Origin of the sequence: Pseudomonas sp. A-1 (assembly GCF_004801855.1) — a bacterium.
GTDB lineage: Bacteria > Pseudomonadota > Gammaproteobacteria > Pseudomonadales > Pseudomonadaceae > Geopseudomonas.
This window is the reverse complement of sequence record NZ_SSTC01000033.1, coordinates 1-45,503: the sequence shown is the minus strand read 5'-3', so window position 1 is coordinate 45,503 and position 45,503 is coordinate 1. Positions and strand designations below refer to the sequence as shown.

39 protein-coding genes and 1 pseudogene are annotated in these 45,503 nt (G+C 68.1%); 15 read left to right on the top strand and 25 right to left on the bottom strand.

The features are described from left to right. The 4 genes from E5198_RS09715 to E5198_RS09700 all read left to right on the top strand — a co-directional run. Positions 1-439: response regulator (locus E5198_RS09715; RefSeq protein ID WP_136489798.1), on the top strand; the 439-nt coding region annotated here is incomplete at its 5' end. 94 nt (positions 440-533) lie between these two features. Next, positions 534-1,805 carry an MgtC/SapB family protein gene (locus E5198_RS09710; protein WP_136489797.1) on the top strand — a complete coding sequence of 424 codons (1,272 nt, stop codon included), beginning with the start codon at positions 534-536 and terminating at the stop codon, positions 1,803-1,805. A gap of 271 nt (positions 1,806-2,076) precedes the next feature. Further along, complete coding sequence (locus E5198_RS09705) at positions 2,077-2,730, top strand: protein phosphatase CheZ (protein ID WP_136489796.1); 654 nt, start codon at positions 2,077-2,079, stop codon at positions 2,728-2,730. 324 nt (positions 2,731-3,054) lie between these two features. Next, on the top strand, positions 3,055-3,855 hold the full coding sequence (locus E5198_RS09700) for a response regulator (protein ID WP_136489795.1): 801 nt from the start codon (positions 3,055-3,057) through the stop codon (positions 3,853-3,855). 759 nt (positions 3,856-4,614) lie between these two features. On the opposite strand, the gene E5198_RS09695 is transcribed toward E5198_RS09700, so the two are convergent. Next, complete coding sequence (locus tag E5198_RS09695; RefSeq protein ID WP_136489794.1) at positions 4,615-4,803, bottom strand: hypothetical protein; 189 nt, start codon at positions 4,801-4,803, stop codon at positions 4,615-4,617. A gap of 119 nt (positions 4,804-4,922) precedes the next feature. On the opposite strand from E5198_RS09695, the pseudogene E5198_RS22345 reads away from it, so the two are divergent. The 4 genes and pseudogenes from E5198_RS22345 to E5198_RS09680 all read left to right on the top strand — a co-directional run. After that, positions 4,923-5,720 (top strand): annotated as a pseudogene (locus E5198_RS22345) (PAS domain-containing protein); the annotation flags it as partial. Next, positions 5,703-6,641 (top strand): methyl-accepting chemotaxis protein, encoded by a 939-nt coding sequence (locus E5198_RS22340; RefSeq protein WP_372239875.1) that lies wholly within the window; start codon positions 5,703-5,705, stop codon positions 6,639-6,641. The pseudogene E5198_RS22345 and the gene E5198_RS22340, both read left to right, overlap by 18 nt. A 211-nt stretch (positions 6,642-6,852) precedes the next feature. Further along, entirely contained in the window at positions 6,853-10,053 is a 3,201-nt protein-coding gene (locus E5198_RS09685) for an MHYT domain-containing protein (RefSeq protein WP_168772508.1), read from the top strand. 28 nt (positions 10,054-10,081) lie between these two features. Next, positions 10,082-12,187, top strand: coding sequence for a bifunctional diguanylate cyclase/phosphodiesterase (locus tag E5198_RS09680; RefSeq protein WP_136489791.1), 2,106 nt, complete (start codon positions 10,082-10,084; stop codon positions 12,185-12,187). 2 nt (positions 12,188-12,189) lie between these two features. Here the strand turns inward: E5198_RS09680 and rmuC are convergent, their stop codons facing one another. The 10 genes from rmuC to oscA all read right to left on the bottom strand — a co-directional run bounded on the left by rmuC (position 12,190) and on the right by oscA (position 22,939). Further along, complete coding sequence (rmuC, locus tag E5198_RS09675; protein ID WP_136489790.1) at positions 12,190-13,671, bottom strand: DNA recombination protein RmuC; 1,482 nt, start codon at positions 13,669-13,671, stop codon at positions 12,190-12,192. 406 nt (positions 13,672-14,077) lie between these two features. Then, positions 14,078-15,487 carry a threonine synthase gene (gene thrC, locus E5198_RS09670; RefSeq protein WP_136489789.1) on the bottom strand — a complete coding sequence of 470 codons (1,410 nt, stop codon included), beginning with the start codon at positions 15,485-15,487 and terminating at the stop codon, positions 14,078-14,080. A gap of 54 nt (positions 15,488-15,541) precedes the next feature. Further along, positions 15,542-16,846: a homoserine dehydrogenase gene (locus E5198_RS09665; RefSeq protein ID WP_136489788.1), complete on the bottom strand. Its 1,305-nt coding sequence runs from the start codon at positions 16,844-16,846 to the stop codon at positions 15,542-15,544. Between the two features lie 109 nt (positions 16,847-16,955). Then, positions 16,956-17,690, bottom strand: a complete 735-nt coding sequence (locus tag E5198_RS09660; protein WP_136489787.1) for a disulfide isomerase DsbC N-terminal domain-containing protein — start codon at positions 17,688-17,690, stop codon at positions 16,956-16,958. Positions 17,691-17,784: 94 nt separating this feature from the next. Continuing rightward, a complete protein-coding gene (gene xerD / locus E5198_RS09655) occupies positions 17,785-18,675 on the bottom strand; it encodes a site-specific tyrosine recombinase XerD (RefSeq protein WP_136489786.1) in 891 nt (296 codons plus the stop codon). Between the two features lie 89 nt (positions 18,676-18,764). Next, a complete protein-coding gene (locus E5198_RS09650) occupies positions 18,765-19,754 on the bottom strand; it encodes a sulfate/molybdate ABC transporter ATP-binding protein (protein WP_136489785.1) in 990 nt (329 codons plus the stop codon). Positions 19,755-19,757: 3 nt separating this feature from the next. Then, complete coding sequence (cysW, locus tag E5198_RS09645; protein ID WP_136489784.1) at positions 19,758-20,633, bottom strand: sulfate ABC transporter permease subunit CysW; 876 nt, start codon at positions 20,631-20,633, stop codon at positions 19,758-19,760. 10 nt (positions 20,634-20,643) lie between these two features. Next, positions 20,644-21,462, bottom strand: a complete 819-nt coding sequence (gene cysT, locus E5198_RS09640) for a sulfate ABC transporter permease subunit CysT (RefSeq protein WP_136489783.1) — start codon at positions 21,460-21,462, stop codon at positions 20,644-20,646. A gap of 98 nt (positions 21,463-21,560) precedes the next feature. Further along, complete coding sequence (locus tag E5198_RS09635) at positions 21,561-22,556, bottom strand: sulfate ABC transporter substrate-binding protein (protein WP_136489782.1); 996 nt, start codon at positions 22,554-22,556, stop codon at positions 21,561-21,563. 197 nt (positions 22,557-22,753) lie between these two features. Beyond that, on the bottom strand, positions 22,754-22,939 hold the full coding sequence (gene oscA, locus E5198_RS09630; RefSeq protein ID WP_136489781.1) for a sulfur starvation response protein OscA: 186 nt from the start codon (positions 22,937-22,939) through the stop codon (positions 22,754-22,756). A gap of 353 nt (positions 22,940-23,292) precedes the next feature. Between oscA and E5198_RS09625 the strand changes: the two genes are divergently transcribed. Further along, positions 23,293-24,252, top strand: coding sequence for a glucokinase (locus E5198_RS09625; RefSeq protein WP_168772507.1), 960 nt, complete (start codon positions 23,293-23,295; stop codon positions 24,250-24,252). Between the two features lie 4 nt (positions 24,253-24,256). After that, on the top strand, positions 24,257-26,023 hold the full coding sequence (locus E5198_RS09620; protein ID WP_136489779.1) for an ABC transporter ATP-binding protein/permease: 1,767 nt from the start codon (positions 24,257-24,259) through the stop codon (positions 26,021-26,023). Here E5198_RS09620 and E5198_RS09615 read toward each other — a convergent pair. From E5198_RS09615 to ffh, 6 genes are all read right to left on the bottom strand, one after another. Then, positions 26,009-27,115 (bottom strand): glycoside hydrolase family 5 protein, encoded by a 1,107-nt coding sequence (locus E5198_RS09615; RefSeq protein WP_136489778.1) that lies wholly within the window; start codon positions 27,113-27,115, stop codon positions 26,009-26,011. The two genes, E5198_RS09620 and E5198_RS09615, sit on opposite strands and share 15 nt — an antisense overlap. Before the next feature lie 151 nt (positions 27,116-27,266). After that, complete coding sequence (gene rplS, locus E5198_RS09610) at positions 27,267-27,623, bottom strand: 50S ribosomal protein L19 (protein WP_136489777.1); 357 nt, start codon at positions 27,621-27,623, stop codon at positions 27,267-27,269. Positions 27,624-27,664: 41 nt separating this feature from the next. Then, the gene (trmD, locus tag E5198_RS09605) at positions 27,665-28,408 is read right to left on the bottom strand and encodes a tRNA (guanosine(37)-N1)-methyltransferase TrmD (protein ID WP_136489776.1); all 744 of its coding nucleotides are present in this window, start codon (positions 28,406-28,408) and stop codon (positions 27,665-27,667) included. 3 nt (positions 28,409-28,411) lie between these two features. Further along, entirely contained in the window at positions 28,412-28,948 is a 537-nt protein-coding gene (gene rimM / locus E5198_RS09600) for a ribosome maturation factor RimM (protein WP_136489799.1), read from the bottom strand. Positions 28,949-28,958: 10 nt separating this feature from the next. Next, positions 28,959-29,207 (bottom strand): 30S ribosomal protein S16, encoded by a 249-nt coding sequence (gene rpsP / locus E5198_RS09595; RefSeq protein ID WP_136489775.1) that lies wholly within the window; start codon positions 29,205-29,207, stop codon positions 28,959-28,961. Between the two features lie 222 nt (positions 29,208-29,429). After that, positions 29,430-30,803 carry a signal recognition particle protein gene (gene ffh, locus E5198_RS09590; RefSeq protein WP_136489774.1) on the bottom strand — a complete coding sequence of 458 codons (1,374 nt, stop codon included), beginning with the start codon at positions 30,801-30,803 and terminating at the stop codon, positions 29,430-29,432. Between the two features lie 143 nt (positions 30,804-30,946). Here ffh and E5198_RS09585 point away from each other — a divergent pair, with 143 nt between their 5' ends. Both E5198_RS09585 and E5198_RS09580 read left to right on the top strand, forming a co-directional pair. Beyond that, positions 30,947-31,744 (top strand): inner membrane protein YpjD, encoded by a 798-nt coding sequence (locus E5198_RS09585; protein ID WP_136489773.1) that lies wholly within the window; start codon positions 30,947-30,949, stop codon positions 31,742-31,744. Positions 31,745-31,757: 13 nt separating this feature from the next. Then, positions 31,758-33,035 (top strand): HlyC/CorC family transporter, encoded by a 1,278-nt coding sequence (locus E5198_RS09580; RefSeq protein WP_136489772.1) that lies wholly within the window; start codon positions 31,758-31,760, stop codon positions 33,033-33,035. 75 nt (positions 33,036-33,110) lie between these two features. Here E5198_RS09580 and purT read toward each other — a convergent pair whose 3' ends face one another. The 4 genes from purT to E5198_RS09560 are packed head-to-tail and all read right to left on the bottom strand — an operon-like array spanning position 33,111 to position 35,651. Further along, on the bottom strand, positions 33,111-34,292 hold the full coding sequence (gene purT / locus E5198_RS09575) for a formate-dependent phosphoribosylglycinamide formyltransferase (RefSeq protein ID WP_136489771.1): 1,182 nt from the start codon (positions 34,290-34,292) through the stop codon (positions 33,111-33,113). Positions 34,293-34,303: 11 nt separating this feature from the next. Then, positions 34,304-34,504 carry a DUF1289 domain-containing protein gene (locus E5198_RS09570; protein ID WP_136489770.1) on the bottom strand — a complete coding sequence of 67 codons (201 nt, stop codon included), beginning with the start codon at positions 34,502-34,504 and terminating at the stop codon, positions 34,304-34,306. Next, the gene (locus E5198_RS09565) at positions 34,504-35,028 is read right to left on the bottom strand and encodes a gamma carbonic anhydrase family protein (protein WP_136489769.1); all 525 of its coding nucleotides are present in this window, start codon (positions 35,026-35,028) and stop codon (positions 34,504-34,506) included. The genes E5198_RS09570 and E5198_RS09565 overlap by 1 nt, the downstream gene beginning before the upstream one ends. A gap of 20 nt (positions 35,029-35,048) precedes the next feature. Further along, positions 35,049-35,651, bottom strand: coding sequence for a CoA pyrophosphatase (locus tag E5198_RS09560; RefSeq protein WP_136489768.1), 603 nt, complete (start codon positions 35,649-35,651; stop codon positions 35,049-35,051). 261 nt (positions 35,652-35,912) lie between these two features. On the opposite strand from E5198_RS09560, the gene E5198_RS09555 reads away from it, so the two are divergent. Next, positions 35,913-36,419 (top strand): murein L,D-transpeptidase family protein, encoded by a 507-nt coding sequence (locus tag E5198_RS09555; RefSeq protein ID WP_136489767.1) that lies wholly within the window; start codon positions 35,913-35,915, stop codon positions 36,417-36,419. Between the two features lie 65 nt (positions 36,420-36,484). Here the strand turns inward: E5198_RS09555 and E5198_RS09550 are convergent, their stop codons facing one another. Beyond that, entirely contained in the window at positions 36,485-36,802 is a 318-nt protein-coding gene (locus tag E5198_RS09550; RefSeq protein WP_136489766.1) for a YqfO family protein, read from the bottom strand. A 239-nt stretch (positions 36,803-37,041) separates the two neighbouring features. Beyond that, complete coding sequence (purL, locus tag E5198_RS09545) at positions 37,042-40,938, bottom strand: phosphoribosylformylglycinamidine synthase (protein ID WP_136489765.1); 3,897 nt, start codon at positions 40,936-40,938, stop codon at positions 37,042-37,044. A 147-nt stretch (positions 40,939-41,085) separates the two neighbouring features. Between purL and mltF the strand changes: the two genes are divergently transcribed. Beyond that, positions 41,086-42,543, top strand: coding sequence for a membrane-bound lytic murein transglycosylase MltF (gene mltF, locus E5198_RS09540; RefSeq protein ID WP_136489764.1), 1,458 nt, complete (start codon positions 41,086-41,088; stop codon positions 42,541-42,543). Positions 42,544-42,551: 8 nt separating this feature from the next. Here mltF and tadA read toward each other — a convergent pair whose 3' ends face one another. Then, entirely contained in the window at positions 42,552-43,034 is a 483-nt protein-coding gene (gene tadA, locus E5198_RS09535; RefSeq protein ID WP_136489763.1) for a tRNA adenosine(34) deaminase TadA, read from the bottom strand. Positions 43,035-43,242: 208 nt separating this feature from the next. Next, complete coding sequence (locus E5198_RS09530; protein WP_136489762.1) at positions 43,243-44,616, bottom strand: multicopper oxidase family protein; 1,374 nt, start codon at positions 44,614-44,616, stop codon at positions 43,243-43,245. Between the two features lie 183 nt (positions 44,617-44,799). On the opposite strand from E5198_RS09530, the gene E5198_RS09525 reads away from it, so the two are divergent. After that, positions 44,800-45,503: c-type cytochrome domain-containing protein (locus E5198_RS09525; RefSeq protein WP_136489761.1), on the top strand; the 704-nt coding region annotated here is incomplete at its 3' end.

The following is a 45,503-nucleotide window of genomic DNA, read 5'->3' as shown; positions in this document are numbered from 1 at the left end:
GCTGGCCCGCGGCCGCGCCGTGCCGCAGGCGCGGCCGGCGGCACCGGCCAGCGCGCCGCAGCCGATGAACGGCGCCCAGGTGTGGTGCATCGACAACGAGGACAGCATCCTCACCGGCATGCGCAGCCTGCTGACCCGCTGGGGCTGCCAGGTGCAGACCGCGCGCTCGCGCGCCGAGTGCGAGCATCTGCTCGGCCAGGACGGCCCGCCGGAGCTGGTGCTGGTCGACTACCACCTCGACGACGGCGAGACCGGCCAGGCGCTGATGGGCTGGCTGCGCGCGCACCTGGGCCAGCCGGTGCCCGGCGTGGTGATCAGCGCCGACGGCCGCCCCGAGCTGATCGCCGAGGTGCACGCCGCCGGCCTCGACTACCTGAGCAAGCCGGTCAAGCCGGCCGCCCTGCGCGCCCTGCTCAGCCGCCATCTCAAGCTGCACTGAGCCGCCCGCCGTGCCGCCCGCGGGTGCGGCGCGGCGGGATTTGCCGCGGGACGGCTTGCTAGACTGACCAGCCCCACCCGCCAAAGGATTGCCCATGACGCCCGAGTTCGACGTCCTGCTCGACCTGGCCAGCGCGCTGGCCATCGGCCTGCTGATCGGCACCGAGCGCGGCTGGAGCGCCCGCGCCAGCGACGACGACCGGCTGGCCGCCGGGGTGCGCACCTACGGCCTGGTCGGCCTGCTCGGCGGCCTCGCCGCCCTGCTCGCCGGCCATCTCGGCGTGCTGGTCTGGGTCGGCGTGCTGCTGGCCCTGGCCCTGCTCAGCACCACCGCCTACGTGATCGGCCTGTGCCACGACCCCGACCAGGGCCAGACCAGCGAGATCGCCCTGCTGCTGACCTTCCTGCTCGGCAGCCTGGCGCTGGCCGACGACCGCCTGCTGGCCGCCGGCTGCGCGGTGGTGGTGGCCCTGCTGCTGCGCCTCAAGGAACCGATGCATGCGGCGCTCCGGCGGCTGTCCGCCGAGGAGCTGTCCGGCGCGCTGAAGCTGCTGTTCATCTCGCTGGTGCTGCTGCCGGTGCTGCCCGACCGCGGCTACGGCCCCTGGCAGGTGTTCAACCCCTACGTCACCTGGTGGATGGTGGTGCTGATCGCCGGCCTGGGCTTTGCCGCCTACGTGGCCGTCCGCCTGATCGGCACCCGCCATGGCCTGCTGCTGACCGCCCTGCTCGGCAGCGTGGTGTCCTCCACCGCCATGACCCTCACCCTCGCCCGCCTGCATGGCCAGCGCGAGCTGCACGCCCTGCTGGCCTGCGGCCTGCTGGGCACCTCGGCGCTGGTGTTCCCCCGCGTGCTGCTCGAGGTGGCGGTGATCAACCCGCCGCTGGTGCAGGGGCTGCTGTGGCCGCTGGCCGCCGCGGCGCTGGTCTACGCCCTCGGCGCCCTGTACTGGTGGCAGCGGGCCAAGGCGACGGAACTCGGCGCCCAGGCCGAGCCGCCGCTGAAGAACCCCTTCGAGTTCGGCCCGGCCGTGCGCTTCGCCCTGCTGCTGGCGCTGATCCTGCTGCTGGTGGAAATCGCCCGCCGCGAACTGGGCGACGTCGGCGTGTACCTGGTCGCCGTGCTGTCCGGGCTCACCGACGCCGACGCCATCACCCTGTCGCTGTCGCGCAGCGCCCTGGGCGAGCTGGACCCGCAGGTGGCGGTGCGCGGCATCGCCCTGGCCGTGGTCAGCAACAGCCTGATCAAGGGCGTGCTGATCGCCATGTTCGGCGGCAGGCGCCTGGCGCTATTCACCCTGCCGGTGATGGCAGGCGGTCTGGGACTAGGGCTGGCGCTGGTATTCGCCGGCGCGACTCTGAGCTGAGCGGCGCACCCGACACCTTTGCCACACGGCCTTTCCGTCTTTGCCGCACGGCTGATTGCGCCGTCACAGCGCCCCCTGCGCGGGAAAACTTGGCAGACTGGCGATACAACCGCCCGGCCCCACCCCACTGGGCTGCGGCGGCTCCACATCAAGCAGCTACTGGCCGCCGCGTAACATCCAGCAGATGGCATCGGGTGCCTACATCCGCCCCGCACACTAGGCGTCAGACACCGCAAGCACAGGCCCCGGCCAGGCCCGCAGGAGAATCCGCATGATCGACCACCCCCCAGCGGCTTCCATCACCCCGCAGGAACTGATCCAGCGCATCGTCCAGATGGCACGCCTGCTGCACGTCAGCCTGCAAGAACTGGGACTGAACAAGGCCATCGAGCAGGCCGCGCAGGCCATCCCCGATGCTCGCGAGCGCCTGGACTACGTCGCTGCGATGACCGAACAGGCCGCCGAGCGTGTGCTCAATGCCCTGGAACGGGCCCAGCCGCGCCAGACCATGCTGATCGAGGGCGCCCGCGATCTGGAGGCACGCTGGCAGTCCTGGCTCGCCGCGCCGCAGCAGAGCGACGAAGCGCGCCGCCTAGTGGAGGAAACCCGCCGCTACATCGGAGCGGTGCCTGACCATACCCGGGCGACGCAGAGCGAGCTGCAGGAAATACTCATGACCCAAGACTTCCAGGATCTCACCGGCCAGACCCTCAAGAAGATGATCGAGGTGACCCGCGAGATCGAACAACAACTGCTCAAGGTGCTGATCGACAGCGCTCCGGCCACCGCCGAACAGCGTACGCTACAGCGTCTGGCCGGCAGCGAACGGGCCGACCGCAAAGGCCCGCAGATCAAACCGACCGACGGCGAAGCAGTGACCGACCAGGCCCAGGTCGACGCTCTGCTCGCCCAGCTCGGCCTCTGAACAGCGGCAGGCGCTCACACATATATCCCCTAAATAGGAACGCAGGATCGACGAGCACCTGCTCGCCATCGACCGCAGCCCCCGCGCAGCACGACCTCGACAAGGTGGTACGCCTGCTCCTGCGCGCCCCACCGACGAAGCTGGCAAGCTGATCGCCCACCAGGATGCTTGGACCAGAAGGGCACCGACGCGGCAAATCCTGCTCAAGTCATGACAACGCCAACCCTCTGTAGCATTATGTGCGCCAGACACAAAAACGTGATATGCATCACGTTTTTTTGACGCCACCAAGTGGTAGCACGCAGGGAGGCAGGCACAGAACCAATGACAACGAGCAACCGCCTTTTCGGCAACAACAACCTGCAAGACCGTCACATTCTGATTGTGGAAGACGCCGACGTTGACCGCATGCTGCTGGAAGCCTATCTGCGCCAGAAAGGCGCCCTCGTCCACCTGGCCACCAATGGCCTGGAAGGCATCCGCAAGGCCCTTCTGATCCGCCCGGACATGATCTTGATGGACGTACACATGCCGGTCTGCGACGGCCTGAGCGCCTGCCGGCAACTGCAGGCCGACGCCCGCACCAGCAACATTCCGGTGATTTTCCTGTCCGGCGCGGTGATGCCCGACGAACGCCTGGAAGGCCTGCTGGCCGGCGCCGTGGACTACGTCACCAAGCCGTACAACTTCGAAGAAGTACGTATCCGCCTGAGCATGCACCTGCGCGCGCAGAGCCGCGGCGCAGACGCCGGCGAGCCGGCGCCGAGCGTTTCCAACCTCGACAGCATCTTGTTCCAGTCGGCCCGCCAGCACCTGCTGCGTAACCTGGCCGAGACACCCAACCTCGAATGTCTGGCGCGCATCCTGCGCACCAACCCCAAACGCCTCAACGAGGCATTCAAGCAGTGCGTCGGGGCCACCGTGTTCAGCTACCTGCGCGAGGAGCGCATGCGCCAGGCCCGCACACTGCTCAGCGATACGGTGCTGGAAGTGCAGGCCATCGCTCTGGAGCTGGGCTTTACCAGTGGCGCCAACTTCGCCACCGCTTTCAAGGAACGCTTCGGCGTCACCCCGCGGGAGTTCCGCCAGAGGCAGGGCGAGGAGCACACAGTCGGCGGCGAGTAACAGGAATCCCATCCCAGACTTTACCTTTACCTTTACCTTTACCGCAAACGAGTGACTGCCTGTCGCTCACGAGCACTCAAGACCAAGCAAAGATAGACACCATTAATCCCGCCTTGAAAAGCTAAATACACCCTGAACGACATTGCCGATAAGCATCGACAGACGTGAGTCACCGTAAATCCTTACGAGTAGTGGCTGCTTTCGGTCGAAGGCAAGCGTAACTTCTGCAGGCACCCCTCGGTTCGCCAATTTCTGCAAGGCTGGCGAGGCGAGCACCGAACTGATCCAGGACAGGCGACAAGGGCGCGGCCTCGCGGTGGTCATCGGCGAAGTATGCAAGCTGGCCCGTCATAGTGCCGACGTGGCATGCGAGATCAAGCGCTGGTCGGTGGATCGGGGCGGCGCGACGCTGGCCAGCCGCGTCGGCAAAACCGGTCGGCGCAGCTCGCCAGCAACCGGCACAGGCCCCACGAGGCAAGGGGAGGCCTTCTGAACTGGATGCCCCACCCAGGCCTCCCGAATAGACTGCAGAGACCTGGGTTGCCGGAGGACACGCATCCGGACCGCGCCTTTGCTTCTCGGCTCTTTCGATTTTGCTGGCCGGCACACTCGCCGGCACGCAATTGACGATAAATCATCCCAACCGTAACCTTTAAACAAGCTAGAAACAATAATGCCACACAAAATAAGCGGCCATTAGAGCCTTCACCAAATAATAATTATCATCTAATCCGCCGTAAAGGCGCCAGAAATACAACGTCAAAACCTCGCATCGCGAGGCAAGCGTTGGCTTTTTATTTTCACGGTATTGGCGTACTTGCGAAAGGCAAGACTAAAAACCTTATAACAATCAAGGGTAATGAAAGCCTGCGCATAGTCTGATGCACCGTCATCTTCGCCAGCCTCTAGGCGTTCGCCAGCATGTTTCTGCCTGATGCGCAGAGGCATGCATACATCCATTGGTCTCGGGTAGATATATATCTGCCGGAAATCCCCGCTCAAAGCGCCTGAATTAGCATTCGGCTCGCGCAGGGGATTCCCATGTCTGAAAAATGAGGAAATAACCAATGCTGTTCGGAACCATTGGCTCCCATGAGTACTTGCTCAACAGTGACGACTTCCTGATTTCGCGTACCGACCTGTCCGGAAGGATCACCTACGCCAATCCGGCGTTCATCGCGGTGAGCGGCTTCTCTTGGGATGAGCTCAATGGCGCAGACCACAACATAGTCCGCCATCCGGACATGCCGAAAGCCGCCTTCGCCAACCTTTGGGAAACCCTCAAGGCTGGGCGGGAATGGAACGGACTGGTCATGAACCGGCGCAAGAACGGCGACTACTACTGGGTCGAGGCCCACGTCACCCCCTACTTCGAAGGCAACACCCTGGTCGGCTACGCCTCGGTGCGCATCAAGGCCGACGCCCAGGCCGTGGCGCAGGCCCGTGAGGTCTATGGCGACATCGCTGCCGGCAGGCGCAGCGCCTTCTACCTGAGGGATGGCGTGTTGTGCCGCAAGGGCGTGCTCGGGCAGCTCGCCCGGCTCAACCCCTCGTCCATGCAGTTCCGCCTGCCGGCCATGTCGGTCACCGCCATCCTCTGCACCGGCGCCGGCTTCGCGGTTGGCGCGCAGGCCGCGGCGGTCCCCGTCTGGGAGGCGCTGGACGGTTCCTCGCTGGCCGTGCTCGGCGGCCTGTCCGCCGTGCTCGCCTACATCGGCTATCGCACGCTGCGCTCGATCAAGGCCCCGATCGCCGCGGCTATGAAGTTCAACTCGCAGATCGCCGCCGGCAACCTGAGCGTGCAGATCCCCAACTTCGGCCGCACGGAAATCGGCCAACTGGCAGCCATGATGGACACCATGCGCAAGAGTCTGTCGAGCATTGCCCTCGATGTGAACCGCAGCATCCACAGCGTATCGTCCGCCACCCACAACATCGCCACGGGCAACGACGCCCTCGCCGCACGCACCGAGGACCAGGCCGCCGCGCTGCAGCAGACGACCAGCAGCATGGAAGAGATCACCACCACGGTCGATCAGAACGCCAGCAATGCCCAGCATGCCAACCAGTTGTCCGAGCACGCCTCCAGCCTGGTCAAGGACAGCGGCGAGGTGATGCACAAGGTTGTGCGCAAGATGTCGGCGATCTCCGAGGCCGCACAGAAAATGGGCGAGATCATCGAGTTGATCGACTCGATTGCCTTCCAGACCAACATCCTCGCGCTGAACGCCTCTATCGAGGCGGCCCGCGCCGGCGAGCATGGGCGCGGCTTTGCCGTGGTGGCCACCGAGGTGCGTCTGCTGGCCGGCCGCTCGGCAGAAGCGGCAAGGGACATCCGCCAGCTCATCGACCACTCGACCAGCGAAATCGGCGAAGGCGTCGCCCTGGTCAAGGCGGCGGAGTCGTCAATCGACGAGGTCATCGCGTCGGTCGTCAAGGTCAGCGACATCATGGGCGAAATATCTTCCGCGTCCTCGGAGCAGAGCGCCGGTATCGCCCAGGTGAGCCAGGCCATCGTTCAGCTCGACGGCGTGACGCAGAAGAACGCCGGCATGGTCAACCACGCCCAGCAGGTCTCGGGCAGCCTGCAGGCGCAGGTGCGCGAGCTGGTTCAGGCGATCTCGATCTTCAAGGTCGACAGCCGCCAGCTGCTTGAGCCCGATCTGCAGCACATGCGGGCGGCATTCGACGAGGTGCTCCCGCCACGGGGGCCGGTGAACGCGCTCGCCCCGCGGCTGCGCAACGGCAAAGCCGCCACGGCGGAGGAAAGCTGGGAGGCATTCTGAGCCCGGCCCGACAGTCGGCGGAGCCCCCGAGGGGCGTTGACGCCCATCAAGATGGGCCACCGCCCAGCGGCAGTTAATGAAGGGGACGGGGACTGCGGCAGCCACGCGGCACCTGTTCCCTCCCCCGCAGGCCCCCGCAGCGTGCCGAGGGGCGACTCCCCACGCTTTTCCCGCGCGGCTTCTTTCACCTTACCGGCAATGTTCCCCAGCCATGCTCGACCTGTTTTTCCTGCTCGCCCCCGTCGCCCCCAGCCTGTACCTGTACGGCACCTTCGATCTCTGGCTGGTCGCCCTGTCGATCCTGCTCTCGGTCGGCGCCGCGACCATGGGCCTGCAGGTGGCCGGGATCGCCCGCACCAGCAACACGGTGCTGCAACGCCAGGTGGCGCTGCTCTCTGGCGCCCTGGCGCTGGGCGGCGGCATCTGGGCGATGCATTTTCTCGGCATGCTGGCCTTCCGCCTGTGCAGCCCGGTCAGCTACGACCCGCTGACCACCCTGCTGTCGGTGCTGCCCAGCCTGGCGGCCTCGTGGGTCGCCCTGTCGCTGCTCACCCGCCCGCACCTGCGGGGGCGCCAGTTGGTGCTCGGCGGCGTGCTGGTCGGCGCCGGCATCGGCACCATGCACTACAGCGGGATGGCCGCCATGCGGATGGCACCGCTGCTGCGCTACGACCCGTGGTGGTTCGCCCTGTCGATCCTGCTCGCCGCCGGTCTGGCCATGCTGGCGCTGTGGGTCCGTTTCGGCCTGGAGCACAACGCCCGCCTGCGCCCGCTGCACAGACTGCTGCTCGGTGGCCTGGTGATGGGCTCGGCCATCGCCGCCATGCATTACGCCGGCATGGCGGCAGCACGCTTCATTGGCACCGCAAGCTCGGACAATCCGCTGCCGGCGCTGCAGAGCGGGCTGATCGCCAATGCCGTGCTGTTCGGCACCCTGCTGCTGATCGTTGCCGTACTGCTCAGCAATACCTTCCTACACTACCGGGAGCGGATGCGCTGGACCCTGCGCAGCCAGGAGCGCTTCATCCAGTCGCTGATCGGCAACCTCCCCGGCATCGTCTTCCGCTCCCGGCTGGACGACGCCTGGAGCCTGCTGTTTCTCAGCGACGGTATCGAGCAGCTCACCGGCTGGAGCAGTCGCGAACTGCTCGACAGCGGCGGCCTGCGTCCACTGATCCCCGCCGAAGACCTGCCGCGCCTGGCCGAGGCCCGCCACCGGGCCATTGCCGAGGGCGGCAGCTATTCGGCCGAATACCGCCTGCGCTGCAAGGACGGACGCCTGCTGCGGGTCTGGTCGCTCGGCCACATCGTCACCGAAACCCAGCGCTCGCTCGAGGGCGAGGGCGAGGGCGAGGGCGAGGTAGTGCTGCTCGACGGCATGATCTTCGACATCAGCGAACGCCATGCCCTGGAACAGGAACTGCGGCGCGCCCGTGACCATGCCGAACAGGCCTCGAAGGCGCGCAGCCTGTTCCTCGCCAACATGAGCCATGAAATCCGCACGCCGATGAACGGGGTGATCGGCATGCTCGACCTGGCGCTGGAAACCCCGCTCAACCCCGAGCAGCGCGAATACTTGCAGATCGCCCAGCGCTCCGGCGAGACGCTGCTGGCGCTGCTCAACGACATCCTTGACGTGTCCAAGGTCGACGCCGGGCATCTGGAGCTGGAAAGCGTCGCCTTCGACCTCAGTGAAATCGTCGAGCACACTGCCAAGCTGCTGGCCGCCCGCGCCCACCAGAAGCAGCTCGAACTGATCATCGAGATCGAGCCCAGCCTACCGCGGCAGGTGCTTGGCGATCCGCTGCGCCTGCGCCAGGTGCTGCTCAACCTGCTCAGCAACGCGATCAAGTTCACCGAGCGAGGCGAAGTCGCACTCTGCGTCGGTCGCTCACCCCGCACGCCGGGGGCGCTGTGCTTCGCCGTGCGCGACACAGGTATCGGCATCGCCCCGGAGGTGCAACCGCTGATCTTCGACTCCTTCCGCCAGGCCGACGAATCAACTACCCGCAAGTACGGCGGCACCGGTCTGGGCCTGTCGCTCAGCCGCCGCCTGGTCGAGCTGATGGGTGGCGAAATCCATCTGGAGTCGACGCCCGGCCAGGGCAGTCGCTTCTTCTTCGAGCTGCAGCTGCCATTGCAGGACAGCCCCTGCGGCGAACGCAGCGCCAGCGAACGTGCCGCCGAACAACTTGCCGGTCGCGGCCTGCTGATCGTCGACGACGTGCTGGCCAACCGGCTGATCGTCGAGCGTCATGCCATCGCCTGGGGCATGCAGCCGCACGGTTTCTGCAACCCGCTCGATGCGCTGGCCTGGGTGCAGGACCCGCAACACGCAGCCAGCGTGCAGCTGGCGGTACTCGACCGCATGATGCCCGAACTGGACGGTCTGGAGCTGGCGCACCGGCTGCGCGAGCAGCACCCACGCCTGCGTCTGGTGATGCTCTCCTCGGCCAGCGATCAACTGGAGATCGAGGCCCGCGAACACCAGGTGCTCGACCAGTGCCTGAGCAAACCGGCTGGCCCCGATGCGCTGGCCTATGCCCTGATCAGTGCGCTGCACAGCCCGCGCGCCACTGGCGCGGCGGCCGCCGACGTTGAGCCCTGCCTTAGCGGCTGCCGTGTGCTGCTGGTCGAGGACCACCCGGTCAACCGCATGCTCGCCCAGCGCCTGCTCGACAAGCATGGCGCGCTGATCGACGAGGCGGAGGACGGCGCCCAGGCAGTCGCCCGCATCGAGTCCGGCGAACGCTTCGACATCATCCTCATGGACTGCCAGATGCCGGTGATGGACGGCCCCACCGCCACCCGTGAGATCCGCCGCCTGGAACACAAGCGCGGCCAACCACGCACACCGATCCTCGCCCTCACCGCCCATGCCAACACCCCGGAAGTCGCCGAATGCCGACACGCGGGCATGGACGACATCCTCAGCAAGCCCTACAACGTGCGACAGCTGCTCGACTGCATGCTTGCCCTGCTCGCTCCCCCGCCGTCTGCACTGACGGCTCCCGCCGCCTTGCCGCCACTGCCGACGTTACTCGACGACGCCATGCTCGACACCCTGCACGAGGCGCTGGGCACCGACCTGCACACGGTCGTGAGCTTCTTCTGCACCAATCTCCCGGGACATATCGCACGTTTGCAAAGCGCTCTCGCCAAGAGCGACCACGACGAGGTTCGCAAGGAGGCTCACCGGCTCAAGGGCAGTGCCGGCAACCTCGGTGCTCTGGCGCTGGCAGCGCTGGCGTGCGACATCGAGCAGTACGCCGCGACCAGGCAGGCGGTCCCGGCAGACAGCGCCGAACGCTTGGCGCAACTGGCCGAAGCCAGCGTGCGCAGACTTCAGCAACGCTATCCCGACCCGGAGCACGGCGCCGCGCCCCCCCCCCAGCAACAGAACGCCCACTGACGATCCGGCAAGGAGCGGCACTACGACCATGCATACCGAGCAATCCATCCTCGTCATCGAGGACGACCAGTCCACCCGAATGCTGATCAAGTCGATCCTCGGCAAGCAGGGCTATCGACTGCTGGAGGCCACCGACGGCCAAGAAGGCCTGGAGGTTTTCCTGCGCGACAGCCCCGATCTAGTGCTGATGGACGTGATGATGCCGCGTCTCGATGGCTTCGCCGCCTGCCGGGCGATGCGCGAGTCCGAGGCCGTGCCGGGCACGCCGGTGATCATGCTCACCGCCGCCGATGCCACCACTGACGTGGAGCGGGCCTTCGAGTCCGGCGCCACCGACTTCATCACCAAGCCGATCAACTGGCCGCTGCTCGCCTCGCGGCTGCGCTATGCCCTGCGCGCCCGGCGCACCAGCCTGGAACTGCAGCGCACCCGGCTGCGCCAGAGCCACGCCCAGAAGATCGCCCGCCTCGGCTTCTGGGCCTGGCACACCGACAGCGACTGCCTAGAGTGGTCGGTGGATCTGGCCGAGATGGCCGGGATCGCCGCCGCGGAGGTCGATCATCTCGACAAGCTGCTCACCCGTGTCCATCCCGACGACCGGACGCGTCTCGCCCAGGCCATGAATGTCTCGCGCACGGCGCTGAGCCGGCTCGACCAAGAGGTCCGCTTGCCGCAGGCTGGAGGCGGCATGCGCGTGCTGCATCTGGTCGCCGAGCACAGCCCGACGCAAGGTCCCGCGCGGTTGTTCGAGGGCGCCTGGCAGGACGTCACCCAGACACGCGAAGCCGAGCGGATGGTCCAGCATCTGGCCCTGCATGACACGCTCACCGGCCTGCCCAACAGCAAGCTGTTCCTGCGCCTGCTGGAAACCGCGATAGAGGGCGCCCGCCGCGCGGGGTACGGCATCGCCATGGTGCTGTTCGACATCAGTCGCCTGGGACGCATCAACGATGCCCTCGGCATGAAAGTCGGCGACCTGGTGCTGGCGCGCGTCGCCCATGCCCTGCAACAGGGGATGCCCAGTGAGGTGCATGCCGCCCGCCTGGCCGGCGACGAGTTCGCCCTGCTGGTCCCGCACAACGACCTGTCCCGCCTGCGCGCCAAGACCGAGGCGGCGCTGGCGCGCACCAGCCAGCCACTCGACGTCGACGGCCAAGCGCTGTTCGTGTCGCTGACCGCCGGCATCGCCTTGTTTCCCGACCACGCCGGCGATGCAGAGGAGATGATCCAGGCCGCCCGGGATGCCCGCAAGCTCGCCCGCCTGCAAGGCAGACCACTGGGCATCGCCCGTCCGTCCGACACCGACAGGGGCACCGAGCTGAAACTGGAGCTTGCCCTGCGCACTGCGCTCGAGGAGAACTTCCGTCAATTCCATCTGGTCTACCAGCCGCAGCTGCAGCTGCGCGACAACCGCATCGTCGGCGTCGAGGCGCTGATACGCTGGGAGCATCCGGAGGTCGGTCCGGTGCCGCCGCCGCGCTTCATCCCGATCATGGAGGAGCTGGGCCTGATCAATGCCTTGGGCGAATGGATCCTGCGCAGCGCCTGCCGACAGCTACGCGCCTGGCAGAACCTCGGCATCCAGCTGCAGATGAGCATCAACCTGTCGCCGCGCCAGTTCCAAGACAACCGGCTGACGGAAGTGCTCGTCGCGGCGGTGCGCGATGCTGGCGTGCCACCGACGCAGATCAAGCTGGAGATCACCGAGAGCATCGCCATGCAGGACCCACAGGGCACCATCGAGCAGTTGCGCGGCTGGCGCGCCCAGGGCTTCCAGATAGCCATCGACGACTTCGGTATCGGCTACTCGTCGCTGGAATACCTGCTGCGCTTCCCGCTCGACACCATCAAGATCGACCGCGCCTTCATCAAGGACATCGTCGCCTCGCCCAGCGACCGCGCCATCGTCCGCGCAGTCACCGTCATGGCCCAGAGCATGGGCCTGAGCACAGTCGCCGAAGGCGTCGAAACCCAACGCCAGCAGGACTACCTGGATGCCATCGGCATCAGCCAAATCCAGGGCTACTTGTTCGGCAAGCCAATGCGCGCCGACGATTTAGCACGCTTCTACCTGACCCATCAGGGGCGCTCGACCACTACCGGCGCCGCGACACGACTGGCGCAGGCGCTCTAGTCCTAGGCTCCGTCGTCATCGGCCGCCACCAGCGGCGGCGCCCCGGCACGTACCAGCCAGTCGGCCGGCAGGCTCTTGCTGGCGCGGGCGCCGAGCGCCTTGAGCTGCTCGGCGCGGCCGATCAGGTTGCCGCGCCCCTCGCCGAGCTTGTTGCGCGCATTGGCGTAGGCCTTGTCGAGCTGCTGCAGGCGGCTGCCGATCTCGTCGAGGTCCTGGACGAACAGCACGAACTTGTCATACAGCCAGCCGGCGCGCTCGGCGATCTCGCGGGCGTTGAGGTTCTGCCGCTCCTGGCGCCACAGGCTGTCGATCAGGCGCAGGGTGGCCAGCAGGGTGGTCGGCCCGACGATCACGATGTTCTGCGCGAAGGACTCCTCGAACAGCCCGGGTTCGGCCTGCAGCGCGGCGGCGAAGGCGCCTTCCAGCGGCACGAACAGCAGCACGAAATCGAGGCTGTGCAGGCCCTCCAGGCGCTGGTAGTCCTTGGCCGACAGGCCCTTGAGATGGCTGCGCAGCGACTGCACGTGCAGCTTCAGGGCCTGCGACCGGGCGCCCTCGTCCTCGGCGGCGACGTACTGCTGGTACGCGGTCAGGCTGACCTTGGCGTCGACCACCACCTGGCGCTCGCCGGGCAGGCGCACCAGCACGTCGGGCTGGTAGCGCTGGCCGCCTTCGCCACGCAGGCTGACCTGGGTGTCGTACTCGCGGCCCTTCTCCAGGCCGGCGTGCTCGAGCACCCGCTCCAGCACCAGCTCGCCCCAGTTGCCCTGGGTCTTCTGACCCTTGAGCGCGCGAGTCAGGTTGTGCGCCTCCTCGCCCAGGCGCTGGTTGAGCTGCTGCAGGCGCTCCAGCTCCTTGCCCAGCGAGAAGCGCTCGCGCGCCTCCTGCTGGTAGCTCTGTTCGACGCGCTGCTCGAAGCTGTGGATGCGCTCGCGCAGCGGATCAAGCAGCTGGCTCAGCCGCTGCTGGCTGTTCTCGGCGAAGCGCTGCTCGCGCTCCTCGAAGATCCGCCCGGCCAGCTCGGCGAACTGCGCGCGCAGCTCGTCGCGCGCCGCCTGCACCTCCTCGAGGCGCTGGCGATGGCCCTGCTGCTGCTCGCGCAGGGCGCTGGCCAGCGCGGCGCGCTCGGCGGCGAGGTCGCGCAGCTCCTCCTCGCGCTGCTGGCGCTCATCCTGCCACTGGCGGGCCGCCTCGGCGGCCTGCTGGCGCTCGGCACCGAGCAGCTGGACCTCGCGGCGCAGGGCGGCGTTCTCGCCCTGCAGGGTCGCCAGCAGGCGCTGCTGGCCCTGCGCCTCGCCACGGACCTGGGCCAGTTGCCCGGCCAGCGCCTCGCGCGCCTGTTCGCCGGCGGCCAGACGCTCCTCCAGCAGGCCGGCCTGCTGGCGCGCCTCGCCGCGCTGCTGCTGCAGGCGCCAGAGCAGCCCCGCCAGAGGGAGGGCGGCAGCGACGATACCGAGCAACAGGCTGGACAGATCGAAAGGCATGAACGGACTCCCTGGCTGATAGCACCGAGTATAACGGTCAGGCGCTGCGGGCAGCGTCGCGCCGCCCCGGTTCAATCCACAATTGCTGTGGATAACTGGGTGGACAAATACCGGACAGATCGCCCCGCCCCCGGCGCGGCAGGGCCTGCAGACAGATTGGCTGTTTTTTGTTCAGAAGTTTTTCTGCTTGATTTTCAAAGAATTAGTTATTAGGGCAGCAGCCGTCCCGGCCCTGCTCCCGGATGCGACGGCGCGTCGCAGGCCTCGGGTTTTGTGCACAGGCGCACTTGACGATGGCGGCAGAGCACGCACCGGCAGCGAGCGGGCAGAACCCCGGCGGGCGCCCAAACGAAAGGGCCGGCTGCTCGCGCAGCCGGCCCTTGTGTGGACAACCCGCAGCGTCGCCTTACAGCGGCTTGCCGCGGTTGCCGTGCTGGCTGACGAAGTCCTGCACCGCCTTCAGGTCGTTGGCCAGCACGCTGCAGCGCTCCTCGCGCTGGAACAGGTCGGCCAGGTGCGGCGGCAGTTGCGGTACGGCAGCGATGCCGGCCTTCTCCACCGCTTCCGGGAACTTGACCGGATGCGCGGTGCCGAGCACCACCATCGGCAGCGCCAGGCTGCGGCGGCACTCGCGGGCGGCCTTGACGCCGATCGCGGTGTGCGGGTCGAGCAGGTAGCCGGTCTGGCCATGCACCTCGGCGATGGTGGCGCAAGTCTGCTCGTCGTCCACCGCCAGCGAGTCGAACAGGCGGCGGGCCTCGGTCCAGCGGTCGTCCTCGACCGACAGCTTGCCGGTGGCCTTGAACTCGTCCATCAGCGCGCTGACGGCGGCGCCGTTGCGGCCGTGCAGGTCGAACAGCAGGCGCTCGAAGTTGGAGGAGACCATGATGTCCATCGACGGCGACAGCGACGGATGCAGGGTGTCCTTGTCGTAGCGGTTGCCGGACATGAAGCGGTGCAGGATGTCGTTGCGGTTGGTGGCGACGATCAGCTGGTTGATCGGCAGGCCCATGTTGCGCGCCAGGTAGCCGGCGAAGATGTCGCCGAAGTTGCCGGTCGGCACCGAGAAGGCCACCGAGCGGTGCGGCGCGCCGAGCTGCAGGGCGGCGTGGAAGTAGTAGACGATCTGGGCCATGATCCGCGCCCAGTTGATCGAGTTGACCGCCACCAGCCGGGTGCCCTTGAGGAAGCCCTGGTCGGCGAAGCTGGCCTTGACCATCTCCTGGCAGTCGTCGAAGTTGCCTTCGATGGCGATGTTGTGGATGTTGTCGCCGAGGATGGTGGTCATCTGCCGGCGCTGCACCTCGGACACGCGGTTGTGCGGGTGCATGATGAAGATGTCGACGTTGTCGCAGGCCTTGCAGCCCTCGATGGCGGCCGAGCCGGTGTCGCCGGAGGTGGCGCCCATGATCACCACGCGCTCGTTGCGCTTGGCCAGCACGTGGTCGAGCAGGCGGCCGAGCAGCTGCAGGGCGAAGTCCTTGAACGCCAGGGTCGGGCCCTGGAACAGCTCGAGCACCCACTCGTTGGCGCCCAGCTGGGTCAGCGGCGCCACCGCCTGGTGGGCGAACACGCCGTAGGTCTCTTCCAGGATCCGCTTGAAGTCGGCGTCGGCGATGGAGCCGGCGACGAACGGACGCATCACCCGGAAGGCCAGCTCGTGGTACGGCAGGCCGGCCCAGGAGGCGATCTCCTCGACAGTGAAGCGCGGCAGGTTTTCCGGCACGTAGAGGCCGCCGTCGCTGGCCAGGCCGGCGAGCAGCACGTCTTCGAAGTTGAGGGCCGGCGCCTGGCCGCGGGTACTGATGTAGCGCATGGGGAAAAACCTTCGGTGCGGGCTGCCGGCGCGCGGCCGGCAGCCGTTGACGGATTAGTTGAGCTGCTCGACGCGGATGCGCACGACCTTGCCGGCCACGCCCTCGAGGGCCTCCAGGGCGGCGATGGCGTCGTCGATCTGCGCCTCGCGCACGCGGTGGGTGACCAGGATCATCGGCACCAGGCCGTCGTGCTCCTCGGCTTCCTTCTGCATGATCGACTCGATGTTGATGCCGCGCGCGGAGAGGATGCTCGCCACCTGGGCCAGCACGCCCGGATGGTCCTTGGCCTGGATGCGCAGGTAGTAGGCGCTCTCGCAGGCCTCGATCGGCAGGATCGGGTGGTCGGACAGCGCGTCCGGCTGGAACGCCAGGTGCGGCACGCGGTTCTCCGGGTCGGTGGTCAGCGCGCGGACCACGTCGACCACGTCGGCCACCACCGCCGAGGCGGTCGGCTCCATGCCGGCGCCGGCGCCGTAGTACAGGGTGCTGCCGACGGCGTCGCCGTTGACCATCACCGCGTTCATCACGCCGTTGACGTTGGCGATCAGGCGGTCGGCGGGGATCAGGGTCGGGTGCACGCGCAGCTCGATGCCGGCCTCGGTGCGGCGGGCCACGCCGAGGTGCTTGATGCGGTAGCCCAGCGCCTCGGCGTAGTTGACGTCGGCGGTGGTCAGCGCGGTGATGCCTTCGGTGTAGGCCTTGTCGAACTGCAGCGGAATGCCGAAGGCGATGGAGGCGAGGATGGTCAGCTTGTGCGCGGCGTCGATGCCCTCGACGTCGAAGGTCGGATCGGCCTCGGCGTAGCCCAGCGCCTGGGCTTCCTTGAGCACGTCGTCGAAGGTGCGGCCCTTCTCGCGCATCTCGGTGAGGATGAAGTTGCCGGTGCCGTTGATGATGCCGGCCAGCCAGTTGATGCGGTTGCCGGCCAGGCCCTCGCGGATCGCCTTGATCACCGGGATGCCGCCTGCCACGGCGGCCTCGAAGGCGACGATGACGCCCTTCTCGCGCGCCTTGGCGAAGATCTCGTTGCCGTGCACGGCGATCAGCGCCTTGTTGGCGGTGACCACGTGCTTGCCGTTGTCGATGGCCTTGAGCACCAGCTCGCGGGCCACGGTGTAGCCGCCGATCAGCTCGATGACGATGTCGATTTCCGGGTTGTCGACCAGCTCGAACACGTCACCGGTGATGGGGGTACCGGTGGTATCGCATTGCGGGTTGGCGTCACGCGCGGCAATCTGCGCCACTTCGATGCCGCGCCCGGCACGGCGGGCGATCTCCTCGGCATTGCGTTTGAGCACATTGAAGGTACCGCCACCGACGGTCCCCAACCCACAGATACCTACTTTCACCGGTTTCACTATCAGTTCCCCATCTTTACGACGCAGTACGGCCGGGAATCCCGGCCGATGAAAAGATCCGCACATTACGAAGCGGTGGATTGTTAGTCAATCGGCAGCTGAACGCCGATCACTTCGCCGCCAGCGCCGCCTCGGCCAGCTGCGGCGCCGGCTGGTAGCCGGGGATCAGCTGGCCGTTGGCCAGCACGATGGCCGGAGTGCCCTGCACGCCGATCATCTGGCCCAGTGCGTACTGCTTGCTCACCGGGTTGTCGCACTCGGCCTGCGGCACGTCCTTGCGCGCCTTGGCCAGGTTCATCGCCTCGCGCGGGTCCTTGGCGCACCACACGCTGACCAGGGTGTTGTAGCCGTGGCTGCCGACGCCCTGGCGCGGGAAGGCCACATAGCGCACCTCGACGCCGCGGCGGTTGAGCTCGGCCACCTCGCTGTGCAGCTTCTGGCAGTAGCCGCAGTCGGTGTCGGTGAACACGGTGATGTGGGTCTTCTGCGCTGCCTTGGCGTCGGCCGGGAACACCACCATCTCCTTGACCGGGATGGCATTGATCTCCTTGGCCACCGCCTTGCTTTCGGCCTGCTCGGTGAGGTTGACGGCCTTGCCGTCCTTGACCTGGTACAGGAAGCCCTGCATGACGAACTGGGCGTCGGCGCTGGTGTAGAGCAGGCGGCCGCCCTTGAGCTGCACCTGGTACAGGCCGGGCATCGGGCTCTCGCTGATCGCCTCGATCGGCAGGTCCGGCTGCAGCGCCTTGAGGGACTGGCGGATCGTCTGATCGGGGTCGGCAGCCTGGGCGATGGCGCTGGCCAGGCCGAGAGTGACGGCAGCGAGGAAGCGGAACGGACGCATGAAGACTCCTTGAAGCGGCGAAGCGGCTTGGTTGATGGCCAAGCCTACCACAGCCACCCGGGCCGGCCGCGGCAACGGCGCACGCTGCCGACGATCAAGCGGACGAGCTGCCCTGCAGGGCCTGCAGGCGCGCGTCGGCGATGTGGATGTAGATCTGCGTGGTCGACAGGTCGCGATGCCCGAGCAGCATCTGCACCACCCGCAGGTCGGCGCCGTGGTTGAGCAGGTGGGTAGCGAAGGCGTGGCGCAGGGTGTGCGGCGACAGCGGCTGATCGATGCCGGCGCTGCGCGCGTGGCGCTTGATGCGGTGCCAGAAGGTCTGCCGGGTCATCTGCTCGCCGCGCAGGCTGGGAAACAGCACCTCGCTGGGCCGTCCGAGCAGCAGCTCGCCGCGCGCCGCGCGCAGGTAGCGCAGCAGCCAGTCGATGGCTTCCTCGCCGAGCGGCACCAGGCGCTCGCGCCCCCCCGGGCCGTTCACCCGTACCACGCCCTGGCGCAGATCGACCTGCTCGAGGGTCAGCGCCACCAGTTCGCTGACCCGCAGGCCGCAGGCATACAGCACCTCGAGCATGGCGCGGTCGCGCAGGCCGAGCGCCGCGCCGGTGTCCGGCGCGGCCAGCAGCGCCTCGACCTCGGCCTCGCCGAGGCTGTGCGGCACGGCGCGCGACTGGCTCGGCAGGACCACCTGCAGGGTGGGGTCCTCGGCGATCAGCCCGGTGAACTGGCAGTAGTGGTAGAAGCCGCGCAGGCAGGACAGCAGGCGCGCCGTGGAGCGCGCGTGGTAGCCGCGCTCCTGGCGCCAGCCGAGATACTCGCGTACCAGCTCGCGGTCGACCCGCAGCAGGTCGAAACCGCGCTCGGCCAGCCAGGCGCGGAACAGCGCCAGGTCGGTGCCGTAGGCTTCCCGGGTGTGGCGCGACAGGCCCTTCTCCAGCCAGAGGGCATCGAGAAAGCGGTCGATCAGGGGATGGGCGTGCTCGGACATGGGCAGGGCGCGATAACGACGGGAACGCCAGTCTGGCACGCCCGCCCGGCCAGCGGCCAGCCCGCCCCGCCAGGGCGGGCCGGGGGCGGTCAGGACGCCGAGCGCAGGCTGTCGGTGGCGGGCCGGAAATACAGGCGGTCGCCGCGCGCCAGACCGACCAGGCTGGCATGGCTCTTCACCACCTCGGCCTCGACCAGTTCGCCCTGCCCCTCGACCTTGAGGGTCACCCGGGTGATGGCGCCCAGCGGGCGGATGTCGCGCACCTCGGCGGCCAGATGGCCGGGCAGCGCCTCGCGTGACAGCGACACCTCGTGCGGACGGAACAGGATGTGCCCCTCCTCGCCCAGGTGCAGGCGGTTGGAGTCGCCGAGGAAGTGGTAGACGAAGTCGCTGGCCGGCTGCTCGTAGACCTCGCCCGGCGCGCCGATCTGCTCGATCACACCCTTGTTCATCACCACGATGCGGTCGGCGACTTCCATCGCCTCTTCCTGATCGTGGGTGACGAACACCGAGGTCAGGTTGATCTCCTCGTGCAGGCGCGCCAGCCAGCGGCGCAGCTCCTTGCGCACCTTGGCGTCCAGCGCGCCGAACGGCTCGTCGAGCAGGAGGATCTTCGGCTCCACCGCCAGCGCGCGGGCCAGGGCGATGCGCTGGCGCTGGCCGCCGGAGAGCTGTTCCGGATAGCGGTCGGCCAGCCAGTCGAGCTGCACCATGTTCAGCAGTTCGTGGACCTTGTCCCTGATCTGCGCCTCGCTCGGCCGTTCGCGCTTGGGTTTCATGCGCAGGCCGAAAGCGACGTTGTCGAACACCGTCATGTGGCGGAACAGCGCGTAGTGCTGGAACACGAAGCCGACGTTGCGGTCGCGCACGTCGTGGCCGGAGACGTCCTCGCCGTGGAAGGCGATGCTGCCGGCGTCCGGGGTCTCCAGGCCGGCGATGATGCGCAGCAGGGTGGTCTTGCCGCAGCCGGACGGGCCGAGCAGCGCCACCAGCTCGCCGCTGTGGATGTCCAGGTTGATCGCGTCGAGGGCCTGGAAGGCGCCGAAGCGCTTGCTGACGTTGCGGATCTCGATACTCATGGCTTATTCCTCGGCAGCGTTCGACTTGAGGCGGGTCAGACGGCTTTCGCTCCACTGTTTGAGCAGCAGGATGCACAGCGCCAGGGCCAGCAGCAGGCTGGCGACGCTGAAGGCGGCGACGTGGTTGTACTCGTTGTAGAGGATCTCGACGTGCAGCGGCAGGGTGTTGGTGACGCCGCGGATATGTCCGGAGACCACCGAGACCGCACCGAACTCGCCCATCGCCCGCGCCGTGCACAACACCACGCCGTAGATCAGGCCCCACTTGATGTTGGGCAGGGTGACGTGCCGGAACATCTGCCAGCCGTTGGCGCCGAGCAGGCGCGCGGCCTCCTCTTCCTGGGTGCCCTGCTCCTGCATCAGCGGGATCAGCTCGCGGGCGACGAAGGGCACGGTGACGAACACGGTGGCCAGCACGATGCCGGGCACGGCGAAGATGATCTGGATGTCGCGCTCGGCCAGCCACTCGCCGAAGAAGCCCTGGGCGCCGAACAGCAGCACGTAGATCAGGCCGGCGATCACCGGCGACACCGAGAACGGCAGGTCGATCAGGGTGACCAGCAGGCTCTTGCCGCGGAACTCGTACTTGCTCACGCACCAGGCGGCGGCGACGCCGAACACCAGGTTGAGCGGCACGGCGATGACCACGGCGGTGAGGGTCAGCTGCAGCGCGGCGAGGGCGTCCGGCTCGAGGATGGCGGTGAAGAAGGTGCCCAGGCCCTGCTTGAGCGCCTCGCCGAGCACCACGTAGAGCGGCAGCAGCAGGAACAGGGCGAACGCCAGCCAGGCGCCGGCGATCAGCAGGGAGCGGCCCAGCGCATGGCCGCGGCGGGCGGCATTGCCCTGTGCGGCGCTGGAGGCGACGGTTACGGATGACATGGCGGCCTCCTCACGGCGTTTCGATGCGGCGCTGCAGCAGGTTGATCAGCAGCAGCAGGACGAAGGACACCACCAGCATCAGCACGCCGATGGCGGTGGCGCCGGTGTAGTCGTACTGGTCGAGCTTGACCATGATCAGCAGCGGCAGGATCTCGGTCTTCATCGGCATGTTGCCGGCGATGAAGATCACCGAGCCGTACTCGCCGACGCCGCGGGCGAAGGCCAGGGCGAAGCCGGTCAGCCAGGCCGGCAGCAGCGCCGGCAGCAGCACGTGGCGGAACACCTGCAGCGGCTTGGCGCCGAGGCAGGCGGCGGCCTCCTCGACCTCGCGCGGGATGTCCTCCAGCACCGGCTGCAGGGTGCGCACCACGAACGGCAGGGTGACGAAGGTCAGCGCCAGGGTGATGCCCAGCGGGGTGTAGGCGATCTTCAGGCCGATATCGGCGGCCAGGCTGCCGATCAGCCCCTTGGGCGCGTAGAGCGCGGTGAGGGCGATGCCGGCCACCGCGGTGGGCAGGGCGAACGGCAGGTCGATCATCGCGTCGATGACCTTGCGCCCGGGGAAGCGGTAGCGCACCAGCACCCAGGCCAGCAGGGTGCCGATCACGCCGTTGAGCAGGGCGGCGGCCAGGGCCACGCCGAAGCTCAGCTTGAGTGCGGCCAGCACCCGCGGTGCGCTGACGATGGCCCAGAACTCGCTCCAGCTGAGCTGGGCGGCGTGGACGAACATGGCACCCAGGGGAATCAGCACCAGGAGGCTGAGATACACCAGGGTGTAGCCCAGCGTCAGCCCGAAGCCGGGTATGACGGGGGAAATGCGGCGGGACATGGGTTCCTCGCAAGTTTCTTGGCCCGGAGGCCATCCGGGTTGTGGTCAAGCAAGAACCCCCGGTGGCGGACACCGGGGGCTCGATCGGCAGGCGGAGATCACTGCACCTGGTAGATCTGGTCGAATACGCCGCCATCGTTGAAGAACTTCGGCTGCGCGCTCTTCCAGCCGCCGAAGTCTCCATCGATGGTGACCAGCTTGAGCGCCGGGAACTGCTGGGCGAACTCGGCGGCGACCTTCTCGTTGCGCGGGCGGTAGAAGTGCTTGGCGGCGATGCGCTGGCCTTCCTCGCTGTACAGGTACTCGAGGTAGGCGGTGGCCACTTCGCGGGTGCCCTTCCGGTCGACGTTCTTGTCGACCACCGCCACCGGCGGCTCGGCGAGGATCGACAGGCTGGGCGCGACGATCTCGAAGTTCTCGCCGCCCTCCTCCTTGAGCGCCAGGAACGCCTCGTTCTCCCAGGCCAGCAGCACGTCGCCGATGTCGTTGTTGACGAAGGTGATGGTCGAGCCGCGGGCGCCGGTGTCCAGCACCGGGACGTTCTTGTACAGCTGCTCGACGAAGGCCTTGGCCTTGTCCTCGCTGCCGTACTGCTGCTGGGCGTAGGCCCAGGCGGCGAGGAAGTTCCAGCGCGCGCCGCCGGAGGTCTTCGGGTTGGGGGTGATCACCTCGACGCCCGGCTTGACCAGGTCGTCCCAGTCCTTGATCTGCTTGGGGTTGCCCTTGCGCACCAGGAACACGATGGTCGAGGTGTAGGGGGTGCTGGCCTGCGGCAGGCGCGACTGCCAGTCCTCCGGGATCAGCTTGCCGAGCCTGTGCAGCTCGTCGATGTCGCCGGCCAGAGCCAGGGTCACCACATCGGCCTTGAGGCCGTCGATCACCGCACGGGCCTGCTTGCCCGAACCGCCGTGGGACTGCTGGATGCTCACGGCCTCGTGGCCCTGGGCCTGCCAGTGCTGGTTGAAGGCCGCGTTGTACTCCTGGTACAGCTCGCGGGTCGGGTCGTAGGACACGTTGAGCAGGGTCTGCGCCTGTACGGCGGCGCTGAGGGACAGGCCGACGATGGCGGCCAGAGCGAAACGACGAATGGACATGCTGGTGCTCCTTGGGCGTGCTCGGCGGCACGCCGGATAACGGCGGAATGTGGCAATCGGGTCGGGAACGACGGTTGGCGTCACATTCGCCAGCAACAGCGGCGGAGGGCTCGGATGCTCATGTGCGTGCTCATGGTCTGGTCGATGTCAGGTGGCATGCTCACGCCCTCCGGTGGTCCAGTCGGGCCTGTGCGAAATCAGGGTTGCTTGCTGCCGCTCGGCGGCTGCAGGCGGAACTTTTCCTTGCGCTCGATCTGCACCACCTGGCCGTTGTGCACGGTGATTTCCACCGCGCCGTAGCGCAGGCCGTGCAGGGCATTGTGGATCTCGCGCAACAGACCGGCTTCGTCCTGGCCGGCGACACTGCGTAGGTTGGCGCTCATGGGGATGCTCCTTGGCTATGGATCGCCCGCGGGCCGTGCCCCGGCGATGGAGCGCATATTAGGCACACCATTTATATTCTTAAAAATATTGTTTAAGAATTCTTCTATAATTTAATGACATAAAAACCAGGCAGGCCCGGGCGCGGCCGGCGCGCCTCGAATCGCCGCCCACCGCCGCAGCGCAGCCTGGCTCCCGGCTGCGCCACCTGGCCGCCTATACTGCAGGACACATGCGCAGCGGGCTCCATGCGCCGCTGCCGCTACCCCGATCCACCGGGCGCCCTCGCCCGGCCTGCCGAACAGCCCGCGCACGAGGTGCGCCGGCCGGCGTCCGAGCGCACGACGAGGTAGGCATGCTCATTCTGGCGGCAGACATCGGCGGTACCCGGGCGCGCCTGCTGCTGGGCGAAAGCCGCGGCGACACCTGGCAGCCCCTGCGTCAGCAGACCCTGGCCAGCCAGGAACATGCCGACGGCCTGAGCCTGCTGCGCGCCTTCCTGCGCCCGGGCGAACAGCCGCAGGTCGCCTGCCTGGCCGTGGCCGGGCCGGTCGATGGCCGGCAGGTGCGACTGACCAACCTGCCCTGGGACCTGGACGCCGACGAACTGGCCGGGCAACTCGCTCTGCGCCGGATCGAGCTGGTCAACGACCTAGCCGCCCAGGCCCAGGGCCTGCCCCTGCTGCACGACGAGCAACTGTACCCCTTGCAGAGCGGCAGGCCGCAGCCCGGCGGCGTGCGCGCCCTGCTCGCCGTCGGCACCGGCCTGGGCATGGCGCTGCTCGCCGGCACGCCGGCGCAGCCGCTGGTCCTGCCCAGCGAGGGCGGCCATGCCGACTTCGCCGCGCAGGACGAGCAGCAGCTCGCCCTGCTGCGCCACCTGTTGCCGCGCCACGGCCGGGTCAGCCTCGAGCTGCTGCTGTCCGGTGCGGGGCTGGTGCGCCTCTTCGCCTTTCTCGCCGGCCGCGACGAGGATGCCGACGACCTGCCCGGTCCCGCGCAGATCGGCGCCGCCGCCGCGGCCGGCGACGCCCGGGCGACGGCGACCCTCGAGCTGTTCGCCCGCCTGCTGGCCGGCGCCGCCGGCAACCTGGCGCTGACCGGCCTGGCCCGCGGCGGCGTGTACCTGGGCGGCGGCATCGCGCCGAAGATCCTGCCCTGCCTGCGCCTGCCGGCGGTGCGCGAGGCGTTCGTCGCCAGGCCGCCGATGCGTGCGCTGCTGGAAGGCATCCCGCTGCAGGTGGTGCTCGACGAGCAGCTGGGCCTGCGCGGCGCCGCGCAGATCGCCGCGCGCCTGGCGCTGCAGGCGGAGTGACGCCATGGCACCGGCCAGCCCGCCCCCGCCCCGGCTGACCTGGCAGTTCCTGCGCCTGGCCGGCGCCTACTGGAACTGCGAGCGCCGCTGGACGGTGCGCGCGGCGGTGCTGCTGCTGGTGGCGCTGACCCAGGCGCAGGTGGGCCTGGCGATCTGGATCAGCTACTGGCATCGCGAGCTGTTCGACGTCCTCGAGGCGCGCTCGCTGCGCGATCTGGTCTGGCTGATCGCCACCTTCCTGCTGATCTTCGTGCTGACCATGCTGGTCACCGCCCTGCACTTGCACGTCAAGCGCTGGCTGCAACTGGACTGGCGGCGCTGGCTGACCGACCGCCTGCTCGACCAGTGGATGGCCCACGCCCGCCACTACCAGCTGCAGTTCACCAGCGGCGAGCACGACAACCCCGACGGGCGCATCGCCGAGGACATCCGCATCGCCACCGAGACGGCCATCGCCCTGGCGCTGTCGCTGCTCTATTCGCTGCTGATCCTCGGCAGCTTCATCGACATCCTCCTCGACGTCTCCGGCAGCCTGCCGATCCCCGGCACCTCCCTGGTGGTGCCCGGCTATCTGGTGCTGCTGGCCTTCCTGTATGCCGGCGGCGGCACCGTGTTCGGCCTGCTGCTGGGCCGGCCGCTGATCCGCGCCACCAACCGCCTGCAGACGGTGGAGGCCAACCTGCGCTTCGGCCTGGCCCGCGCCCGCGAGAACTCCGAGGCGATCGCCCTGATGCACGGCGAGGAGATCGAGCACCGCCAGGCCGATCGGCTGTTCGCCGACGTCGGCCAGGGCTGGAACCGCCAGACGCTCGGCTACCTGGGCATCGTCTCCTTCTCTACCGGCTACGGCACCCTGCTGCCGGTGTTCCCGATCCTGGTCGCCGCGCCGCAGTTCATCGCCGGGGGCATGACCCTGGGCGTGCTGATGCAGGCGGCGCAGGCCTTCCAGCGCCTGACCTCGGCGCTGTCCTGGCCGATCGACAACCTCGGCGAGCTGGCCAAGTGCCGCGCCTCGGTCGACCGGGTGGTGAGCCTGTACAACGACATGCTGCTGCTCGAGGAGCGCGCCGACAATCCGGTGGAGCACCGCATCGACCTGCGCCGCAGCCAGGGCGACATACTGACCCTGCGCAACCTCAGCCTGGCCAATCCGGACGGACGGGTGCTGCTGGAGCCTCTGGACCTGAGCATCCAGCGCGGCGAACGGGTGCTGATCAGCGGCGACCCGACGGTGACCATCGCCCTGTTCAAGGCAGTCGCCGGGCTGTGGCCCTGGGGCCATGGCGAAATCGAGCTGCCCGCCGGACAGAGCATCGTGTTCCTGCCGCAGCGGCCGTTCCTCCCCGACGGCACCCTGCAGGCAGCACTCAGCTACCCGCATCCCGCCGGCCACTTCGGCCACGCGCAGATCCTCCACGCCCTGGACTGCGCCGGCATCGCCTGGCTGGCACCGCGCCTGGAGGACAGCGACGACTGGGACCGCGTGCTGCCGCTGCGCGCCCAGCAGCGCATCGGCATCGCCCGCCTGCTGCTGCACCATCCGGCCTGGGTGTTCATCGAGGAGGCCACCGACGCCTTCGACGTGCAGGGCGAGGAATGCATGACCGAGGTGCTGCACCGCGAACTGCTCGGCTCGACGCTGCTGACCATCAGCTTCCACCGCACCCTGGAACACTTCTACACGCGCCGGCTGGTGCTCGACCGGCTGTGCGAAGACAAGTACCTGAGCTGCTCGCCGGAGCCGGCCCCCTGCGCCCTACGCGAACCCTGACGGCAGCCAGCCGCGCTCGACGCAGTCGCGGAAACACCAGGCCGGAGTGGTCTCGGTCTTGTAGCTCCAGAAGAACCAGCCCAGGTACTTCTCCCAGGTGGCCAGCTGGGCGGCGGCGTAGCCGCGGTAGGCCACATCCTCCTGGAAGGCGTCCATGTACTCCAGCGCGTGATTGAACGGCCCCTCGGCCCACAGCGAGACCACCCGGAGGTCCAGGCCCAGACTCCACTCGCCGCAGAAGGTCGGCAGGCCCAGCTCGGTGATGACGGCATCGGCCTCCTGCTTCCACTCGCCGGCAGCCTTGCGCAGGTGGCCGTAGATGTCCATGTCGATGTCGCCGCGCTCGAAGCACTGGTAGCGGTGGATGTCGAAGATCACGTTGCGGAACTCCGGCCCCTGCATGAAGCCCAGATACTCGCGGAAATCGCGGAAACCGTCATGGAACACCACCGCCACCCGCTCGGCCGGGCAATGCTTGCGGATGCGCGCGTAGGCGGCCAGGTAGTAGGCCTTGAGGTAGTCGGTAGGCACGTCCCAGCGCGGTTCGTTGAGTGCTTCGATGGCGTGCAGCGCCGGATGGTCGCGATAGCGCTCGGCCAGGCGCTCCAGCACCGCCAGCGAATGCTCGAGGTATTCCGGGCGGGTGTGCCATTCGCAGACGTCCTTGATTCCGCCGTTGTCGAAACCGTTCTGGCAGCCCGGGGCGGCATGCAGGTCGAGCACCACGCGCAGACCGAACTCCTGCGCCCAGTCCATGGCGCGGTCGAGCACCTCGATGCCGCCTTCGACGAAGGGATGGCGGTGCACGCCGTAGCTCGGGTGCCAGGGATAGTCGGGGCCGAAGATCCAGTGGCCCAGCGGGATGCGCACGGCGTTCAGGCCATGGCCGGCGATCCAGGCGAAGTCGTCGCGGGTGACGAAGCTGTCCCAGTGCCGGCGCAGGCGCTCGCCCGCAGCCTCGCCCAGTTCGGCGCACCAGGTGGTCTCGTCGGTGGCCGCCAGCCCTTCGAACAGACTCGGCACCATCCATTTCTCCAGCACCAGCCAGCTGCCCAGATTGACCCCGCGCAGCTTCATGCCTGCCTGCTTCATCGCCGTCTCCCCCGCGCCTGGCGCGTCCAGCCCACCTGACTGTCAGGCTAGCAGACGCCAGACGCAGCCGAGGCCGCGCACCACCGACCCAAATCGCGGACACAAAAAAAGCAGCCCGAGGGCTGCTTTTTTTGCTGCAGGGAAGCGGGTCTCAGACCAGCTTCTCCTTGATGCGAGCGGCCTTGCCGGACAGGTCGCGGAGGTAGTACAGCTTGGCCTTGCGCACGTCGCCGCGACGCTTGACGGTGATGCTGTCGACCAGCGGGCTGTAGGTCTGGAAGGTACGCTCGACGCCGAAGCCGCTGGAGATCTTGCGCACGGTGAAGGCGCTGTTCAGGCCGCGGTTACGCTTGCCGATCACCACGCCTTCGAAGGCCTGCAGACGCTGACGGTCGCCTTCCTTCACCTTCACTTGCACGATCACGGTGTCGCCGGGGGCGAACGCCGGGATCTCTTTGTTCATCTGTTCAGCTTCGATCTGCTGAATGATCGGGTTCTTGTTGCTCATGCTGTGCTCCATAGACAAGCCTGCGGCCTGCCATCGATACGTTAACTATCGTTCTGCTGGCGGATATATTCGTCCAGCAGCTTTTTCTCTTCTCCAGAAAGCGAGCGACTATCCAGAAGATCGGCACGTCGTTCCCAGGTACGTCCCAGGGACTGCTGCAAACGCCAGCGCCGGATGTGTTCGTGGTTGCCGCTGAGCAGCACCGGCGGAACACTTTTGCCCTCGTACACCTCGGGTCGGGTGTAGTGCGGACAGTCGAGCAGGCCGTCGGTAAACGAGTCCTCCTCGGCGGAATCGGCGTGTCCCAATGCTCCGGGCAACAGCCGCGTCACCGCATCGATCAGCACCATGGCCGGCAGCTCACCGCCGGACAGGACATAATCGCCGATCGACCATTCTTCATCCACGTGCGTCTCGATGAAACGCTCGTCGATGCCTTCGTAACGCCCGGCGATGAGGATCAGACGCTCCTCGTTCGCCAGTTCGCGGACCGCCGCCTGATCGAGACGACGCCCCTGCGGCGACAGGTAGATCACCTTGGCCGCACCGCCTGCAGCTTGCCTGGCATCGGCCAGGGCCCGCTCCAGCGGCTTGATCTTCATCACCATCCCCGGGCCACCGCCGAAGGGCCGATCGTCCACCGTCTGGTGGCGGTCCTCGGTGTAATCCCGCGGATTCCAGCATTGCAGCTGCAGGAGACCCTGCTTCACCGCACGGCTGGTGATGCCGTACTCGCTGATGGCGACGAACATCTCGGGGAACAGGCTGAGAACGTCTACCCGCATGGGTCAGAAATCCGCATCCCAGTCCACCCGCAGCTCACCGGCAGCCAGATCGACCTTCTGCACGCATTGCTCCGTGTAGGGCAACAGGCGCTCGCGATCATCCAGACTGCCCGCACAGGGCTTCACCACCAGCACGTCGTTGGCGCCGGTTTCCAGCAAGTGGTCGACCTTTCCGAGCAGCTGCCCGTCCTGGTTGATGACCTTCAGACCTTCCAGCTGATACCAGTAGAACTCGTCCTCTTCCAGCGCCGGCAGCAAGCTGCGCGGTACACAGATGAGGAATCCGGCATAGCCGCGGGCCTCTTCGCGATCGTCGAGTCCCTTGATCTTGGCGGTCAGCACCTTGTTGTGCAGGCGCCCACTGGCCAGTTCGACCTGACGGACCTCGCCATCACGCTTGAGCGTCCAGTGGCGGTAGTCCAGCAGGTTATCCAGCGGATCGGTGTAGGAGTAGATCTTGACCTCACCGCGGATGCCGTACACCGAGACGATTTTGCCAAGGACGACCAGATCCTCGGCGGGTGCCGGCGAATTTTGCATCATCGAGCACTCAGGCCTGAGCAGCCGCTTCCTTGAGCAGCTGGGCAGCGCGCTCGGACGGCTGGGCGCCCTGGCTCAGCCAGTACTGGGCACGCTCGGCGTTCACGGAGAGACGCACTTCACCACCGGTGGCGACCGGGTTGAAGAAACCGATGCGCTCGACGAAACGGCCGTCACGGGCGGAGCGGCTGTTGGTCACGGTCAGGTGGTAGAAAGGGCGCTTCTTGGAGCCGCCACGAGCAAGACGGATGGTTACCATTGAACTTCGTTCCTGTAGTAGGTGCTTGCAAAAGCTGTATGCACACTAGGGCCCACGGCCCGAAAGGCCGCACATTTTAAGGATTATCCGGAGAAATGCAAAGCCATTTTGCGGCGCCCGCCATGGCGGGCACCGTTCCCGGGGTCTTCCTCATTGTCGCGCGCGGTCTTCGCCGCGCACTACGTCCGACGGCATCGCCTGCGCGACGCCGCCGATCGATCCTCACATCTTCGGCATGCCGCCGCCCATCAGGCCGCTCATGCCGCGCATCATCTTGGCCATGCCGCCCTTGGCGGTGACCTTCTTCATCATCTTCTGCATCTGCTTGTGCTGCTTGATCAGCCGCCCGACATCCTGCACCTGGGTGCCGGAACCCAGGGCGATGCGGCGCTTGCGCGAGCCGCTGATCATTTCCGGGTCGCGCCGCTCGGCGGGGGTCATCGAGTTGATGATCGCCTCCATCTGGCGGAACTGCTTCTCCGCCGCCTGCTGGGCATTGCCCATCTGGCCGAGATTGACGCCGCCGAGCATCGGCAGCTTGTCCATCAGGCTGCCGAGGCCGCCCATGTTCTTCATCTGCTGCAGCTGGTCGCGGAAGTCCTCGAGGTCGAAGCCCTTGCCCTTCTTCAGCTTCTGGGTGAGCTTGGCCGCCTTCTCGCGGTCCATGGTCTGCTCGGCCTGCTCGATCAGGCTGAGCACGTCGCCCATGCCGAGGATGCGCGAGGCCACGCGGTCGGGATGGAACGGATCGAGCGCCTCGCTCTTCTCGCCCATGCCGAGGAACTTGATCGGCTTGCCGGTGATCGCGCGTACCGACAGCGCGGCGCCGCCACGGGCATCGCCGTCGACCTTGGTCAGCACCACGCCGGTCAGCGGCAGGGCGTCGTTGAAGGCCTTGGCGGTGTTGGCCGCATCCTGACCGGTCATGGCGTCGACCACGAACAGGGTCTCGACCGGGTTGATCGCGGCGTGGACCTGCTGGATCTCCGCCATCATCTCGGCGTCGACGTGCAGACGGCCGGCGGTGTCGACGATCACCACGTCGATGAACTTCAGCCGACCCTCGGCGATGGCCGCGCGGGCGATGTCCACCGGCTTCTGGCTCAGGTCGGAGGGGAAGAAGGTTACCCCCACCTCATTGGCCAGGGTCTCCAGCTGCTTGATCGCCGCCGGGCGGTAGACGTCGGCTGACACCACCAGCACCGACTTCTTCTTGCGCTCCTTGAGGAAGCGCGCGAGCTTGCCGACCGTTGTGGTCTTGCCCGCGCCCTGCAGGCCGGCCATCAGGATCACCGCCGGCGGCGCGGCGTTGAGGCTCAGGTCCTCGTTGGCCGCGCCCATCAGCGCTTCCAGCTCGGCGCGGACGATCTTCACGAACGCCTGGCCCGGGGTCAGACTCTTCGACACCTCGGTGCCGACCGCACGCTCCTTGACCTTGTTGACGAAGTCCTTGACCACCGGCAGGGCGACGTCGGCCTCGAGCAGGGCCATGCGCACCTCGCGCAGGGTGTCCTTGATGTTGTCCTCGGTCAGCTTGGCGCGGCCGGTGACATTGCGCAGCGTCTGCGAGAGGCGGTCGGTCAAATTCTCGAACATGCACGTTCCTTTGAAGAGGGAGCTTGCGGCAGGCGGCGGATTATAGCCGAGTGCGACGACCACCGACACCGTCCCCCAGGCTTTCGTGGATAGCCGGTTCTGTGCCAAACTCGGCAACTTCGAGGCTTCCCCCACAAGGACTTATGACGCCTTTGCTGCCCAGCCTGGCGGCGGCCGGCCTGTACGCCGGCGCGGCCCTGTACCAGGCCCTGCTGCTCTCCCGCCGCGCGGTGCCGGACAAGCGCCTGCTCGGCCTGCTCGGTGCGCTGGCCCTGCTGGCCCACGCATTCGGCCTGCGCCTGCTGCTGCTCGACAACGGCGCCCTGCTGCTCGATTTCTTCAACGCCGCCAGCCTGCTGGCCGCCGCGGTGATCGCCCTGACCCTGCTGGCCAGCCTGCGCATCCCGGTGGAGAACCTGCTGGTGCTGCTGTTCCCGCTCGGCAGCCTGACCGCCCTGCTGGCACTGCTGCCCGGCGGCACCACCCGGCCGATCGTCGAGGCGCCCGGCATCCTCGCCCACATCCTGCTGTCGATCCTCGCCTACGGCCTGTTCACCATCGCCGTGGTGCAGGCCCTGCTCCTGCTGCTGCAGAACCACCAGCTCAAGCACAAGCACCCCTCGGGGATCATCCGCAACTTCCCGCCGCTGCAGACCATGGAGAGCCTGCTGTTCGGCTTCCTGTGGGGCGGCTGGAGCCTGCTGTCGCTGTCGCTGCTGTCCGGCTGGCTGTTCCTCGACGACCTGTTCGCCCAGCACCTGGTACACAAGACCCTGCTCGCCTGCCTGGCCTGGGTGGTGTTCGGCGTACTGCTGTGGGGCCGCCACCAGCTCGGCTGGCGCGGCGGCAAGGCGATCCGTTGGACCCTGGCCGGCTTCCTGCTGCTGATGCTGGCCTACTTCGGCAGCAAGCTGGTCCGCGAATTCATCCTGCACATCTAGGACTGCCGACGCCGTGGGCGATCTCCATTCGGGTTTGTTGTTCGGACTGCTGGTATTCCTGATCGCCTGCTCGGCGTTCTTCTCCAGCTCCGAGACCGGCATGCTCAGCCTCAACCGCTACCGCCTGCGCCACCTGGCGCGCGAGGGGCACAAGGGCGCCCGGCGCGCCAGCGAGCTGCTCAGCCGCCCCGACCGCCTGCTCGGCACCATCCTGGTCGGCAACAACGTGGTCAACATCCTCGCCGCCTCCATCGCCACGGTGATCGCCGTGGACCTGTGGGGCGAGGCCGGCATCGCCATCTCCACCGTGGTGCTGACCATCGTCATCCTGATCTTCGGCGAGATCACCCCCAAGACCCTGGCCGCCCTGCGCCCGGAACAGGTCGCCTACCCGGCCAGCCGCGTGCTGCTGCTGCTGATGCGCCTGCTCCACCCGCTGGTGTGGGTCACCGGCGCGATCAGCAATGGCCTGCTGCGCCTGCTCGGCATCGACCCGGCACAGCACCGCCAGGAAGGCCTGTCCGCCGAGGAGCTGCGCAGCGTGGTGCGCGAGGCCGGCGGCGGCCTGCCGCTCGACCGGCAGAACATGCTGCTGGGCATCCTCGACCTGGAGCGGGTCTCGGTCAACGACATCATGATCCCGCGCAACGAGGTCATCGGCATCGATCTCGAGGAGGACATCGGGCAGATCGTCGCCCAGCTGCGCAGCACCAGCCACACCCGCCTGCCGGTGTACCGCCACGACCTCAACCAGGTCGAGGGGGTGATCCACATGCGCCGCATCGCCCGCCTGCTGACCCACAGCCAGCTGACCCACGAGGCGCTGCGCAGCGCCTGCGTGGAGCCCTACTTCGTGCCGGAAAACACCCCGCTGTCGACCCAGCTGATCAACTTCCAGAAGTTCAAGCGGCGCATGGGCATGGTGGTCGACGAGTACGGCGAGGTGATTGGCCTGGTCACCCTCGAGGACATCCTCGAGGAGATCGTCGGTGAGTTCACCACCCAGCCCGGCCTGCGCGAGCCGTCCGTCCACCCCCAGGACGACGGCAGCTTCGTGGTCGACGGCAGCGCCAACATCCGCGAGGTCAACCGCGAACTGGGCTGGCACCTGCCCTGCGACGGCCCGCGCACCATCAACGGCCTGGTCACCGAGGCGCTGGAAACCATCCCCGACAGCAGCGTATGCCTGAAGATCGGCCCCTATCGCCTGGAGATCCTCCAGGCCGAGGAAAACCGCGTGAAGCGCGTACGCGCCTGGCGGGCCGAGCCCGGCCGGCACGAGGACGAATGAGCCGTCGCCGTCCCACAGATCAAAAGAAAGGCCGGCACCCGCGAGGGTGGCCGGCCTTTTCGCTGCCCGGGCCGCTTACAGCTCGACAGTGACCGCCTGCGCCGCGCGCAGCGCCTTGGCGCGCGCCGCCTCGATCGACTCGTCGCGCGCCAGCGCCACGCCCATGCGCCGCTGGCCGCTGACTTCCGGCTTGCCGAACAGGCGCAGCGCGGTATCCGCCTCGGCCAGCGCGGCGCCGAGGTTGCCGAAGGCGACCTGCTGCGACTCGCCCTCGACCAGGATCACCGCCGAGGCCGAAGGGCCGAACTGGCGGATCGCCGGGATCGGCAGGCCGAGGATGGCCCGCGCGTGCAGGGCGAACTCGGAGAGGTCCTGGGAGATCAGCGTCACCAGGCCGGTGTCGTGCGGGCGCGGCGACACCTCGCTGAACCACACCTGGTCGCCCTTGATGAACAGCTCGACGCCGAACAGGCCGCGGCCGCCGAGGGCCTCGGTCACCGCACGGGCGATGCGTTCGGACTCGGCCAGCGCAGCAGGACTCATCGCCTGCGGCTGCCAGGACTCCTGGTAGTCGCCCTTCTCCTGGCGGTGGCCGACCGGCGCGCAGAAGGTGGTGCCGCCGATGTGGCGCACGGTGAGCAGGGTGATCTCGTAGTCGAAGTCGATGAAGCCCTCGACGATCACCCGGCCCTTGCCGGCGCGGCCGCCTTCCTGGGCGTAGTCCCAGGCCTTGCGCACGTCGTCCGCACCGCGCAGCAGGCTCTGACCCTTGCCGGAAGAGCTCATGATCGGCTTGACCACGCAGGGGAAGCCCAGCTCGGCGACCGCCGCGGCGTAGTCCTCGAAGCTGTCGGCGAAGCGGTACGGCGAGGTCGGCAGGCCCAGCTCCTCGGCGGCCAGGCGGCGGATGCCCTCTCGGTTCATGGTCAGCTTCGCCGCGCGCGCGGTGGGCACCACGGTGAAGCCCTCGGCCTCCAGCTCGACCAGGGTATCGGTGGCGATGGCCTCGATCTCGGGGACGATGTAGTGCGGCTGCTCCTGCTCGATCACCGCGCGCAGCGCGGCGCCGTCGAGCATGCTGATCACGTGGCTGCGGTGCGCCACCTGCATGGCCGGAGCGTTGGCGTAGCGGTCGACGGCGATCACCTCGCAGCCCAGGCGCTGCAGCTCGATGACGACTTCCTTGCCCAGCTCGCCAGAGCCGCACAGCAGTACACGGGTCGCGCTCGGCGACAGCGGGGTTCCGATCATGGTCACTAAGGCTTTCCTCAGAGGGGGGTCAACAGTCCTGCGGCCAGGGCGCGCTCGCGGCAGCGCGCGAGCACGGCACGGCGCTCGGCGTTGTCCATGCGGCCCCAGCGGGTGATTTCGTCGCCGCTGCGCTGGCAGCCGACGCAGAGGTCGTTGTCGTCCAGCGCGCAGACGTACACGCAGGGCGAGGCGACCGGCTTGTCCTGCAGCTCGACCATCAGTCGTCCTGCTCGGCCAGTTCGCGGGCGTAGCGGCGGGCGTTGTCGACGTAGTGGGCGGCGTTGGCCTGCAGTCCGCGGATCTGTTCCTCGCTCAGCTGGCGCACCACCCTGCCCGGCACGCCCATCACCAGGCTGCCGTCGGGAATCTCCTTGCCCTCGGGGATCAGCGCGCCGGCGCCGATCAGGCAGTTGCGGCCGATCCTGGCGCCGTTGAGCACCACGGCGCCGATGCCGACCAGGCTGTGGTCACCGATGGTGCAGCCATGCAGGGTGACCTTGTGGCCGATGGTCACGCCCTTGCCGATGGTCAGCGGCCAGCCCATGTCGGTGTGCAGCACGCTGCCGTCCTGCACGTTGCTGTCTTCGCCGACGTGGATCAGCTCGTTGTCGCCGCGCAGCACGGCGCCGAACCACACGCTGGCACCGGCATCCAGGCGCACCTTGCCGACCAGGCTGGCGCCGGGGGCCACCCAGCTGTCGGGATGGGCTTCAACTCGGGCATCGCCCAGGCGGTATTTCATCGGCAGCCTCCTCGGCACGCTCAACGGTAATGAATGTAGTGGGGCGGCGGCTCGCGCAGCTGGATGCCGGCGTCGTACACCAGGTTGACCAGCTCGACCACCATGATCGCGGTCAGTCCCCAGATCTTGAAGCCGGCGTAGCGGTAGCTCGGCACGTACCAGCTGTGGCCGAGGTAGTCGATGCGGTGGGTGATCTCGCGCGGGTCCTCGCGGAAGAACTCCAGTGGCACGCTGAACACCGCATCGATCTCGTCGCGATTGGCCTGGAAGTCGACATGGTCGGGAATGAAGCCGACGTAGGGAACGACCTTGATGCCGTGACGGGAGATCTGCGTGCTCAGCGGGCCGACCACCTCCACCAGGCCCGGCGCCAGCCCCACCTCCTCGTGCGCCTCGCGCAGGGCGGTGAACACCAGCGACTCGTCGTCCGGGTCGCGGCGCCCGCCGGGAAAGGCCACCTCGCCGCCATGGGTCGACAAGCCGCTGGCGCGCAGGGTCAGTACCAGTTGCGGCTCGGCGCTGCGGGTGACCGGCACCAGCACCGCCGCCTCAGGAAAGTCGCGGTCACTGGGCAGGGAACCCGGCGTGTGGGCCTGTACGCGTTGGCGCAGCACGTCCAGCATGGAGCACTCTCGTCATGGGAAATGCATGAATCATGGCATGAAAGACGCAACACGCCCAAGCCCTCGCCGCCGGCGCCGACCAGCCGCCGCTGCGCACCCTTCCCCCACCCCCGCCACTGGCCTAAAATTCACCCATCGCCACAGCCGGCAGCAGTCCGGCCTCCCCGTGGTACAGCGCGACCAATCAGCCCCTGTGGCGCGCTGCATGAACAACCGGCCGCCGGGCTGACGGCCACCCTGGTTTGCACTGGAATGCCTTTCATGCGCTGGTTGATCGTACTCTGCAGTTTCCTCTTCGCCTCCCTGGCCCTGGCGATGAGCACCCCGGGCCTGGACTCGAACACCAAGGTCGACAAGGTGCTGGTGGTCAAGTCCGAGCGCAAGCTGCACCTGCTCAGCCGCGGCGAGATCCTCAAGAGCTATCGCGTCTCGCTGGGCAAGCGCCCGGATGGCCCCAAGCGCTACCAGGGCGACAAGCGCACCCCCGAAGGCTTCTACTGGATCGACTGGCGCAAGCCCAGCGACAAGTACAACCTGTCCATGCACATCTCCTACCCCAACGCACAGGATCGCCAGCACGCCGAGCAGAAGGGCCTGCCGCCGGGCGACATGATCATGATCCACGGCACGCCACTGGACGAGGAATACCCCGAGTGGTACTTCCACACCCTCGACTGGACCGAAGGCTGCATCGCCCTGCGCAACCGCGACATGCGCGAGGTGTGGAGCCTGGTCAAGGACGGCACGCTGATCGAAATCCGCCCCTGACCCGCGGAAACGAAAAAGGCGCCGGCATCGAGGGATGCGGCGCCTTTTTCATGCCTGCCGGCGGATCAGAACACCATGTCCGACAGCCGCCAGACGTCGAAGGCCGGCGTCTCGTAGGGATGGCTCTGCTTGAGGGCCTTGACCGCGGCATGGATCAGCTCGTCGGCCACCACCATTTCCACCTTCCATTCCGCCACCCTGGCCAGCTCGCCCTGGGCTCCCTCGTAGGGCTGGCTGCCCGGCAGCGGATGGAACTGGCCTTGACCGAGGGTCTGCCAGCAGCAGCTGTCGTAGCTGCCGATACGTCCGGCGCCGGTGGCGAAGATCGCGGCCTTGACCGCATCGAGGTGGGATTCGGGAACGAAGAAGCAGAGTTTGTACATCCAGAGGACTCCGGGGCGAAGAGGGTTACGGCGGTAGTGGCCCTTGGCCACCGATCGTGCCACGACCCCATGACGGCCGTGCACTTCGTCCCTGACATCTCGGCGAAATTAACGGCCCGTCCACAGCAAATCCGTGAACGGGAGCACGCTCCACGCAGAAAAAGGGCGCCTTCCGAAGGCGCCCCGACGAACTCCACCTCCCCTGCGCCTGCCGAGGCAGGCACAGGGGCGCAGCCGGATCAGTCGACCCAGACCCGCGCGTTGCGGAACATGCGCATCCAGCCGGCGTCCTCCTGCCACTCGTCCGGGCGCCAGGAGTTCTGCACGGCGCGGAACACCCGCTCCGGGTGCGGCATCATGATGGTGACGCGACCGTCGCGAGTGGTCAGGCCGGTGATGCCGCGCGGCGAACCGTTGGGGTTGGCCGGGTAGCTCTCGGTGACCTTGCCGTGGTTGTCGACGTAGCGCAGCGCCACGAAGCCGGACAGGTCGGTCTGCAGCAGGGCCTCCTCGCTGGCGAACTCGGCGTGGCCCTCGCCGTGGGCGATGGCGATCGGCAGGCGCGAACCGGCCATGCCGCGCAGGAAGATCGACGGCGACTCCTGCACCTGGACCATGGCCACCCGTGCCTCGAACTGCTCGGAACGGTTGCGCACGAAGCGCGGCCAGTGCTCGCTGCCGGGGATCAGCTCGACCAGGTTGGAGAGCATCTGGCAGCCGTTGCACACGCCGAGGGCGAAGCTGTCCTTGCGCGCGAAGAAGGCGCTGAAGTTGTCGCGGGCACGGGCGTTGAACAGCACCGACTTGGCCCAGCCGCCACCGGCGCCGAGCACGTCGCCGTAGGAGAAGCCGCCGCAGGCCACCAGGCCCTTGAAGTCCTCCAGGCTGACGCGGCCGGCGATGATGTCGCTCATGTGCACGTCGACCACGGCGAACCCGGCGCGGTGGAAGGCGGCCGCCATCTCGGTCTGGCCGTTGACGCCCTGCTCGCGCAGGATCGCCATGCGCGGGCGCACGCCGGTGTTGATGTAGGGCGCGGCGACGTTGTCGTTGACGTCGAAGCTGAGCTTGGCCGACAGGCCCGGGTTGCTCTCGTCGAGCAGCAGGTCGTATTCCTGCTCGGCGCACTGGGCGTTGTCGCGCAGGCGCTGGATGCGGTAGCTGGTCTCGCTCCAGATGCGCTGCAGGATGCGCCGCTCGGCGTGGTAGACGATCTCGCCGCCCAGGTTCAGGCGGATGTCGCCACCGGCGACCGGACGGCCGATGACCTGTACGCAGTCGGCCAGACCGGCGGCGGCGAAGCGGGCGAGTACCTCGGCGGAATCGGCGGCACGCACCTGGACCACCGCGCCCAGCTCCTCGCTGAACAGCGCGGCGCCCAGTGCCTCGCGACTGGCGGCGATGGCGTCGAGCTGCAGGTCGAGGCCACAGTGGCCGGCGAAGGCCATCTCGGTGACGGTGGCCAGCAGGCCGCCGTCGGAGCGGTCGTGGTAGGCCAGCAGCTTGCCGTCGGCGTTCAGCGCCTGCACGGTGTCGAAGAACGCCTTGAGGTCGGCGGCGCTGTCGACGTCCGGCGCCTGGCGACCGATCCGGCTGTACACTTGGGCGATGATCGAGCCACCGAGGCGGTTCTGGCCGCGGCCGAGGTCGACCAGCAGCAGCTCGGTCTCGCCCTTGTCCAGGCGCAGCTGCGGGGTCAGGGTCAGGCGGATGTCCTGCACCGGAGCGAAGCCGGAAACGATCAGCGACATCGGCGCGGTGACGCTCTTGTCCTCGCCCGCGTCCTGCCAGCGGGTCTTCATGGACATGGAGTCCTTACCCACCGGGATGGTGATGCCCAGCGCCGGGCACAGCTCCATGCCCACCGCCTTGACGGTGTCGTACAGGCGGGCGTCCTCGCCCGGGTGGCCGGCGGCGGCCATCCAGTTGGCCGACAGCTTGACGTCGGAGATCTTGCCGATGCGCGCGGCGGCCAGATTGGTGAGGGTCTCGCCGATCGCCATGCGGCCCGAGGCCGGAGCGTCGAGCAGGGCCAGCGGGGTGCGCTCGCCCATGGCCATGGCTTCGCCGGTGTAGACGTCGAAGGCGGTGGCGGTGACGGCGCAGTCGGCCACCGGCACCTGCCACGGGCCGACGAACTGGTCGCGGGCCACCAGGCCAGTGATCGAGCGGTCGCCGATGGTGATCAGGAAGCTCTTGGAGGCGACGGCCGGGTGGCGCAGCACGCGCTCGACCGCATCATCCAGCTCGAGGCCGGCGGTGGAGAAGTCGTCGCCCAGCTCGGCCTCGCGGCTCACCGAGCGGTGCATGCGCGGCGGCTTGCCGAGCAGCACTTCCAGCGGCATGTCCACCGGGTTGTTGCCGAAATGCTCGTCGTGGACGGTCAGCTGGCGCTCCTCGGTGGCCTCGCCGACCACCGCGAACGGGCAGCGCTCGCGCTCGCAGATGGCCTTGAAGGTTTCCAGGTCGGCGGCGTCGACCGACAGCACGTAGCGTTCCTGCGACTCGTTGCACCAGATTTCCAGCGGGCTCATGCCCGGCTCGTCGTTGGGCACGTTGCGCAGCTCGAAGCGGCCGCCGCGGCCGGCGTCGTTGATCAGCTCCGGCAGGGCGTTGGACAAGCCGCCGGCGCCGACGTCGTGGATGAACTTGATCGGGTTGTTGTCGCCCATCTGCCAGCAGCGGTCGATGACCTCCTGGCAGCGGCGCTCCATTTCCGGGTTCTCGCGCTGCACCGAGGCGAAGTCGAGGTCGGCCGAGCTGGCGCCGGTGGCCATCGACGAAGCGGCGCCGCCGCCCAGGCCGATCAGCATGGCCGGGCCGCCGAGCACGATCAGCTTGCCACCGACCGAGATCTCGCCCTTCTGCACGTGCTCCTCGCGGATGTTGCCGAGGCCGCCGGCCAGCATGATCGGCTTGTGGTAGCCGCGCACCTCTTCACCGCGCGGGGTGTCGATGCTCTGCTCGAAGGTGCGGAAATAGCCGGTCAGGTTGGGACGGCCGAACTCGTTGTTGAACGCGGCGCCGCCCAGCGGGCCCTCGATCATGATGTCCAGCGCGCTGACGATGCGCTCGGGCTTGCCGTAGGGCTTCTCCCAGGGCTGCTCGAAGCCGGGGATCTGCAGGTTGGAGACGGTGAAGCCGACCAGGCCGGCCTTGGGCTTGGAACCGCGACCGGTGGCGCCCTCGTCGCGGATCTCGCCGCCGGAGCCGGTGGAGGCGCCGGGGAACGGGGCAATGGCGGTCGGGTGGTTGTGGGTCTCCACCTTCATCAGGATGTGCACCGGCTCCTGATGGGCGGCGTACTCGTGGCTGCCCGGCTGCGGGAAGAAGCGCCCGGCGGTGAAGCCCTCGATCACCGAGGCGTTGTCCTTGTAGGCGGACAGCACGCCTTCGCGGTGCATCTCGTAGGTGTTCTTGATCATGCCGAACAGCGACTTCTCCTGGCTCTCGCCGTCGATGTCCCAGCTGGCGTTGAAGATCTTGTGGCGGCAGTGCTCGGAGTTGGCCTGGGCGAACATCATCAGCTCGATGTCGTGGGGGTTGCGCCCCAGATCATTGAAGCTCTTCACTAGGTAGTCGATCTCGTCCTCGGCCAGGGCCAGGCCCAGCTGGACGTTGGCGGCCTCGAGGGCGGCGCGACCGCCGCCGAGCACGTCGACCACGGTCAGCGGCTTGGGCTGGGCGTGGCTGAACAGCGCCTCGGCCTCCTCCAGGCGGCCCAGCACCAGCTGGGTCATGCGGTCGTGCAGCGCGCTGGCGACGGCCGCGGCGTCGGCCTCGCTCAGCTCGCCGGCCACGTAGTAGGCGATGCCGCGCTCCAGGCGCTGGATCTTGCCCAGGCCGCAGTTGTGGGCGATGTCGGTGGCCTTGCTCGACCACGGCGAGATGGTGCCGAAACGCGGCACCACCAGGAACAGGCGGCCGCTGGGCTCCTGCACCGGGACGCTCGGGCCGTACTGCAGCAGGCGCGCCAGTACCTGTTCCTCGTTGCCGTCCAGTGCGCTGGACACTTCGGCGAAATGGGCGAACTCGGCGTACAGGCCGGCGACCGCCGGCACTTTCTGGGTCAGTTGCTCGAGCAGTTTGCCGTGACGGAAGGCAGAAAGGGCGGGGGTGCCGCGCAGGATCAGCATTGTCGGAACAGCCTCTTGGGCAAGGAGTGCGAAAGACTGGGCATTCTAGCGCAAAGCGCCCAGCCGGGCACCCGCAGCCGTCGCCGCCCGCCCCACCATCCGACCGTCGAGGTATGGACCCCGCCACGCTTTGCGTATACTCCATCCATGTTCAGTCTCAATGCCCTTCGCCTGCGTCACAGCGCCTGGCTGCTGACGACCGTACTGATCCTGCTGCTCAGCGCGTGTGGCGAACCGCCCACCGCCCTCGAGCGGGTCCGGGAGGACGGCGTGTTGCGCGTGATCACCCGCAACAGCCCGACCACCTACTACCAGGACCGCAACGGCGAAACCGGCTTCGAGTACGAGCTGGCCGAGCAGTTCGCCAAGCGCCTGGGCGTCAGGCTGGAGCTCGAGACCGCCAACACCATCGACGAGCTGTTCGCGCGCCTCAATGCGCCGGACGGCCCCGACCTGGCCGCCGCCGGCCTGGTCGAATCCGCCGCGCGCCAGTCGCAGGCGCGCTTCAGCCGGGGCTACCTGGATGTCACCCTGCAGGTGGTCTACCGCAACGGCCAGCCGCGGCCGACCAAGCCCGAGCAGCTGGTCGGCAAGCGCATCACCGTGATCAAGGGCAGCATCCAGGCCGAGCGCCTGGCCGAACTCAAGCAGCGCCTGCCCGGGCTGAACTACAGCGAGTCCGACGAGGTCGAGATCGCCGACCTGCTGGGCATGGTCGACGAGGGGCAGATCGACCTGACCCTGGTCGGCTCCAACGAACTGGCGATGAGCCAGTTCGGCTACCCCAACGTGCGCGTGGCCTTCGATCTCGACAGCGACCGGCACCTGGCCTGGGCGGTGCCGCCGGGCAAGGACGACAGCCTGCTCAAGGAGATCAACGCCTTCCTCGCCAAAGCGCAGCAGGACAAGACCCTGCAGCAGCTCAACGAACGCTACTACGGGCACATCGAGGTGCTCGGCTACGTCGGCACCGTCACCTTCGGCAAGCACCTGCAGCAGCGCCTGCCGCGCTACGAGCAGCATTTCCGCAAGGCCGCCGAGCAGTACAAGATCGACTGGCGCCTGCTCGCCGCGATCGGCTACCAGGAGTCGATGTGGCAGCCCGACGCGGTGTCCAAGACCGGCGTGCGCGGCCTGATGATGCTGACCCAGCGCACCGCCACGGCGATGGGCGTGGCCAACCGCCTCGACGCCCGGCAGAGCATCCAGGGCGGCGCGCGCTACTTCACCGAGGTGCACGCCGCGCTGCCGGACAGCATCAAGGAGCCGGACCGCAGCTGGTTCGCCCTGGCCGCCTACAACGTCGGCGGCGGCCACCTGGAGGACGCGCGCAAGCTGGCCCAGGCCGAGGGCCTGAACCCCAACAAGTGGCTGCACGTGAAGAAGATGCTGCCGCGCCTTTCGCAGAAGCAGTGGTACCGCAAGACCCGCTACGGCTACGCCCGCGGCGGCGAGCCGGTGCACTTCGTCAACAACATCCGCCGCTACTACGACATCCTCACCTGGGTCACCCAGCCGCAGCTGGAAGGCAGCCAGGTGGCCGACCGCGGCCTGCACCGCCCCGGCGTCGACAAGACCCCGCCCAAGGTCGAGCCGCAGCTGTAGGCCGTCGCCTACCCCTTCTGCCGGCGCAGGCGGAAGAACTCGCTGAGGATGGCGCCGCACTCGGCGGCCAGCACGCCGCCCTCGACCAGCAGGCGGTGATTGAGGAAGGCCTGTTCGAAGAAACGCCCGCGACTCTCCACCACTCCGGCCTTGGGCTCGGTGGCGCCGTAGACCACGCGGGCCACGCGGGAATGGATGATCAGCCCGGCGCACATGCTGCACGGCTCGAGAGTCACGTACAGGGTGCTGCCGACCAGGCGGTAGTTCTCGAGGTTGCGCGCCGCATCGCGGATCGCCACCATCTCGGCGTGGGCGCTGGGATCGTGGGTGGAGATCGGGCAGTTGAAGCCGCGGCCGACCACCTCGCCAGCGACCACCAGCACCGCGCCCACCGGCACCTCGCCGCGCACCGCGCCTTCGGCAGCGAGCGCCAGCGCCTCGCGCATGAAGCGCTCGTCCTGGCTGCGGTCGATGATCACGGGTCTTTTCATGGGAAGGCTGCAGCTGGAGGAAAGCCCGCCAGTTTGGGAAAAGCCGGCGCCGAGTCAAGCCCGCACAGCCCCGAAGGCCACCCGGACCGTAGGGTAGAAAACTCGCGCAGCGATTTTCTACCGATGAGCGCAGGCCGCGGCGCTGCATGACTGGTGGGCAATCGCTGCGCGAGTTGCACCACCCTACGCCCTACCCCGCCTTCCCCGCTCAGGCCACCGCGATCGCCGCCATCAGCCCGGTCTCCATGTGGTCGATCACGTGGCAGTGGAACATCCAGGTACCCGGATTGTCGGCCACCAGCGCGACCCGCGCCGTCTCCTGCTTGCCCAGCAGGTAGGTGTCGGTGAACCAGGGCGCCTCGATGCGCCGGCGGTTGGAGGACAGCACCTTGAAGCTCATGCCGTGCAGGTGGATCGGGTGCTGGTACTGGCTGAGGTTGCGCAGCTCGAGGATGTAGCTGCGCCCCTGCTTGAGGGTGGCGATCGGCCGCTCGACGCAGCTCTTGTCGCCGATGTCCCAGGCCTGGCCGTTGACCTGCCAGAAGCTGTGCGCCGCGCCCTGCTCCAGGTTGGCCGACACCGCGCCGGTCCACTCGAAGTTGAAGCGCAGGGTCTCGGCCGCCGCCAGATCCGGCTCGGCGACCGGGTTGGCCGGCAGCGCCGGCGGCCAGTCGCCGGCCGGCTCGCTGCTGGCCACGCCCTTCAGCGTCGCCAGGCGCAGCGGGCCGTTGCGCAGGGCCAGTTCGGCACCGACCGCCGGCACGCGCAGGGCCAGCTCGATGCGCATGCCCGGCCCCAGCCAGTACTCCCTGCCCAGCGGCCGCGGCGCCACCGGGTTGCCGTCGAGGGCGTAGATGCGTGCCTCGGCGCCCGGCAGGTTGAGCCGGTAGGTCAGGGTGTTGTCGAGGTTGAGGATGCGCAGGCGGACGATCTGCCCGGCCGGCAGGTCGAGGGTCGGCGCATGCGCGCCGTTGACCGTCGACAGCCGCCCCGGCGTGCCGCCGCGGGCCGCCTCGCGCGGCAGGCTGAAATCGGTGAAGGCGCCCTGTCCGTCCACGTGCCAGCTCTTCAGGCTCAGCGTGCGCTCGTGGCGGAAGCCGCTCGGCTCGCGCTCCTCGACAATCAGCGGACCGACCAGGCCGCGGCCGAGCTGCTCGCCGCTGGCAGTGTGCGGGTGGTACCAGAAGCTGCCGGCGTCCGGCACCACGAAGTCGTAGTCGAAGTACTCGCCGGGCAGCACCGGCAGCTGCGACAGGTAGGGTACGCCGTCCATCTCCAGCGGCAGGCGGATGCCGTGCCAGTGGATGGTGCTCGGCTCGGGCAGGCGGTTGACGAAGCGCACCCGCAGACGCTCGCCCTGGCGGGCGCGCAGCTCCAGGCCCGGCGCCTGGCCGCCGTAGGCCCAGGCACCGGTCCTGTGGCCGGGCACCAGCTCGACGTCCAGCGGCGCGGCGATCAGCTCGTAGTCGTGGCCGGAGGGGTCGGCCGGGCGGCCCAGCCAGTAACGGGCGCCGCCGCCGGCCAGGCCGAGGGCGCCGAGACCGGCCAGGCCGGCGAGGACTTGTCGGCGGGTGAAGGACATCGGGACACCTCGCGGGCGAAAACGGAATCAGCCCTGCCCCGGCGAAGTGCCGCGAGCAGGACACGGATGACAGAGTTTCTCATTATCCATGCTGCGCCGGCGAGCCCATCCGCGACACATCGGCACAGGCCGCGCTGGGCTAGGCTTGCAGGACACGCCCACGCAGGGAATTGTGGAGTCGCCATGTCCATCGTCCAGCGCCTGCTGCTGCCGCTCCTGCTCGGACCGGCCGCCGCCCTAGCCCAGCAAGCCGTCACCTACACCGAGATCGCGCCGATCCTGCAGGCGCGCTGCGTGCTCTGCCACTCCGGAGCCAGCGCACCGCTGGGGCTGCGCCTGGACAGCCTGGAGGGACTGCGCGCCGGCAGCCAGCGCGGCCCGGTGGCGCTCGCCGGCAAGCCGCAGGACAGCGAGCTGCTGCTGCGCCTGAGCGGCGCACGCCAGCCGCGCATGCCGATGACCGGCCCGCCCTGGCTGTCCGCGGCCGAGATGTCCCTGTTCGAGCGCTGGATCGCCGACGGCCTGCCGGCCGGCGCCGAACCCGCCGCCGCAGCCCCCGCTCCGCCCGCCCAGACTGTCGACGGCCCGGTCACCTGGACGCAGGTCGCGCCGATCCTCGCCCGCCGCTGCAGCAAGTGCCACGCCACCCAGGGCCTGATGGGCCCGCCGCCGGAAGGCCTGCGCCTGACCTCCCACGCCGAGGCCCTGGCCAGCGGCGAGCGCGCGCGGGTGATCCCCGGCGCGCCCGAGGCCAGCGAGCTGCTGCGCCGCATCCGCGGCCAGGCGCGACCGCGCATGCCCTACGACGGCCCGCCCTGGCTGGACGAGGCGGAGATCGCGCTGATCGCCGCCTGGATCGAACAGGGCGCGCGCGACGCCGAGAGCCG

Excerpts from the sequence above, each read along its gene's own strand:
- E5198_RS09710 (WP_136489797.1), top strand. The coding sequence starts at position 534 with ATGACGCCCGAGTTCGACGTCCTGCTCGACCTGGCCAGCGCGCTGGCC.
- E5198_RS09705 (WP_136489796.1), top strand. The coding sequence starts at position 2,077 with ATGATCGACCACCCCCCAGCGGCTTCCATCACCCCGCAGGAACTGATC.
- E5198_RS09700 (WP_136489795.1), top strand. The coding sequence starts at position 3,055 with ATGACAACGAGCAACCGCCTTTTCGGCAACAACAACCTGCAAGACCGT.
- E5198_RS09695 (WP_136489794.1), bottom strand. The coding sequence starts at position 4,803 with ATGCCTCTGCGCATCAGGCAGAAACATGCTGGCGAACGCCTAGAGGCT.
- E5198_RS22340 (WP_372239875.1), top strand. The coding sequence starts at position 5,703 with ATGATGGACACCATGCGCAAGAGTCTGTCGAGCATTGCCCTCGATGTG.
- E5198_RS09685 (WP_168772508.1), top strand. The coding sequence starts at position 6,853 with ATGCTCGACCTGTTTTTCCTGCTCGCCCCCGTCGCCCCCAGCCTGTAC.
- E5198_RS09680 (WP_136489791.1), top strand. The coding sequence starts at position 10,082 with ATGCATACCGAGCAATCCATCCTCGTCATCGAGGACGACCAGTCCACC.
- rmuC (WP_136489790.1), bottom strand. The coding sequence starts at position 13,671 with ATGCCTTTCGATCTGTCCAGCCTGTTGCTCGGTATCGTCGCTGCCGCC.
- thrC (WP_136489789.1), bottom strand. The coding sequence starts at position 15,487 with ATGCGCTACATCAGTACCCGCGGCCAGGCGCCGGCCCTCAACTTCGAA.
- E5198_RS09660 (WP_136489787.1), bottom strand. The coding sequence starts at position 17,690 with ATGCGTCCGTTCCGCTTCCTCGCTGCCGTCACTCTCGGCCTGGCCAGC.
- xerD (WP_136489786.1), bottom strand. The coding sequence starts at position 18,675 with ATGTCCGAGCACGCCCATCCCCTGATCGACCGCTTTCTCGATGCCCTC.
- E5198_RS09650 (WP_136489785.1), bottom strand. The coding sequence starts at position 19,754 with ATGAGTATCGAGATCCGCAACGTCAGCAAGCGCTTCGGCGCCTTCCAG.
- cysW (WP_136489784.1), bottom strand. The coding sequence starts at position 20,633 with ATGTCATCCGTAACCGTCGCCTCCAGCGCCGCACAGGGCAATGCCGCC.
- cysT (WP_136489783.1), bottom strand. The coding sequence starts at position 21,462 with ATGTCCCGCCGCATTTCCCCCGTCATACCCGGCTTCGGGCTGACGCTG.
- E5198_RS09635 (WP_136489782.1), bottom strand. The coding sequence starts at position 22,556 with ATGTCCATTCGTCGTTTCGCTCTGGCCGCCATCGTCGGCCTGTCCCTC.
- oscA (WP_136489781.1), bottom strand. The coding sequence starts at position 22,939 with ATGAGCGCCAACCTACGCAGTGTCGCCGGCCAGGACGAAGCCGGTCTG.
- E5198_RS09625 (WP_168772507.1), top strand. The coding sequence starts at position 23,293 with ATGCTCATTCTGGCGGCAGACATCGGCGGTACCCGGGCGCGCCTGCTG.
- E5198_RS09620 (WP_136489779.1), top strand. The coding sequence starts at position 24,257 with ATGGCACCGGCCAGCCCGCCCCCGCCCCGGCTGACCTGGCAGTTCCTG.
- E5198_RS09615 (WP_136489778.1), bottom strand. The coding sequence starts at position 27,115 with ATGAAGCAGGCAGGCATGAAGCTGCGCGGGGTCAATCTGGGCAGCTGG.
- rplS (WP_136489777.1), bottom strand. The coding sequence starts at position 27,623 with ATGAGCAACAAGAACCCGATCATTCAGCAGATCGAAGCTGAACAGATG.
- trmD (WP_136489776.1), bottom strand. The coding sequence starts at position 28,408 with ATGCGGGTAGACGTTCTCAGCCTGTTCCCCGAGATGTTCGTCGCCATC.
- rimM (WP_136489799.1), bottom strand. The coding sequence starts at position 28,948 with ATGCAAAATTCGCCGGCACCCGCCGAGGATCTGGTCGTCCTTGGCAAA.
- rpsP (WP_136489775.1), bottom strand. The coding sequence starts at position 29,207 with ATGGTAACCATCCGTCTTGCTCGTGGCGGCTCCAAGAAGCGCCCTTTC.
- ffh (WP_136489774.1), bottom strand. The coding sequence starts at position 30,803 with ATGTTCGAGAATTTGACCGACCGCCTCTCGCAGACGCTGCGCAATGTC.
- E5198_RS09585 (WP_136489773.1), top strand. The coding sequence starts at position 30,947 with ATGACGCCTTTGCTGCCCAGCCTGGCGGCGGCCGGCCTGTACGCCGGC.
- E5198_RS09570 (WP_136489770.1), bottom strand. The coding sequence starts at position 34,504 with ATGGTCGAGCTGCAGGACAAGCCGGTCGCCTCGCCCTGCGTGTACGTC.
- E5198_RS09565 (WP_136489769.1), bottom strand. The coding sequence starts at position 35,028 with ATGAAATACCGCCTGGGCGATGCCCGAGTTGAAGCCCATCCCGACAGC.
- E5198_RS09560 (WP_136489768.1), bottom strand. The coding sequence starts at position 35,651 with ATGCTGGACGTGCTGCGCCAACGCGTACAGGCCCACACGCCGGGTTCC.
- E5198_RS09555 (WP_136489767.1), top strand. The coding sequence starts at position 35,913 with ATGCGCTGGTTGATCGTACTCTGCAGTTTCCTCTTCGCCTCCCTGGCC.
- E5198_RS09550 (WP_136489766.1), bottom strand. The coding sequence starts at position 36,802 with ATGTACAAACTCTGCTTCTTCGTTCCCGAATCCCACCTCGATGCGGTC.
- purL (WP_136489765.1), bottom strand. The coding sequence starts at position 40,938 with ATGCTGATCCTGCGCGGCACCCCCGCCCTTTCTGCCTTCCGTCACGGC.
- mltF (WP_136489764.1), top strand. The coding sequence starts at position 41,086 with ATGTTCAGTCTCAATGCCCTTCGCCTGCGTCACAGCGCCTGGCTGCTG.
- tadA (WP_136489763.1), bottom strand. The coding sequence starts at position 43,034 with ATGAAAAGACCCGTGATCATCGACCGCAGCCAGGACGAGCGCTTCATG.
- E5198_RS09530 (WP_136489762.1), bottom strand. The coding sequence starts at position 44,616 with ATGTCCTTCACCCGCCGACAAGTCCTCGCCGGCCTGGCCGGTCTCGGC.